Here is a 50,058-nt window from a genome sequence, read left to right on the forward strand (position 1 = left end):
CGGGCCAGCTGAAGATCTCGGCGCACAACCCCGAGCAGGAGGAAGCGCAGGAAGAGGTCGAGGCCGACACGCGCGTGGACGACCTCGCCGTGGGCTTCAACGTCGGCTACGTGCTCGACGCGCTCGGCGCCCTGAAGGACGAAGTGGTGGTCCTGCAGCTCCGCGATGCCAATTCGTCCGCCCTGCTCCGCGAGGCCTCGAACGAGCGCAGCCGCCACGTGATCATGCCGCTGCGTCTCTGACACGGGATACGTTCCACGTGGAACATGGACGCCCGGCTTCGGCCGGGCGTCGTCGTTTCAGGCGGCATGCGGGACAATAGCGGATCACCCGGCGCCGTCGCGCACCGGCCTAGCCTGTCCCGCCGTCTCCCCATTCGCCCGTGCAGGTCAGCCGACTCGACATCCACCATTTGCGCCGATTCGACGAGGTCAGCCTGGAGCCTGCGCCCGGCCTGAACCTGTTCGTCGGGGACAATGGCGCCGGCAAGACGAGCGTGCTCGAGGCGCTTCACCTGATGGCCTACGGGCGTAGCTTCCGCGGGCGTGTTCGGGAGGGTCTGGTGCAGGCGGGCGCCGAGGCCCTGCAGGTCTTCGTGCAGTGGCAGGAGTCCGCCCAGGAGAACCCACGGCTCCGGCGCGCCGGCCTGCGCCACAGCGGCAGCGACTGGACCGGCCGGCTCGACGGCGAACCGGTCGCGCAGATCGGCGAACTCTGCGCGGCCCTGGCCGTGGTCACCTTCGAGCCCGGCAGCCATGAGCTGATCCACGGCGGCAGCGAGGTTCGTAGGCGCTTCGTCGACTGGGGCCTGTTCCACGTGGAACCTGCCTTCCTGCGGCCGTGGCGCCGCTACGCGCGTGCGCTCAAGCAGCGCAACATGCTGCTGAAGCAGCGGGTCCGCGACGCCCAGCTCGATGCCTGGGATACCGAACTCGCCGAGACGGGCGAAGAACTGACCGAACAGCGGCAGCGCTACGTCGACGCCCTGTCGCCCGGCTTCACCGCGGTCGCCGCGGACCTCGCGCCGGGGCTCGGAGCCGCCCGGCTCGCCTACACGCCGGGCTGGCGCCGGGAGGAGCTGTCGCTGTCGGACGCGCTGCTGCTGGTGCGCGACCGCGACCTCGCCTCCGGCCACACCAGCGTCGGCCCGCACCGGGCCGACTGGCGCCCCGTGTTCGCTGACATTCCCGGACGCGACGCGCTCTCGCGCGGACAGGGCAAGCTCGCCGCTCTGTCGGCCCTCCTCGCGCAGGCCGATTTCCACGCCGACGTGACCGGGCAGCCGCCGGTGTTCGCACTGGACGATCTCGCCTCCGAACTGGACCGCACCCACCAGCGCCGCGTCCTGCAGCGCCTGGTGGAGCGGGGCAGCCAGGTCTTCGTCACGGGCACGGACCTGCCCGCCGCCATCGCGGAACTGGAGCTCGATCCCGCCGTGTTCCACGTGGAACATGGGCGCGTCTCGCGCGCCTGAGCGACCCCGTTCATCCGCCGTCCGCAGAAGCGCTGAGACGCTCTGGTACACTTCGCGCACGTAAAGCTAATGTATGCGGTGCGGTCCGCCCGGCGGTCCGTCCTGCCGGAGGCTCCTGCCTGATGTCCCAGATGCCCGAAGACGCCGTGCCCACTGCCGCGCCGTCCGATTCCTACGACTCCTCCAAGATCACCGTGCTGCGCGGCCTCGAGGCCGTTCGCAAGCGCCCCGGCATGTACATCGGCGACGTGCACGACGGCACCGGCCTGCACCACATGGTGTTCGAGGTCGTCGACAACGGCATCGACGAGGCGCTGGCCGGCCACGCGAACGAAGTCACCGTGACCCTGCATGCCGACGGCTCCTGCTCGGTGTTCGACAACGGCCGCGGCATTCCCGTCGACATCCACAAGGAAGAGGGCGTCTCCGCGGCCGAGGTCATCATGACCGTGCTGCACGCGGGCGGTAAGTTCGACGACAACTCGTACAAGGTCTCCGGTGGCCTGCACGGCGTCGGCGTGTCCGTCGTCAACGCGCTCTCCAACAAGCTCTGGCTCGAGATCTGGCGCGACGGTTACCACTGGCGCCAGGAGTACGCGCTCGGCGAGCCGGTGTATCCGCTCGAGCGACTCGAGGCGTCCGATCGCCGCGGTACGCTGCTGCGCTTCCTGCCGTCGGCCGAGATCTTCACCGACGTCGAATTCCACTACGACATCCTCGCGCGCCGCCTGCGCGAGCTCTCGTTCCTCAACTCGGGCGTGCGCATCGTGCTCGCCGACGAGCGCGGCGAGGGCAAGCGGGACGTCTTCGAGTACGAGGGCGGCATCCGTTCGTTCGTCGAGCACCTCGCGCAGCTCAAGAACCCGCTGCATCCGAAGGTGATTTCGGTAACGGGCGAAATGAACGGCATCACCGTGGACGTCGCCCTGCAGTGGACCGACGCCTACCAGGAAACGATGTTCTGCTTCACCAACAACATCCCGCAGAAGGACGGCGGCACGCACCTGATCGGCTTCCGCGCCGCGCTGACGCGCACGCTGACCAACTACATCGAGCAGAGCGGCATCGCCAAGCAGGCGAAGGTCGCGCTCAGCGGCGACGACATGCGCGAAGGCATGATCGCCGTGCTGTCGGTGAAGGTGCCCGACCCGAGCTTCTCCTCGCAGACGAAGGAGAAGCTGGTCAGCTCCGAGGTGCGTCCGGTCGTGGAAAGCACGTTCGGCCAGCGCCTCGAGGAATTCCTGCAGGAGAACCCGCACGAGGCGCGTGCGATCGCCGGCAAGATCATCGACGCCGCGCGCGCACGCGAAGCCGCACGCAAGGCCCGCGACCTCACGCGTCGCAAGGGCGCGCTCGACATCGCGGGCCTGCCCGGCAAGCTCGCCGACTGCCAGGAAAAGGATCCGGCGCTGTCGGAACTCTTCATCGTCGAGGGCGACTCGGCGGGTGGTTCCGCGAAGCAGGGCCGCAACCGCAAGACGCAGGCGATCCTCCCGCTCAAGGGCAAGATCCTCAACGTCGAGCGCGCGCGCTTCGATCGCATGCTGGGTTCCGCGGAAGTCGGCACGCTGATCACCGCGCTCGGCACCGGCATCGGCAAGGACGAGTACAACCCGGACAAGCTGCGCTACCACCGCATCATCCTGATGACCGACGCGGACGTGGACGGCTCGCACATCCGCACGCTGCTGCTGACGTTCTTCTACCGCCAGATGCCCGAGCTGATCGAGCGTGGCCACGTCTACATCGGCCTGCCGCCGCTCTACAAGATCAAGCAGGGCAAGACCGAGATGTACATGAAGGACGACGCGGCGCTCGACGCCTACCTCGCCGGCAACGCGGTCGAGGGTGCGTCGCTGATCCCCGCCGACGGCGAGCCGCCGATCGTCGGTGAAGCGCTGGAGAAGTTGCTGCTCGCGCATGCGAATGCACGCGATGCGATCCGTCGCCATGCGCACCGGTTCGACGCGCAGGTGCTGGAGGCGCTGCTCGACATCGCGCCGTTCCATGCCGGCACCGCCGCGCTCGACGCCGCCGCGCTCGCCACGATCGAGGCGCGCATCAACGACGGCTACCTCGGCCGGCCGGTCTACCGCCTCGAGTGGAACGCCGCCGAGGAGACGCGTCCCGCCGCGCTCGTCGTGCGCCGCATGCACATGGGCGAGGAGACCGTGCAGGTGCTGCCGATGAACGCGTTCGAGACCGGCGAGCTGCGCTCGATCCGCGAAGCGGCGACGCAGCTCGACGGCCTGATCCGCGACGGCGCGCAGATCGTGCGCGGCAACCGGGCGCAGCCGATCGAGCGCTTCGGCGATGCCTATGCCTGGTTGATGGAAGAAGCCAAGAAGGGCCGCCAGATCCAGCGCTTCAAGGGCCTGGGCGAAATGAATCCGGAGCAGTTGTGGGAGACCACGGTGAACCCGGAGACGCGCCGCCTGCTGCAGGTGCGCATCGAGGACGCGGTCGCCGCGGACGCGATCTTCTCCACGCTGATGGGCGACGTCGTCGAACCGCGCCGCGAGTTCATCGAGGAGAACGCGTTGAAGGTGGCCAACCTCGACGTCTGATCGCATCGCCTCGGCGACATCGGAAAAAGCCCGGGGAACCGGGCTTTTTTCATGCCTGCGCCTGCGGTTTGCGTCGAACGGGCGATCACCGGCCAGCAGCCGTTCAGTCCCGCGGCGTCGATTGACGGCCCCTTGATCGACCGGCGCCTACAACCGGAGTCCCATTCAGCCGGACGTCCCCCAATGAAGCCGCTCCTGCTCGCCCTGACGATCAGCCTCGCCGTCGCCGGTTGCGCGACCACGACCACGTCGCCCACGGGACGCCAGCAGGTGGTGGGCGGCGTGTCGCAGGAGCAGCTCAACCAGCTCGGCGCACAGGCCTTCGCGCAGGCCAAGGCGCAGACGCCGCAGAGCAGCAATGCGCAGCAGACGGCCTACGTGCGCTGCGTCGTCGACTCGATCACCCGCCAGCTGCCCGCGAACTACCAGAACGGCTGGGACGTCGCGCTGTTCCAGAAGGACGAGCCCAACGCGTTCGCGCTGCCGGGCGGCAAGGTCGGCGTGTACACCGGCATCTTCAAGGTCGCGCAGAACCAGGACCAGCTCGCCGCGGTCGTCGCGCACGAGATCGGGCACGTGATCTCGCGCCACCACGAGGAGCGCATCACCCGCCAGATGGGCACGCAGGCGGGGCTCGGCATCCTCGGCGCGCTGATCGGCTCGCGGTACGGCCAGGGCGCGGCGAACACGGTGAACCAGGTCGGCGGCGTCGCGGCGCAGGGCCTCATCCTGCTGCCGAACAACCGCACGCAGGAAACGGAAGCCGACGTGGTGGGCCAGCAGCTCATGGCCAACGCCGGCTTCGACCCGCGACAGGCCGTCAACCTGTGGCAGAACATGGCATCGCTCAGCGCGAGCCGGCCGCCGGAATTCCTCTCGACGCATCCGGACCCGCGCGCGCGCCTCGGCGAGCTCTCCCAGCGTGCGAATGGATTGATGCCCGCCTACCAGCAGGCGCAGGCCGCGGGCCGACGCCCACGCTGCGGCTGAGTGCCAGCGGAACCGCGTATCGGCCGCCATACGTCCCCGTTCCATCGCTGCTGGCGTTTCTGCTAGCGTGACCGCCCCCGCGGCCTCTCGGCCGCGCATTGCCCGCGCCCCGCGCGGTTGAACGAGGTCGAACTCCATGACGCTTCCTACCCTTCGTCACCGCGTGCTCGTCGCGGTGATCGCCGGTGTCGTCGCCTCCGCGACCATCGCCCCCGCCTTCGCGCAGGAAAGCGACAACCCCGAGGACAACGCCCGCGCCGGCGAAGGTCGCGCGGCCGCTGCACGTCGCGCACGCGCCGACCGCAACAAGCCGGAGGAAGCGGCGAAGCCGGCCGAGCAGGCCGCCGTGTCGACCAAGTACCCGAACGCCACGCGCGTCGTGCCGGTCGGCAAGGCGACGGTCAAGGGCACGCCGAAGCTCAAGGCGATGCTCAAGGACTTCAACGAGGCGAAGAACGCGGAAGTCACCGCGGCGGCCGATGCGCTGCTCGCCGACGACGCGGCCAACGCCTACGAGAAGGCCTTCGCCGCGCAGCTCGCCGCGCAGGTCGCCATCCAGGCGCAGACCTACCCGGCCGCGCTCAAGTACATCGACGCCGCGATCGCGCAGAACGCGCTCGACAACGACGCGCACTTCGGCCTGATGCTGCAGCGCGCGCAGATCCGCATGATCGACAAGGACTACGCGGGCGCGCTCGCCGCGATCGACGCGTACCTCGCCGAGAGCCGCGACACCAGCCCGACCTCCCAGGTCGTACGCGGCAATGCCCTGTACCGCCTCGGCCGCTATGCCGACGCCGCCGCGGTGCTCAAGCCCGCGGTCGCCGCGGCGCCGGGCCATTCGGACTGGGAGCAGCTCCTGGCCGACGCGCTCGCCCGCAGCGGCAACGCCGCCGAAGCCGCCAAGCTCGCCGAAGCCGTCGCGTCGAAGAACCCGGCCGACAAGCAGGCCCGCTTCAACCTCGTGCAGTCGTACCTGCAGACCAAGCAGACCGACAAGGCCGCCACGCTGCTGCAGCAGATGCGCAAGGAAGGCCAGCTGACCGAGGACGGCGACTACCGCCAGTTGTTCTCGATCTACGCCAACATCGAGGGCAAGGAAGCCGAGACGGTCGAGATCATCAACGAGGGCATCGCCAAGGGCGTGCTCAAGCCCGACTACAACGTCTACCTCGCGCTCGCCCAGTCGTATTACTTCTCCGACCAGGTGGCCAAGGCCATCGAGGCGTACGGCAAGGCGGCGCCGCTCGGCAAGGACGGCGAGGCCTACCTGGCGCTGGCGGGCGTGCTCCGCAACGAGCAACGGATTCCCGAAGCGAAAGCGGCCGCGCAACAGGCACTGGCGAAGGGACTCAAGCATCCCGAGGATGCGAAGAAGATCCTCGCGCTGTCCGGTAAATAATGCGGACGCGGCGGCGGTCACGGGCGCGGTAACGTGCTTGGAACCGCCGCCACCGTTTGGTATATGCTTGGAAATTCCCGCGGCGTGAAGGCCTCGGGAACTGCAACCGCCCGCGGCGCCATGGCGTCCGGAATTCCCTCCTGAGCAATGGCGCATGACGCAAGACCTTTCCCACGCCACTCGTCGAGATAACGAAGGTCTGAACTGGGCACGTATTGCCGGTATCTCCTCCGCGATCGCCGTGCACGTCGCGGCACTCCTTCTCCTTCTCGTGCCGGCGACCGCGCCGAAGGTGCACAAGGAGGAAGAGCAGGTCACTGTCGTCAACCTGATCAAGCCGCCACCGCCGCCCCCGCCGCCGCCGCCGCCGCCGCCGGAGCCGCCCAAGCAGCTGATCCTCAATCCGCCGAAGCAGCAGATCGTCCAGCCGACGCCGACGCCTCCGCCCCCGGAGCAGCCGCCGATCGAGAACAACGATCCGAGCCCGATCGATCCGCCTGCGCCGCCGCCGGCCCCGCCTGCCCCGCCCGCCAAGGCCCCCGCGCCTCCGGCGAACGTGGTCAACGGCCAGGCCAGCGTCTGCAGCAAGACGAATCCGAGCTACCCGCCGACCGCGCTGCGCGAGCAGGCGGAGGGCACCACGATCGTCCAGGTGACCTGGACCGGCGACGGCACCATCACCGACGCCAGCGTCCGCAAGTCCGCCGGCAACCGCGATCTCGACCGTGCCGCGGTCAGTGCGGTGCGTCGCTGGAAGGTCTGCCCGGGTGATCCGGGTACGGCCGTCGTCCCCGTGGTGTGGTCGCTCCAGTAATCGCGACACCGCCCGACCGAACACGTTGTCCTCCTTCGCTTTGCACCACCTTTCAACTACTCAACAAAGGTAAGCGTCATGCTGCTTGAAACCCTCGCCCAAGCTGCCCCCGCCGGTGGCAACGCCGCATCTGCCCTGACGCAGATGGGTCCGCTGCATCTCCTGCAGGAGATGACCGGTGATCCGGGTGCCTTCGTCATCTCGTGGGTGGTGCTGATCACCCTCGTCCTCATGTCGACCCTGTCCATCTACTGGATCGTCATGAACTTCATCAAGAACATCCGCCTGCGCGGCACGTCGGATCGCGTCATCAGCACGTTCTGGGAAACCCCGAACGCGCAGGACGCCATCCGCTACATGGAAGAGCAGCCGCGCAGCGAGCCGTTCTCGAAGATCGCCCTCGACGCCGCCCAGGCCGCCGCGCACCACCAGCGCCACGAGGGTTCGCGCCTCGTCGAGTCGCTGAACCGCTCGGAGTTCGTGGACCGCGCCCTGCGCCAGGCCGTGACCCGTGAGTCCTCGCGTCTGGAAGCCGGCCTGACCGTGCTCGCCACCGTCGGTTCGACCGCGCCGTTCGTCGGCCTGCTCGGTACCGTCTGGGGCATCTACGGCGCGCTGATCCGCATCGGTGCTTCCGGCCAGGCGTCGATCGACGCGGTCGCGGGTCCCGTCGGCGAGGCGCTGATCATGACCGCGCTCGGCCTGTTCGTCGCGATCCCGGCGGTGCTGGCGTACAACTTCTTCAACCGCCTGAACCGCGTCACCAACAACAAGTTCGACACGTTCGCGCACGACCTGCACGACTTCTTCGCGACCGGCGCCCGCGTCGGCGAAGTCCCGGTCAAGCGCTGATCCCCGGTCGAACGTCCTAACCGGAGTCGGAAATGGCCTTCAGTTCAGGCAACAGCGGCGGCCCGATGGCCGAAATCAACGTCACTCCCCTCGTGGACGTGATGCTGGTGCTGCTGATCATCTTCATGATCACGGCGCCTCTCATGAGCCACAAGGTGAAGGTGGAGTTGCCGGCGGCCAATCTCGACAAGCGTCCTGACGAAGCCCCGCCGGTCCCGCCGATCACGCTGACCGTTCAGGAGAACGGTTCGGTGTACTGGAACGACGAGCCGATCAGCAAGAACGCGCTCGAGAGCCAGTTCTCGGTGGCGGCCCAGCAGACCCCGCAGCCGCAGCTCAACGTGCGTGGCGACAAGACGACCAAGTACCAGACCCTCAAGGAGCTGGTGGACATGGCCCAGAAGCAGGGCATGCGCAAGGTCGGCTTCGTGGCCACCAAGGAACGATAAGGAACCGCCATGGCTTTCAGTACTGGTTCCGGCAGCGGCCCGATGGCCGACATCAACGTGACGCCGCTCGTCGACGTAATGCTGGTGCTGCTGATCATCTTCATGGTGACGGCGCCGACGCTCTCGTACCCGATCGATATCAACCTGCCGCAGCCGACGCTCAACCCGCCGCCTGTGGACCAGGAACCGCCGCCGCCCGTCTCGCTCACCATCGACGCGTCGGGCACGGTTTCCTGGAACGGCCAGCCCACCCCGCTGAACCAGCTGCAGAACATCATGACGCAGACGGTGCAGCGCGACCCGAGCAACCAGCCGCGGCTGGAGATCGACGTCAACGGGCAGGCCGAATACGAAGTGCTCGCCCGGGTCCTCGCCTACGCCAAGAACGCCGACATGCAGAAGATCGGCTTCGTGCAGAAGGACGAGTGATCCACGCCCGGCCCCGCTCGCGGGCCGGACGGAACTAACGCGATACCGCTTACCTTGTTGAAAACGCCGCCTCCGGGCGGCGTTTTTTTATGCGCGATTCGCAGCCAGGTCACCGCGAACCGGGCCCGGCCGGCGCCGCGCCGCTATCGCGTGCCGACGCATCGACGTGTCAGCTGCGCGCGATGATGTCCAGGTACGCCCGCACCGTCGGCGCGAGACCGGCGTACAGCGCCTCGCCGATCAGCGCATGGCCGATCGAGACTTCCAGCACGCTCGGAATGCCGGCGAGGAACGCCGGCAGGTTCGCCTGGCTGAGGTCGTGGCCGGCATTGACGCCGAGGCCGGCCGCCTGTGCGCGCCGCGCGACGGTCGACGCGCTCGCAAGCGCCGGCGCGACCGTTCCCGAGGCGAACGCGGCCGCGAAGGGGCCGGTGTAGAGCTCGACGCGATCGGCACCGACTGCCGCGGCCTGCTCGACGCCCGACGCCGCCGGCTGTGACGCCGCGCTCGCGTCGGCGTCGACGAACAGGCTCACGCGACAGCCGAAGGCCTTCAGGGCCGCGACCATTTCACGCAGGCGGCCGAGGTCGCCTGCGAAATCGAACCCGTGGTCCGAGGTGATCTGGCCGTCGCCATCGGGCACGAGCGTCGCCTGCGCCGGTCGCACCGCCTCGCACAGTGCGAGGAAGCCCGCGTAACCCGCACGCGGCGGCGCGAACGGATTGCCCTCGAGGTTGAACTCGACGCCGCGCGTCGACGTGAGCGCGGCCAGCGCATGCACGTCGGATTCGGTGATGTGCCGCGCATCCGGGCGCGGATGAACGGTGATGCCGAAGGCGCCGGCGTCCAGGCAGGTCGTCGCGGCGCGCACGACGTCGGGTTCGTCGCCCCCGCGCGAATTGCGGAGCACGGCGATCTTGTTCACGTTGACGCTGAGATGGGTCATGCGCGCATCGTAACGGCTGGCCTCGGCTCGGCCACTGTGAGACCGGCCCTCGGGCCGCGTCTTCGCCCGCCACGCACCACGGCGACGCGCGTGCCCGGACATCGTCGGCTCCGGTCAGGCCTCGTGCGATTCGGGAAGTCCATCCAATACCGTGCGCGTTCGACGTCGCCGGGCGCACGAGGCGGCGCCCGGTCCATTCGTCGATGTAAAGGCGTGCCCTGCCGTCCCCGCAGTGCGACGCCGGCGACTCAGGCCTCGGGCGCCTGCGCCGTCGCGGCCGCGCGCCTCGCCTCGGCCTGCTCCCGCAGGCGATTGAGCTCGACCGGGTCGATGACCATCGAGAGGTCGCTGCTGCGGCTCTCGACGCGGGCCGCAAGCAGGCCCATCAGCCAGGCCAGCACCAGCCCGCACGCAGCGAACAGCGCGATGACCATCAGCGCGGTCGAGGCGGTCTTGAACGCGATCGCGAGCGCCGCGATGGCGAGGAGCAGATAGAGCCAGGACATCGGCGGATCCTCCGGCAGTCGCCGAAGTGTAGCGCCGGCCTCGCGCCCGCACGGCCGCTGGCCCGGCTACCGGCGCCGCCGGTCGAAACGCCCGCCTACCGCGGACCCACGGCCGGCGGGACCGCCGCGATGCGGCCCCGCCTCGCGGGACATCCATTCGCAGCGCCGGGATGAGCAGCGCGCGGTACCGCAAGGCATCGTCCGGGCTGCAGGTATTCCGATGGCGGCCCGCGTCGACGCACAGCCTCAGAGCAGCGGCGCCACGAGTCGTGCCAGCGCCTCGGGCAGGCGCTCGCGCAGGAAGGACGGTCGACGGTCGGCCCGCACGCGCGGCGACTGCGCCATGTCGCGCTGCAGGATGTCTTCGAGCAGGGTCGCGACGCCAGTATCGCGGAACAGCATCGAGACCTCGAAGTTGAGGCGGAAGCTGCGGTGGTCGAAGTTGGCGCTGCCGATGATCGCGACCTCGTCGTCGCACAGCAGCGCCTTGCTGTGCATGAGCCGCGGGCCGTATTCGTGGATGCGCACGCCGGCGGCGAGGAGGTCGTCGAAATACGACCGCGCGGCGAACGTCACCAGCCGCGAATCGCTGTGCCGCGGCACGAGCAGCCGCACGTCCAGGCCCGACAGCGCGGCCGAGGTGAGCGCCATCATCGCCGCCTCGCCGGGCACGAAATACGGCGTGGCGAGCCAGACGCGCTGGCGGGCCGCGTGGATGGCCGCGACGTGCAGGCGGTGGATCGCTTCCCACGGCCCGTCGGGCCCCGACACCAGCACCTGCGCGGCAACGTCGCCCGCCACCGGTTCGGGCCGGCCGAGCGGCGGCGGCTTCTGGCCCGTCGCGTAGATCCAGTCCTCGACGAAGACCTGCTGCAAGGCGCCGACCACGTCGCCCTCGATGCGCAGGTGCAGGTCGCGATAGGCGTCGCTGCGCCGCGTCTCGTCCTCCTCGTCGGTGACGTTGATGCCGCCGGTGAACGCCACGCGCCCGTCGATCACCACGATCTTGCGGTGCGAGCGCAGGTTGAGCCACGGCCGCCGCCAGCGCGCGAGCATCGGATGGAACCAGGCGAGTTCGCCGCCGGCATCGAGCAGCGGCTGCAAAAAGCGCCGCTTCATCTTCGCCGAGCCCACCGCGTCGAGCAGCAGGCGCACGCGCACGCCGGCGCGTGCACGCTCGACCAGCGCATCGCGCACGCGCGCGCCCGTGACGTCGGGCTCGAAGATGTAGTACTCGAGATGGATGTGCTCGCGTGCCGTCGCGATCGCCTCCACGAGCGCGTCGTAGGTCGCGCCGCCGTCGACGAGCAGGCGCACGTCGCTGGCGGTGGATGGCGGCAGCCGCGTGGTCGCCTGGCCGAGCCTCGCGAGCTCGCGGACCTCGGCGTCCGGGCCGCTGCCGGCCTCGCGCGGCATGCGCGCCCGCGCCCGACCGCGCCGGAGCCGCTGCCTGCGGATGCGCTGCGGACCGAACACGTAGTAGACGATGAAGCCGACGTAGGGCAGCGCCGCCAGGCTGACCAGCCAGGCCAGCGTCGCCGCCGGCTCCCGCTTCTGGAGGATCACCCAGAGGCCGAGGCTCGCCACGTACACGACCCAGCCCGCCACCAGCCACCGCCAGAAGGTCGGGTGGGCGTGGACGCTCGCGCACAGCCACTCGACCACGCTCAGCATCGGCGCTCCGCGGCGGCGGGGGTCGGCACGGACGGGGCGGGGAATGCGGCGTGGGGCATCGGGCCGGGCAGCGGGGGAGCGGCGATCGATCATACGGCCGGGCCTGCAAGCGGCCGTCATGGCGGTCACGGCGCCTGAGACGGCCCGCGCGGAAAATCCGCGGATGACCGACGCCCGCAAACCGAGCTCGCCGATCAAGGGCCGCGGCGCCGCCTCGCGCGTGGCCTCGCGGTTCGACGCCACCACGGTCGAGGGCACCGACGACGGCTGGGGCTCGGTCTACGAGGACCTCGCCGACGCACCGAAGCCGGCCACGACGGTCACCGAGGAGCGCGCGCGCAGCATCCTCACCCGCAACCAGTCGCCCGACATCGGCTTCTCGCAGTCGCTCAATCCGTACCGCGGCTGCGAGCACGGCTGCGTCTACTGCTTCGCGCGGCCGACGCATTCGTACCTGGACCTGTCGCCGGGGCTCGACTTCGAGACGAAGCTGTTCGCCAAGACCAATGCCGTCGAACGCCTTCGCGAGGAACTCGCCCGGCCGGGCTACGTGCCGCAGGACACCGCGCTCGGCATCAACACCGATGCCTACCAGCCGATCGAGCGCCGCTACGGCATCACGCGCGCGGTGCTGGAAGTGTTCGCCGAGACGAAGCATCCGGTGAGCTTCGTGACCAAGGGCGCGTCGATCGAGCGCGACGTCGACCTGCTCGCCGCGATGGCGCGCGACAACCTCGTCAGCGTGCATTTCTCGGTGACCACGCTCGACAACCGGCTCGCCTCGAAGCTCGAGCCGCGCGCCTCCGCACCCCACGCGAAGCTGCGCGCGATGAAGGCGCTGGCCGACGCCGGCGTGCCGGTGGGCGTGATGGTCGCGCCGGTGATCCCCATGATCACCGACATGGAGCTGGAGCGGATCCTGGAGGCCTGCTTCGAGCACGGCGCGCGCGAGGCCGGCTACGTGCTGCTGCGCCTGCCGCACGAGCTCAAGGAGGTCTTCCGTGAATGGCTCGAGCTGCACTGTCCCGACCGCGCCGCGCACGTGATGAGCCTCGTGCAGCAGATGCGTGGCGGCAAGGACTACCAGGCCGAGTTCGGCACGCGCATGACCGGCACCGGCGTCTTCGCGCAGCTGATCGAGCAGCGCTTCCGCAAGGCCCGCGCGCGGCTCGGCTACGGGCGCTTTCCCGCGCTCGACGCGAGCCTCTTCGTGCCGCCCCGCAAGGCCACGCCGCAGGGCGAGCTGTTCTAGGCACCGCCCGTCGGAGGGATGGCCCGCTCGGGACGGCGGACCGGGCCTCCCGCACCACGCGCAGTGGTGCGAAGCGCAGCGGACTACACTGCAACCACACCCGACCTCCGGGGCGCTGCATCGCCCCCTGGCTCACGACGTCCGCGCCCCGCGGATCCGGTCGCAAGGAGCCACCCGTGGAACTCGCCCGATTCATCGAAACGCATATGGACGCGATCCTTTCCGACTGGGAGGACTTCGCGCGGCGCAATGCGCCCGAAGGCACGCGGATGACGGACCTCGCGCTGCGCGACCATTCGCGCGAGATCCTGCATGCGGTCGCCCTCGACCTCGGCTCGCCGCAATCCGGCGCCGAGCAGTTCACCAAGTCGCAGGGCGAGTCCGACAGCGGCCCCGGACCGCGCACCGCGGCGGCGATCCACGGCGCACTGCGGCAGAGCAACGATTTCTCCCTGTTGCAGCTCAGCGCCGAGTTCCGCGCGCTGCGCGCCACGGTGCTCCGCAGGTGGTTGCCGCACGTCCGCGAGGTCACCGACGTCGTACTCGACGCCATGGTGCGCTTCAACGAATCCATCGACCAAGCGCTCGCGCAGTCGATCGTGGCTTACACCGAACGCGAGAACCTCGCGCGCGACCTGTTCCTCGCCGTGCTGGGCCACGACCTGCGTTCGCCGCTCGCCAACGTGGCCATGATCGGCGAGCTGCTCACGCGCGCAGGGGTCTCCGCCGAGCAGGTGCAGGACCTCGGCGTTCGCGCCTCGCGCTCGGCGCGCTTCATGAACCACATGGTCGACGACCTGCTCAGCTACACGCGCGTGCAGATGGGCCGCGGCATGCCCACCGCGCCCGCCGACGGCGACCTCACCGACGTCGTACACGCGGCCGTCGCCGATGCGGGCGCGACGTATCCGCGCTCGCGTTTCGACATCGACCTCGACGGCGACCTGCGCGGGCGGTTCGATCCGGTGCGACTGCAGCAGATGCTCACCAATCTCCTCGTCAACGCAGCCCAACACGGCGAGCGGGAGCCGGGCGTGCAGATCGAGGTGCGCGCGGATGGCGACACGATCGTGATCCGTGTCATCAACCACGGCCGCCCGGTCGGCGAGGCGGACATCGAGCGCATCTTCAAGCCGATGGTGCAACTGCCCGAAAGCGACTCGCGCCCCACCAGCCTCGGCCTCGGGCTCTACATCGCCCGCGAGATCGCCACCGCGCACGGCGGCAGCCTCACGCTCACCTCCAGCGTCGAGCGCGGCACCGTGTTCGAGGGCCGGCTGCCGCGGCTGGCGGCCGCCGTCGCCTGATCACGTCGGCCACAACGGGCCGCCGAGCCACAACCAGCGCGACATCCAGGCGCAGACGACCGCGATCATCAGGGTCAGCGGCAGGCCGATCTTCAGGAAGTCGCTGAAGCGGTACTGGCCCGGGCCGAGGATCAGCAGGTTGCCGTGGTGGCCGATCGGCGTGAGGAAGGCGACCACCGCGCCGAGTGCCGTGCAGACCACGAACGGCGTCGGCGCGAGGTGGAGCCCCTCCGCCAGGTTGAGCGCAACGGGCGCGAGCAGCACGGTGGTCGCGCCGTCCGACAGGATCTGCGTGAGCAGCGCGGCGACGCCGAACATCACCAGCAGGACGGCGAGCGCGGGCCAACCGGCGACGACATGCAGCAGCCCGTTGGCGAGCAGCTGCGCGGTGCCGGTCTGCTCCATCGCCACGCCGAGCGGGATCACGCCGGCGATCATCACGAACACGCGCACGTCGATCTCGCGATACGCCTGCTCCACGTCGACGCATCGCGTCGCCACCATCGCGACCGCGCCGAACAGGAAGGCGAGCGGTGCCGGCAGCCATTCGGTGGCCGCGGTGAGGATCGTCGCGCCCAGGATCATCAGCGCGAGCGGTGCCCGCAGGCGGCGCTTGGCCTCGCCGGCGAACGGCATCAGCATCAGGAAGCCGTGGTGGCTGGCGAGCTCCGCGAAGCGCGACGGCCGCCCGTAGAGCACCAGCAGGTCGCCTTCGCGCAGTCGCTGTTCGGCGAGCCGCAACGTGTGCGCCCCGCGCCGGCGCCAGAGCCCCGCGACCACCACGTGGAAGCGCCGCGCGAAGTCGAGCTCGCGGATGCTGTGCGCGATGAACTCGGACGCCGGCGCGACCAGCGCCTGCACCAGCTGTTCCTCGCCGTCGCCCTCGATGTGGTGGCGGAAGCGCTCGATCGCATGCAGGTCGAGGCCCGGGTCGTCGCGCAGCGATGCCAGCGCTTCGGCGGACGCCGCGACCAGCAGCACGTCGCCGCCGAGCAGCGGGCTCGAATCGCCGAGGTCGCGCCGCACGTGGCCGTCGCGCATCCAGCCGTGCAGCTTGAAGCGGTCGCCGAGCGCGCGGTTGAGCTCGGCGAGCGGCCGCGTGGCCCAGCGGCCGCCCTCCACGATCCGCAGTTCCGTGCGATAGCAGCCGAGCTGCATCCAGTCCTCGTCGGTCGCCTGGCCGCCGCGCTTGGGCAGCAGCCAGCGCGCGAGCATCATGTAGGGCACGCTGATCGCCACCAGCGCGAGTCCGATCGGGGTGATCGAGAAGATCGAGAGTTCGCCGGCGCCGTTGCGCTCGAGCAGGTCGGCGGCGAGCAGGAAGGCCGGTGCGCTGACGAGCGTCAGCGTGGTGCCGAGCGAGGCCGCGAGCGACATCGGCATCAGCAGCTTCGACGGCGACAGGCCGCGTGCCTGCGCGAAGCGCGCCACGATCGGCAGCATCATCGCGGTCACCATCACGTGGTGGGTGAAGGCGCTGAGCGCGGCGACCGCCGGCATGATCACCAGCACCGCCCGCCACTCGGCCTGGCCGGCCGCGCGTCCGATCCATTGCCCGAGGCGTTCGGTGATGCCGGTCGCCGCGAGTGCACCGGAGATCACGAACACCGCGGCGACGATGATCGCCGGCTCGCTCGCGAAGCCCGACAGCGCCTGCTTCGTGTCGAGAACGCCGGCGAGCACCAGTGCGGCGAGCGTGAGCATCGCGGTCACGTCCACCCGCAGCTTCTCGCTGACGAACAGGTAGAGCGATCCGGCGAGGATCAGCAGGAAAAGGATCTGGTGCAGGTCCATGGCATCGCCCCCGGTCGACCGCCATCGTGCCACCGCGGCGGGTCAAGGCCGTGCGTGCACCGCGGCCCGCGGCCGCCTTCACTGCAGCCCATTAGACTGCGCGTCCCGTCGCCGCCGTATCCGCTTCCCCGATGCCGACCGACCCCACGCCGCCCGCCTCCGATGCGCTCGCCGCCGCCTGTGCGGTGCCGACCGCCGTGGTCGACCGCGACGGCCGGCTGCTCGCGGTCAATGCCGGGTTCACCGCACGCTTCCAGCTGGTGGCCGGCGACGCGTTGAGCGCCATCGACGCGGTGCTCGCGGATCCCGGCGCGCTGCACGACGCGCTCGCCGTCGAGGGCGGCCGGCTGCACGTGCGCGCGCTCGACGGCGACCGCTGGCTCGCGCAGCTCGTCGAGGGGCCGGCCGATGCGGGTGCCGAGCAACGCCAGCTGCAGATGTTCGCCGACACCGTCGCGCACGACCTGCGTGCACCGCTGCGCTCGATCGAGAGCTTCGCGAAACTGCTGGAGGACCGCGCCGCGCCGAAGCTCGACGCCGCCGAGCGCATGCATCTGTCGCGCATCCGTGCCGCCGCCGGTCGCATGTCGGGCCTGCTCACCGCACTCGGCGAGCTGTCGCGCGCGGCGAGCGCGGCGATGAACCCGTCCGACGTCGACCTGTCGCTGCTCGCCGAATGGGTCCTCGCCGAACTGCACGATGCCGATGCCGGCCGCGACGTGATCGTCGACGTGCAGCCCGGCCTTCACGTGCGCGGCGACGAACGTCTGCTGCGCCAGCTGTTGCGCGCGCTGCTCGAGAACGCGTGGACGTTCACGCGCGGCGCCGATCCGGCGCGCATCGAGGTGCACGGCGAGGTGGTCGATGGACGCCTGCGACTGGCCGTGCGCGACACCGGCTGTGGCCTGGACATGCAGTATGCTCACAAGCTGTTCCAGCCGTTCCAGCGCCTTCACGGCGTCGAGCAGGGCGCGGGCCACGGCCTCGGCCTTGCCATCGCGCAGCGCATCGCGCACCGGCATGGCGGACGCGTGAGCGCCGAGTCCACGCTCGGTGCGGGAAGCACGTTCACCGTGGAGCTGCCCGTCGCGGGCCCGTGAGGCGAAGATGCACAAGGAAATCCTGCTGGTCGAGGACAACCCGGACGACGTCGAGCTGACCCGGCTCGCGTTCGACGAGGCCAAGATCGCCAACCAGCTCGTCGTCGTCGGCGACGGCGCCGAAGCACTCGACTATCTCTTCGCGCGCGGACGCTTCGCCGACCGCGATGCCGCCGACCTTCCGTCGCTCGTGCTGCTCGACCTCAACCTGCCGAAGGTGGACGGTCGCGAAGTGCTGCAGGCGATCCGTGCGAACGACGCCACGCGCGGGCTGCCGGTGGTGGTGCTGACCACCAGCACCGAGCCGTTCGACGTCGAGGCCACCTACGCGCTCGGCGTGAACAGCTACATCCAGAAGCCGGTCGACTTCGAGCAGTTCGTCTGGGCGGTCAAGCAGGTCGGCCTGTACTGGCTCGTGCTGAACCACTCGCGGCCGTGAGGCCCGGCGGCGTGCGCGCCGCGCTTGTCGCCGCCGCCGCCGCGCTGCTGGCAACGCCCGTCGCCATCCTCGCTACCGTCCTGCTGCTGCCGATGTGGTCGTGGATGGAGACGCAGTGGGGCGTCGAGGCCGTCGGCCACGCGAGCCTGTCGGCATGGTGCTTCGTCGCGACCGGACTCGTGGTTGTGCCCTCGGCCGCGCTGCTCGCCTGGCGCGTGTCCCGTCGACGCGACGCCGTCGGCTGAGCGACCCCGGCGGCCGCCGTCAGCGTGCGCCGAACAGCGCCTCCGCGCGCTGGAACAGGATCCAGCTCGTCGCGATGACCTTGTCGCCGCCCTGCGGGCGGTTGCCGCGATGCGTATGCGTGAAGGCCGCGGGCGCGATCAGCAGCGCGCCGGTCTTCGGTGCGACCTTGCGATGCTGGTAGAGGAATTCCGTTTCGCCTTCGCCGAAGCCGTCGTTGAGGTAGACCGTCCACAGCAGGTGGCGATGCAGCGTCTCGGTGCCCGCATCGCGCGGGTACAACTCGCAGTGCCAGTACGGATAACCGCCGCGACCCGCGGTGTAGCGCTGCAGGTTGATCGCGCCCGGACGGAAGACGTGCATCACCACCGGCAGCAGTTCGGTGTCGCTCATCGCCTGCAGGCGTTCGGCCGTGAGCCGGTGGCGCTTTCCGTCCGCACCGGGCAGCTCGAGCATCAGCGGCGCGACCAGCGCATGCGGATAGGCACGCAGGTAGCGCACCAGGCCGGCGATCACCGCCTGGTTGAGCGTGTTGACCACGTCTTCCCAACCGGCGCGGCCAGCGAGGGTGAGGTCGTGGCTGTCCTTCATGTCGGGAAACACGCCGCTGCCGATCCGGCCCGGCTGCGTGTCGCCGCTGCCGCGGAAGCGCTCGACGACCTGCGCGCACCACTCCGGCGCGAGCAGGTCCTCGTAGACCTCGATGAAGTCGCCGACCGCCACGGTCAGGCGGCGGCCTGCCGCTGCGCGTCGTGGTCGAGGTGGTAGCGCACCGCGGCCTCGACCTCCTGCTTCGAGCCGAGGAACACCGGCACGCGCATGTGCAGGCCGGTCGGCGTGACCTCGAGCATGCGCTCGCGCCCGGTGCTCGCCGCGCCACCGGCCTGTTCCACCAGGAAGGCCATCGGGTTCGCCTCGTACATCAGGCGCAGCTTGCCGCCCTTGGGCGCGCACTTGGCATCGAGCGGATAGCTGAAGAAGCCGCCGCGGGTCAGGATGCGATGCACGTCGGCCACCATCGACGCGACCCAGCGCATGTTGAAGTCCTTGCCGCGCGGGCCCTCCTTGCCGGCCAGCAGGTCGCCGACGTACTGCTGCATCGGCGCTTCCCAGAAGCGCTGGTTCGACATGTTGACCGCGAATTCCTTCGTCTCCTCGGGAATCTGCATGCCGCGCGTGGTCATCACGAAGCTGCCGATCTCGCGATCGAGCGTGAAGGCGTGCGTGCCGTTGCCGATGGTGAGCACCAGCATCGTGCTCGGCCCGTACGTGCAGTAGCCGGCCGCCACCTGCGCGGTGCCCGGCTGCAGGAAGTGCTCGTCGCCGACGGTCTCCACGTCGTCCGGGCAGCGCAACACCGAGAAGATCGTGCCCACCGAGATGTTGACGTCGATGTTCGACGAGCCATCGAGCGGGTCGAACAGCAGCAGGTACTTGCCGCGCGGGTATTCGTCGGGGATGACGACGCAGTGGTCCATCTCCTCCGACGCGAGCGCGGCGAGGTGGCCGCCCCAGGCGTTCGCCTCGAGGAGGATCTCGTTCGACAGCACGTCGAGCTTCTTCTGCGCCTCGCCCTGGATGTTGCCGGTGCCGGCATCGCCCAGCACGCCACCGAGCGCGCCCTTGCCGACGGCGATCGAGATCGACTTGCAGGCGCGGGCGACGACTTCGATGAGCAGGCGCAGGTTCGGACCGATGCGGCCCTCGCGCTGTTCCTCGATCAGGTAACGGGTCAGGGAGACGGGCGAGGCGGTCGGGCTCATCGGCGACGGGGCATCCGGGACGGGATGCGCATTGTCGCCGATCGGGTGAACGGCCCGTCAGGCCGCGACGCGCGGCCCCGGCAGGGCCAGCGCCTGCCGGCGCACCAGCCGCGCGAGGCTCTCGCGGGCGATCTGCAGCATGTGCAGCGGGGCCTCCGGCTCGGCCGTGTCCATCACCCGGCAGGCGGCCTCGGCCACGTCGGCGACGGCCTGCGCCGCGGCACGATCGGTGAGCATCGCCTGCAGCGTCCGCGCCTGGCCGCGCAGCCGTCGCTCGAGCACGCCGTCCGGCCCGGCGCCGGCGCGGCGCAGCGCATGGCTGACGCCGTCCTCGAAGTAGGCATGCTGCTGACGCAGGCGGTCGGCGGTGAGGTCGGGCATGGCGTCGGGCGGGGCGGGAAGCGGCGCACAGGGTCGGGCGCGCCCCGTGAGCGCCGGGTGGTGGCGACGCGCCTGCGGCCGCTTGCGGCGCCGCGGCGTCCCGGCGCGCGACAATCCCCGCGTGATCCTGTCGACCGCCTTCCGCGATGCCCCGCGCGCGTGCCGCCGATGAGCGACGTCGTGCGCAAGGTCATCCACGTCGACATGGACGCCTTCTATGCGAGCGTCGAGCAGCGCGACGACCCGTCGCTGCGCGGGCGTCCGGTCGTCGTCGCCTGGAAAGGCGCGCGCTCGGTGGTCTGCGCGGCGAGCTACGAGGCGCGCGTCTTCGGCATCCGCTCGGCGATGCCCGCGGTGCGCGCCGAGCGGCTGTGCCCCGAGGCGGTGTTCGTGCCGCCCGACTTTGTCCGCTACAAGCAGGTCTCGCAGCAGATCCGGGCGATCTTCGAGCAGCACACGCCGCTCGTGGAGCCGCTGTCCCTCGACGAGGCCTATCTGGACGTCACCGCCCCGCTCAGCGCGTTTCCCACGGCGACGGACATCGCCAAGGCGATCCGCGCGGAGATCCGCGAGGTCACGCGGCTCACCGCCTCGGCCGGCGTGGCGCCGAACAAGTTCGTCGCGAAGATCGCGTCCGACTGGAACAAGCCCGACGGCCTGTTCGTGGTGCCGCCATCGAAGGTCGAGGCCTTCCTCGCGCCGCTCGCCGTCGGGCGGCTGCCGGGCGTCGGCCGCGTCACCCAAGGCGAGCTCGAGGCGATGGGCCTGCGCACCGTCGCGGACCTGCGCGAGGCCGGCGAGGCGGCGCTCACGTTGCGGTTCGGCCGTTGGGGCCGGCGCCTGCACGAACTGGCCTGGGGCATCGACGCGCACCCGGTGGAACCGGAGCGCCCGCATACGCAGATCTCGAGCGAGGACACGCTCGCGCAGGACGTGCCGCTGGACGCGCTGGTGCCGCACATTGCCGCGCTCGCGGCCAAGACCTGGTCGGCCTGGGAGCGCCATCGCGAGCGCGACCTGCGCGACGGCCGCGGGCCGCGACGCCCGCGCACCGTCGTGCTGAAGCTCAAGACGTCCGACTTCCGCATCCTGACGCGGTCGCTGACGCCGCCCGCGATGCCCGGCGATGCGACCGCGCTCGCGGACGCGGCGGTGGCCCTGCTCGCCCGCGTCGAGCTGCCGGCGACGACGCGCTACCGGCTCGTCGGCGTCGGCCTGTCGAACATCGGCGAGGCCGGGCCGCAGCCCGACCTCTTCACGTCGGTCGCCTGAGCGGCCGCCCTCAGTCGTCGCTCGAGCCCGTGGGCGCCGGCACGCAGTGGTTGCTGCCGTCCCACAGGAAGCCGGCGGCGCACTGGCTGCTGTCGACCGACGTGGTGCGGCAGCGGCCGTCGAGGTAGTTGCAGGCGTAGGGCCCGCAGTCCTCCGTCGCGCCGCGACCGTTGCGCGACACCGAGGGCGCGCTGCACGTGTACTCCGTCGCCGCGCGCATCTCGCGCAGGGCGGCCTCCAGCGTCGCGACGCGGCCTTCCAGCGCGCGGGTCTTCTTCGACAGGCTCGACAGGCGACGATCGACCGCCGCGTCGCGGTCCACCACCGCACCGACCGCGGCCGGGCGCGCCATTCCCGTCACCGGCGGCACCATCATCGGCCGCACCTGCGCGCCCGACGTCCCCATCACCGCGAGGAGCCCCAGCGCCGCGCCGAACATCCCGATCTTCTTCATCGTGTCCTTTCCCCCCCGGCACCGTGCCGGCCCCGCCACGCTGCCACGTCGGCACTTGCCCGACACGGCCATACGTCGGCGACGCACGCCGCACTTCGTGACCAATGGGATTCACAGCGCGCGCCTTCACATGGCAAGGTGAGGCCGGGGACGATGGCATGGCCGTCGAGGAACAACCGGATGTCCGCGGATTTCGATGCGTTCCACGCCAGTCCGGTCCCCATGTGGGTGTTCGACGTCGGCGACCTGCGGATCCTCGCCGCCAACGGCGCGGCGGCGGAGATGTACGGCTACCCGCGCGAGATGCTGGAAGGCATGTCGATCCTCGAGCTGCGGCCCGCCGAGACGCGCGAGGCCCTGCGCGCCTACGTGCAGGTCGATTCCGCCGAGCGCCGCCAGGGCCGCGTCTGGACCCACCTGCACCGCGACGGCACGCTGCTGCACGTGCAGGTCCGCTCGGTCGACGTGGACTTCCACGGCACGCCCGCGCGGCTGGTGGTCGCCCGCGACATCAGCGAGCTCGAGCGCGCGCAGGAGCGCGTCCACCTGCTCGCGCAGGCGATGAGCGACGCCGCCTACGACTACGACATCCTGAGCGGCAGCGTCTGGTTCAGCGACAGCTTCGCCGCGAACTTCGGCTTCGACACCGGCACCCTGCCGCAGGACATCGCCCAGTGGGCCTCGCTCGTGCATCCCGACGATCGCGGGTGCATCGATGCGAGCCTCACGGCCGCGATCGAGGGCGACGACGCCGACTGGGTCGGCGAGTACAGCTTCCAGCGCGGCGACGGCACCTACACCGACGTGCTCGACCGCGGCCACATCCAGCGCGACGGCCACGGCCGCGCCGTGCGGATGGTCGGCGGCATGATCGACCTGCGCCCGCAGCGCCTGCTGTCCACGCGCCTGCGCCTGCTCGAGCGCGCCGTGCAGGCGAGCGGCAGCGGCATCCTGATCGCCGACGCGACCGATCCGTCTTTCCCGATCGTCTACGCCAATCCAGCCTTCGAGCACATCACCGGCCACCGCGTCGACGACGTCGAAGGCCGCCCCTTCGACTTCCTGCAGGCCGCCGACCCGGGCCAGCCCGGTGCCACCGCCGTGCACGAGGCGCTCGCCGCGATGCGCGAGGCGCAGGTGGCGCTGCAGGGCACGCGCCGCGACGGGCAGCCGTTCTGGTACGACTTCCACGTCACGCCGATGCGCGACGGCGACGGCCGCGCCACCCACCTGCTCGGCCTGCTCACCGACACGAGCGAGCGCCAGCGCCACGCGCAGCAGCTGCAGTGGCGCACCACGCACGACGTGCTGACCGGGCTGCCGAACCGGCACCTGATGCTCGACCGCGTCGCGCAGGCCGTGGTCGCCGCCCAGCACGCCGGCGCGCCGGCGCGCGTCGCGGTGCTGGTCGTCGACCTCGACGAATTCAAGCTGGTCAACGACGAGCTGGGCCACGCCGCGGGCGACCAGGCGCTGTGCGAGGTCGCCGCGCGCCTGCGCCGGCTGTGCGGGCCGGGCGCCGTGCTCGGGCGGTCGGTCGGCGACGAATTCGCGATCCTGCTCGAAGGCCGCGACGAGCTGCACGCCGAGCGCATGGCGGCTACCGTGCACGCGGCGCTCGCCGATCCGATCGCGATCGGCGAGGGCAGCTGCAAGCTCAGCGCCTGCGTCGGCTACAGCCATTTCCCCGAGGACGCCGGCAGCGCCGAGAGCCTGCTGATGAGCGCCGAGCTCGCGATGTACCAGGCCAAGAAGCAGGGGCGGAACTGCACCGTCGCCTACCGTGCGGGCAAGACGCCCACCACCGGCAAGCTGCAGTTGCTGCAGGAGCTGCGCGAGGCGCTCGAGCGGAAGGAATTCCGCCTGTTGTTCCAGCCCGTGTTCTCGGCGGACCTGCGCCTGGTCGCGCTGGAGGCGCTGGTGCGCTGGGAGCATCCGCGGCGCGGGCTGCTGCCGCCCGCCGAGTTCATCACCGTCTGCGAGGAGAGCGGGCTCATCGTCGAGCTCGGTCGCCGCGTGCTGCACGAGGCCGCGCGGCACCATGCCTTCCTCGCCGAGCAGGGCCTCGGCCATGTCCGCATCTCGGTCAACGTCTCGGCGATGCAGTTCGCGCACGGCCTGCTCGACGACGTGCGTGCGGTGATCGACGAGTTCCAGCTGCCGCGCGGCGCGCTCGAGCTCGAGTTGACCGAGAGCGTGATCGTCGACGACCCCGCGCGTGCGGCCGAGGCGATGGTCGCGCTGTCCGAGCTGGGCGTGACGCTCGCCATCGACGACTTCGGCGTCGGCTACTCGTCGCTGAGCTACCTCAAGCGCCTGCCGATCCACCGGCTGAAGATCGACCGCTCCTTCGTCAACGACCTGGAATCCGATGCGAGCGACCGCTCGATCTGCGAAGCGGTGATCGCGCTCGCGCGCACGTTGCGGTTGGGCGTGGTCGCCGAGGGCGTGGAATCGACGTTCCAGCGCGACTGGCTGCGCACCAGCGGCGCCGGCGAACTGCAGGGCTACCTGTTCGCGCGGCCCGTCGCGTTCGAGGCGGCGGTGCGCACGTCGCCGGCGCCCGCCGAAGCGGCCGTCTGAACGACCGCCCCGGACCTTCGCTCCATCTTTACGGCCGCTCCGGATGCTGGCCGCGACGCTTCGGCGTCGCCCCATTCCAGGAGTCGACCATGAACATTTCGAAGCTGCTGCTTCCGATCGCCCTCGGCCTCGCGCTGTCGGCCTGCAACAAGGACCAGGCGGCCGACTCGGCCCGCGAGGCCGCGGACTCGGCCGGCGAGGCCCAGGAGGCCGCCGCCAACGCCGCCGCCACCGGCGACCAGCAGGCCGCGGAAACCGCGCAGTCGGCCGCCCAGGCCGCCGCTGCGGCTGCCGATACGGCCGCGACTGCCGCCGCGAACGTCGGCGGGACCGATGAGACCAAGCGCGACGACCTCGCCGATTCGGCCGAGCAGGCCGCCGACGCCGCGGACCAGGCGCGCAACGCGGCCGAGGAAGCCAATGCCGCGGCCGACGGCAAGAACAACACCAACGGCAAGTAATCGGGTTCGCGAAAACGGAAAGGGCCGCCCTCGGGCGGCCCTTTTTTCATGCCCGGCGGTTCTGGGTCAGACGTCGCCGTCGGCGAGCCAGCCCTCGCCGGTGCCCCGGTTGAAGACGCGGTCGCCGTCCAGCACGGTGCCCGCGGGCACCGAGTCCTGCTGCGCCAGTCGCGCATAGATCGGGGCGAAGTCCGGCTGCGTCGCCTCGAACAGCTGCTCGAAGCTGTCGATGACGAAGTACGTCTTCTGGTAGGTGTCGATGCGGTAGCGGGTGCGCATGATCCGCTCGAGGTCGAAACCGATGCGGTTCGGCGAAGCCGACTCCAGGCAGTGGATCGATTCGCCCTTCGACGACAGGATGCCGCTGCCGTAGATGCGCAGGCCGTCCGGGTCGCGGATCAGGCCGAACTCGGCGGTGTACCAGTACAGGCGGGTGAGGTTGGCGAGCGCCTCCGGGCCGATCCCGTGCGCCTTGACGCCCCCGCGGCCGTAGGCCTGCATGTAGTCGGCGAACACCGGGTTCATCAGCAGCGGGACATGGCCGAACAGGTCGTGGAACAGGTCCGGCTCGGACAGGTAGTCCATCTGCTCGGGCGTGCGGATCCACCACGTCACCGGGAAGCGGCGGTTCGCGAGGTGGTCGAAGAAGTCGAGCTCGGGCAGCAGGCCCTGCACGCCGATCAGCTCCCAGCCCGTCGCCGCGCGGAGCGTTGCATTGAGTTCGTCGAACTTCGGGATCTGGTGCGCGCTCATGCGCATGTCGCGCTGGGCGGTCAGGAAGGCCTCGCTCGCACGGCCGACCAGGATCTCCTGCTGGCGCGCGAACAGCTGCGCCCAGACGTCGTGGTCGATCGGCGTGTACTTCGACCACGGCTGCTCGATGACCGCCGTGGTGTAGACCGGCACGTAGCCCTTGTCGGTGAGCTGGTGTTCGATGCGCTGGGGCTGGGCATTCATGGCAGGGCTCCGTCCGATCTACCAATCTAACGGTCGATCGGCGCAAGAAGCTTGCGTTGTTGCACATCCGCCGCTCGTGAGCGCACGATCCTTGCGCCATATCCTCTTCAGACGCAACGATGCCTGCCGCCGAGCTCGACCGCACCGACGTCCTGATCCTCGCCGCCCTGCAGCGCGAGGGCCGGCTCACCAATGCCGACCTCGCCGAGCGCGTGCACCTCTCGCCGTCGGCCTGCCTGCGCCGCGTGCAGCGGCTCGAGCGCGACGGCGTGATCGGCGGCTACGCCGCGCGCGTCGACCCCGACCGCCTCGGCCTCGGCCTGCAGGCCTTCGTGCGCGTGCAGCTCGCGCGGCATGACGCCGCATCCGTCGAGGCGTTCACCGGTTTCGTCGCGCAGTGGGAGGAAGTCGTCGCCTGCCATGCGCTCACCGGCGACATGGACTACCTGCTGCAGATCGCGGTGCACGACCTCGAACACTTCTCGCGCTTCCTGCTCGACCGGCTGCTCAACCAGGCCGGCGTCGCCGACGTCAACTCGAGCTTCGTGCTGCGCACGGTGAAAGCATTTCGCGGCCTGCCGCTTCCGTCGCGCTGAACGCAACAAGCGGCGGCACGCGATGAGCACGCGGTGAGATCCGGCTGAGCGCGCGCCGAACGCGATCACGCATCGAACGCATCCGCGCTTGCAGATTGCCCGTGCGGCGACGGGCCGCAGCTCACTGGAGACGAACCATGAAGAAGACGGTGACCACCGCACTTGCCGCGACGCTGCTGTTTGGCGTGTCGATCTCGCCGGTCATGGCGCAGGACAACACGGCAAACGGGAACGCCGCGGACAACGATCGTGCGGTCGTGGTCGACCACGATGACGACGACGGTTTCGAATGGGGCCTGCTGGGCCTGCTGGGCCTGCTCGGCCTGATCCCGCGCAAGCAGAAGGTCGTGCACCACGACACCGTGCGTGCGACCAACACCACCCGCTGACGCCTGCGGGATCGCCCGATCCCGTACCGTCCGCCTGCACGCCTCGTCGTGCGGGCGGATCGTCGTCTGGAGGCGCCGCGCTAGTCGCGGCAGTCTTCGCCGCCGAGCCAGGCCGGTCGCTTCGACGGCGTGCAGGGCGGCTTGGCCGGTGTGGCCACCGGCTTGGGCATGCGCGACTGGCGCAACGTCGCGAGCCGCGCACGGATCTGCGGCAGTGCCGCCAGCGCGGCGCGCTCGCCTTCGAGGATCACCGCGGCCTTCTGCTCGAAATCCGCCGGGCCCACGCCCGCGATCTTCGGACGGATCACCACGTCGGCCCGCGCGAGTTCCTGCTGGCCCAGCCGCTGTCCCATGATGGTGATCGACTGGTTCACCGTGCCCAGCAGGCTGCCCGGCACCGTGCCCGGCGCCTTGCTCGAGATGTCCACGGCGATGACGAAGTCCGCACCGAGCTGCCGCGCGGCATCGACCGGCACCGGGCTCGCGATGCCGCCGTCGACGTAGGTCGCCGCACCGATCTTCACCGGCTCGAACACGCCCGGGATGCTGCTGGACGCGCGCACCGCCTGCCCGGTGTTGCCGCGGGTGAACACCGTGCGCTCGCCGGTCTCGAGTTTCGTCGCCACCGCCGCGAACGGCTTGCGCAGCCCTTCGATCGGGCGATTGCGCACCTGCGCGTTGACGTAGTCCTGCAGCGCCTGGCCCTGCACGAGCCCGCGGGAGAACAGCCGCACGTCCTTGATGCGGTCCTCGTCGAGCGCGACGGCCTGCGTCTGCAGCGCAAACGCGTCCATCCCGCCCGCGTACAGCGCGCCGACCACGCTGCCCGCGCTCGTGCCGCTCACGACGTCGATCTTGATGCCATTGGCCTCGAGCATCTTGATGACGCCGATGTGCGCGAAGCCCTTCGCCGCGCCGCCACCGAGCGCCAGGCCGATGCGCACGGGCTTCGGCGCGGGCGCGACGACGCGCGGCCGGATCGCATCGGGCGAGGGACGCACGGCTTCGCCGCCGCAGGCCGACAGCAGAAGGGCGAGCAGGGCGGGACGCAAGGCGCGCATGGCACGGACGCGGGGGGTGAAGGGCCGCGAGGATACCGCGGCCTTCCACACGTGCTCGACGCGCCGGTCGCACGCGTTCCATCGCGAGACAGGCGTTGGCTAAACTTGCCGATCGTCTTACGGGAGCGAGACCATGCGCGCAGCCTTGGGCTGGAGCGGGATGCTGGCGCTGCTCGCCGCGCTTGCGGCGCGCCAACGCGTCGACCGCCCGGATCCCGGATTCCGCGCACGGATCGGAGCCGACGCGGCGCCGGCCGCGACCGCTTGGGCCCCCGTGCGTGACGCGACCGGCTCGCCTGCTTCGTACGCGCTGGAGCCCTGGTCGCGAATCACGCCACCGGCCGGCTGGACCGATGCGAACGGCATCGATGCGAAGGCGGCGGTGGTCTCGGTGCTGCTGGTCGACGCCACGCGCGACGGACGCCGCGACGTCGTGCTGGTCATGGACCTCGAGGACCGGGCCGACGCGGTCAAGGAGTCGCGGCTCTACGTCTATCCCGGCGACGGGCAGGGCGGTTTCGGCGTCGCCACCGCGATCGCCCTTGCGCCGTTGTCGGCCAACCACTTCGGCGGGTCCACCGGCGCAGCCGCGGCCGACATGGACGGCGACGGTTTCGACGACATCGTCGTGCTCGGGCCGCAGCGGCCCGTGGTCGTCACGTTCGATGCTCAGGGCACGCCGGCGGTGCACGCGCTGCCCGTCCCGGGCGCCCGTTATGTCGGCGTGCCGCGCATTCTGGACATGGACGCCGACGGCGATCTCGACCTCGTCGCGCTCGTCTACCGGGACCAATCCGCCCGGCCGTTCAGCCAGGTGGGTATCAACGTGCTGACCAACCAGGGCGGGCTGGCGTTCACGCAGTACGAGCGCGGCGGCGCGGGATGGAGCTCGTATGACCGGCCGCACCATGTCTCCGCGGTGCCCGGCGATTTCAACGGCGACGGATGGCCGGACATCGCCTTCGGTGCGTCGGTACGCTACACCGACTGGCTGAGTGGGCAGACCAGCGAACTTCGCTCGGTCTTCGTGTATGCGCACACCCGCTCGCGGCTCGCGCCCGCCGATCCGTGGTTCGATTACTACCGTTTCGCACGGTCGCAGACACTCGCGCCGATCGCCACGGACGTCGTGCCCGAGCGCATGGTGGCGATCGATCTGGACAACGATGGGGACGTCGAACTGGCCGGCCTGTCCGACCGCGACGGCCGCGGCGATCCGGTCTGGTTCGCCCAGAGCGGAGGCCTGCTGCGCACGCCCCCGGTCTTCGCCACCGGCCGGCCGACCGCGGGAGACAGCGTGCAGGCCCGCGCGCGCAATCGCGACCTGATCGCCGTGGATCTCGATCGCGACGGCCGCAAGGACCTGCTCGCCGCGTACGCGACGCCGGACGGACTGCTGCAGGTCGTGCCCTTCCTGCAGGCCGATACGGGCGGCCTCGTCGCGGCCGGTGCCGCGAGTGCCGTGAACGATGCGACGGCTGCGCCGCTCGCCGCGTCGGCGCTCGCGGCGGCGGACATCGATCTCGATCGCTGCACCGACGCCGCGGTCAACACCTCGGCCGGCGTCCAGGTGCTGCGCGGTCGCGGGTGCGCGTTCACGGCGGCGCCGCCGCTGTCGGACCCGTCGCCGCCGTCGAACTGACGGCGGCGACGCAGCTCAGAAGCCGTTGTCGCCGTCGAGCAGGCGGCCGAGGCCGCCGAGCACGGAACCTTCCCCGACGTTCTTGCCGCCGCCCTGCGGTGCGGCGGCCAGCATGCGGCCGGCCATGCGCGAGAAGGGCAGCGACTGCAGCCAGACCTTGCCGGGGCCGGTCAGCGTGGCGAGGAACACGCCTTCGCCGCCGAAGAACATCGACTTGATGCCGCCGACCGGGCGCACGTCCATCGAGACGCTCGGATGAAAGGCCATCACGCAGCCGGTGTCGACGTCGAGGCGCTCGCCGGGTGCGAGGTCGCGTTCGACCAGCGTGCCGCCCGCATGCACGAACACCCAGCCGTCGCCCTCGAGCTTCTGCATGATGAAGCCCTCGCCGCCGAACAGGCCGGTGAGGATCTTGCGCTGGAAGTGGATGCCCACCTGCACGCCACGCGCGCCGGCGAGGAACGAATCCTTCTGGCAGATCAGCGTGCCGCCGTGCTCGGACAGCCGGATCGGCAGCACCGTGCCCGGATACGGCGCGGCGAAGGCGACGCGCGCCTTGCCCTGGCCGTTGTGCGTATAGACCGTGGTGAACAGGCTCTCGCCGGTGATGACCCGCTTGCCGGCGGACATCAGCTTGTCCATGAAGCCCGCGCCGCCACCGCCGCGCGAGCCGTCGCCGAACGCGGTCTCCATGCCGACGACCGCGTCCTTGTACATCAGCGCACCGGCCTCGGCGATCGCGCTCTCGCCCGGATCGAGCTCGATCTCCACGAACGGCATGTCGTTGCCGACGATGCGGTAGTCGATGTCGTCGTTGCCACCGCGACCGCCGCGGCCCATCGGCGGCGGCACCGGCGGCACGTGCGACGGCTGCCCGCCCGTGGCTTCGGCGAACTCGGGCATCGCGCGCACCGGCTGCCAGCCGGACAGGCCCTCGCGCCAGCACAGATGGTCCGGGTACTGGCGCGCATGCGCGAACGCGGCGTCCGGATCGAGCGGGCCCACGCGCTCGCTGGTCTGGGGATGGACGAAGAACCACTGGCTCACGGCACGCTCCATGTCGGTGTCAGGCGGCCAGTGTAGCGAGGCGCGGCGGGTCCACATCGGTCGCAGGTCATGCACCGGGCGGCGATACTGGCCGCTCCGCGAAGGGGAGGGCGCGCATGGGGACGTCGACGGGAAGTGCGGTGGATCCGGCGCGCGTGCGCGTGCCGACACGTGCGCAGGGCACGGCGTTGCTCGGCCTCGTCGCGCTCGCGCTGCTCGCCTCGTTCGCCGTCGCGCAGGACCGCATGACCTGGGCGATGGAAACCGTCTGGGTGATGCTCGTGCTGCCGTGGTTCGCCTCGCGCCACCGGCCGCGCCCCAGCCGGCTGCTCGCGGTGCTGCTGGCCGTGCATGCGCTGGTGCTGATCGAAGGCGGCGCCTACACCTATGCCAAGGCGCCGCTCGGCGAGTGGCTCCGCGACGTGCTGCATACCGTGCGCAATCCGTGGGACCGCGTCGGGCATTTCATGCAGGGCTTCGTGCCGGCCGTCCTCGCCCGCGAGGTGCTGCTGCGGCGCACGCCGCTGCGCCCGGGCGGCTGGCTGACCTATCTGTGCATCGCCGCGGCGTTGAGCTTCTCGGCGTTCTTCGAGCTGATCGAATGGTGGAGCGCGCTCGCGCTGGGCGCCGACGCCGATGCCTTCCTCGCGACGCAGGGCGATGTCTGGGACACGCAGTGGGACATGGCGATGTGCCTGCTCGGCGCGATCGTCGCGCTCGCACTGCTCACACGCCCGCACGACCGCGCGCTCGGCCTGCGTCGGGATGCCCTGCCCGGCGGGACGCGCCGCGAGGGCGCCTAGCGCCGGGCGCAGGGGTCGCGCCGGCCGGGCTCGCCGAGGTAGGGGCTGCCGTAGTCGGGTTGGCACTGCCAGTCGCTGCCGATCGCGTCGTTCGGCAGTGCCGCCGGCACGCGCTGCGCGTCGAGTCCCAGCACGATCGCAAGGTTGCGCCAGCGCCGGCCGTCGCGCACGTAGACGTACGCGAGGTCCAGCGATGCATCGTTGGCCTGAACCACCCAGTAGCGCAGGCCGTCGGGGTCCCGGTACACGGCCGCGCTGCCGCGGCGGTCCCGGACGCGGTCGATGCCGGGCGCGCGGACCGTCATCCGTCGCGAACGCGTCTCGCCGCAGGGCGCGCAGTACAGGTGCACCACGTCGCCTTCGTCCAACCGCGCCAGCGCCGCCTGCGCCTGGCCGAGATCGAGGAATGCGAACGGGTCGGCGCGGGCGAAGGGCGCGAAGGCGAGCGCGAGCAGCAGCGCGGCAAGTGGGCGGGTCACGGTCGGCCGGGATATCCCGAGGCGGTTCATGGCACCCGCGCCGCCACCCAGGCATCGACCCGCTGCACACCGGCGCGCCGCAGGGCGATCGCGGCGGCGCGCAGGGTGGCGCCGGTGGTCATGACGTCGTCCACCAGTGCGACGTGCGCCGGCAGCGGCAGCCTCGGCCAGGCCTGGAAGGCGTCCTTGAGGTTCCTCCGCCGCGCCGTGGCACTCAGGCGCGACTGCTCCTGCGTGGCGCGCGCTCGGACCAGCGCACGATCGAGCACCGGCACGACGAGCGCCCGCCCCAGCGGACGGGCGAGCTCGAGCGCCTGGTCGAAGCCGCGCTGCCGCAGCCGTGCACGGTGAAGCGGCACCGGGATCAGGGCCTGCGGACGCGGCACGCCACGCAGCCGTTCGGTCATCAGCTGGGCGACCAGCCGGCCGGCCGCGAGGTCGCCCGCGAACTTCAGGCGCGGCAGCAGCCGATCGAGTGGCGCCGCATAGACGAAGGCGGCATGCACTTCGGTCAGCGGCGGCGAGGTGGGCCCGGCGAGGCAGGCGCCGCAGACCTCGCCACCGGCGGGGATGGGCAGGGCGCAGCAGAGGCAGGCGTGCCCGGCCACCGGCAGGGTCGCCTCGCAGGCGGCGCAGAGGTCGAGCCCGTCGAGGCCCGGGCCGTCGCAGGCGAGGCAGCGGGTCGGCCACAGCAGGCGTGTCGCGTCGTTGCGCAGCCAGAAGGCGAGGCGGCCGCGCAGGCCGTCAACCGGCGGCGGGGCGATCAGGTTGACAGCGGTATCCATGGTTTCCAGACTGCCGGGCCCGCCTCGCCGCGCCTGTCGGAAAAGTCCTATGGAAGCTGTCAGTGAACTGCGCGCCGTGCCCACGGGGCTGCGCCACGACTGGTCGCGCGAGGAGATCCTCGCCCTGTTCGAGCTGCCGCTGACCGAGCTGCTGCATCGCGCCGGCAGCGTGCACCGCCAGCATTTCGACCCGGCGGAGGTGCAGGTCTCGACGCTGCTGTCGGTCAAGACCGGCGGCTGTCCCGAGGACTGCGCCTACTGCCCGCAGGCGCAGCGCTACCAGACCGGCGTGGACGCCACCAAGCTGATGTCGACCGACGCGGTGATCGAGAAGGCGAAGCAGGCCAAGGCGGCGGGTGCCTCGCGCTTCTGCATGGGCGCCGCCTGGCGGTCGCCGGCCGACCGCGACATCCCGAAGGTCGCCGCGATGATCCGCGAGGTGAAGTCGCTGGGCCTCGAGACGTGCGCGACCCTCGGCATGCTCAGCGAGCCGCAGGCGAAGGCGCTGCGCGACGCCGGTCTCGACTACTACAACCACAACCTCGACACCGCGCCGGAGTTCTACGGCGAGATCATCCACACGCGCGAGTACCAGGATCGCCTCGACACGCTGTCGCACGTGCGCGACGCCGGCATGAAGACCTGCTGCGGCGGCATCGTCGGCATGGGCGAGACGCGCGGCCAGCGCGCGGGCCTGCTGCAGGCGCTCGCGAACCTGCCGGCGCATCCGGATTCGGTGCCGATCAACCGCCTGGTCAAGGTCGCAGGCACGCCACTCTCCGAGACCGCCGAACTCGATCCGTTCGAGTTCGTGCGCATGATCGCGGTCGCGCGGATCATGATGCCGCGCTCGATGGTGCGCCTGTCCGCCGGCCGCGAATCCATGTCGGATGAGCTGCAGGCGCTGTGCTTCGCCGCGGGCGCGAACTCGATCTTCTACGGCGAGAAGCTGCTGACCACCGGCAATCCCGACACCGAGCGCGACCTGGCGCTGTTCGCGCGCCTCGGCCTGCGCCCGATGCAGGTCGTGGAGACGCCGAACACGGTGCATGCCGACATTGTCAACGCCGCGCCCGCCGCGTCGATGGGCTGCGGCACCGGCTGCGGCTGCGCCGCCTGAGTGGACTGGACGCGCCGCATCGTCGAGGCGCGCAGCGCGCGTGACGCCGCGTCGCGTCGTCGCACGCGTCGAGTCGTCACGCGACGCGAGGGCATGCGGTGCGAAGTCGATGGGCGAATGCTGCTCAACTTCTGCAGCAACGACTACCTCGGCCTGTCGCAGCACCCGGACGTGGTCGGTGCCTTGCATGACGCGCAGGACGCGGGAAGCACCGCGTCCGCGCTGGTCTGCGGCCACCACGCCGCGCACGAAGCACTCGAGCGCGCGATCGCCGACTGGCTCGAGGTGCCCGCTGCGTTGCTGTTCGGCAGCGGCTACGTCGCCAACCTCGCGCTGCTGCAGGCGCTGCTGCGCGAAGGCGACGCCTGCGTGCAGGACCGGCTCGACCATGCCTCGCTGATCGACGGCGCGCGGCTGTCGGGCGCGACGCTGCGTCGCTATCCGCATGCCGACGTCGAGGGCGCCGCGCGCCAGCTGCAGGCCGGGCGCAGCGGACTCGCGCTGCTCGCCACCGACGGCGTCTTCAGCATGGACGGCGACGTCGCGCCGCTGCGCGAACTCGCGACGCTCGCGCGGGGGCACGAGGCGCTGCTCTACGTCGACGATGCGCATGGCGTCGGCGTGCTGGGGCCGCAGGGCCGCGGCAGCGTGGCCGCCGCCGGCCTGTCGGTGCGCGACGTGCCGCTGCAGCTCGCCACGCTCGGCAAGGCGCTCGGCACGTGCGGTGCCGTCGTCGCCGGCGACGCCGACCTGGTCGGGCATCTCGCGGAAACCGCGCGCGGCCACGTCTATTCCACCGCGCTGCCGGCCGCGCTCGCCGCCGCCGCGCTGGCCGCCGTGCGCGTCGCGCGCGCCGCGGACGATCGCCGTGCCCGCGTGCTGGCGCAGGTCGCGCGCTTCCGCGACGGCGCCTCGCGCCACGGCCTCGACCTGCGGCCGTCCTCGACGCCGATCCAGGCGGTGATGAGCGGCGACGATCGCGTCGCGCTCGCCATGTCGCGCGCGCTCGAGGCCGACGGCTTCTGGGTGTCCGCGATCCGCCCGCCGACCGTGCCCGAAGGCCAGGCCCGGCTGCGGGTCACGATTTCCGCGCTCCATGCCGATACCGAGGTCGATGCGCTGGTCGACGCGCTCGCCGGTGCCCGTGACGCCGCCCTCCTTTCCGATTCCGTGACCGCATGACCGGCGAAACCCGTCTTCCCACCATCCTCGCGGGGCTCGACGTCGACGTGCGTCCGGGCACGTACCTCGTCATCTCGCGGCGGGCGCCCGATCCTGCGGCCGACGCCGTCGCCGAGGCGCGCCTCACCGAGGCCGAGGGCATCACCTATGTGGTGCCCGAAGCCTTCGCGCGCGCGCAGGGCGATCCGCCCGACTTCGTCGCCGCCTGGCTGAGCCTGCGCGTGCATTCGGCGTTGAACGCGGTCGGCGTGACGGCCGCGGTGTCGGGTGTGCTCGCCGAGCGTGGCATCGCCTGCAACGTGCTCGCCGGCCGCTACCACGACCACCTGCTGGTGCCCGCCGCGCGGCGCGACGACGCGATCGCCGCGATCCGCAGCCTGCGCGAGCGCTGACATGCACATCGAACGCATCGGCCGCGGTCCCTCGATCGCCCTGATCCATGGCTGGGCGATGCACGGCGGCCTGTTCCGGCCGCTGGTCGAGCGTCTCGCCGATCGCTACACGCTGCACCTCGTCGACCTGCCCGGCCACGGCCGCGCACGCGGCAGCGATCGCCCGCTCGATCCGCATGCGCTCGCCGACGAGCTCGTCGACGCGGTGCCCGACGCGGTGTGGCTCGGCTGGTCGCTCGGCGGCCAGTTCGCGCTGCGCAATGCGCTCGCTCACCCCGACCGCGTGCGCGGGCTGGTGATGCTCGCCTCGTCGCCGCGCTTCGTGATCGGCGAGGACTGGCCGTTCGGGGTGAAGCCGACGCTGTTCCGTGATTTCGGCGACGCGCTCGCGAACGATTTCCGCGGCACGCTCGACGGTTTCCTCGCGCTCGAGGCGCTGGGGTCGCCGACCGCGCAGGCCGAACTTCGCGACCTGCGCGCGCACGCCTTCGAGCACGGCGAGCCCACGCCCGCCGCACTGCTGCGCGGGCTCGACCTGCTCGGCGGCTTCGATGCGCGCGGCGAGTTACCGGGCCTGCGCGTGCCGAGCCTGTGGATCTCCGGTCGTCGCGACCGGTTGGTGCCCGCGGGCGCGATGCCCGCCGCCGCCGCCCTCGCGACCGATGCCGAAACGCTCGTCATCGCCGAGGCCGGGCACGCGCCGTTCCTCGCCGCGCCGGATGCGGTGGCCGGCGCGATCGACGCGTTCGTCGCGCGGCTCGCGGTGCCCGCCTGACATGGAGCCGGTGTACGACCATCGCCAGGTCGGCCGCGCCTTCTCGCGCGCCGCGGCGCACTACGACGAAGCGGCCGCGCTGCAGCGCGAAGTCGGTAAGCGGCTCGCCGAATCGCTGCCGTACTACGAGGACAAGGCGCTCGGCGCGCGCACCCCCGAGGTCGTGCTCGACGTCGGCTGCGGCACGGGCCACGGCACCGCACTGCTGCAGGCGCAATGGCCGAAGGCGCAGGTGGTCGGCCTCGACCTCGCGCCGGGCATGGTGCGCACGGCGCAGCAGCGGCTCGGCGCGCGGCGCGGCCTGTTCGACTTCGCGAAGAAGCCGCGGTTCGTGCGCGGCGATGCGCTCGCGCTGCCGTTCGCCGGCGGCAGCGTCGACGTGCTGTTCTCGAACCTGTGCGTGCAGTGGATCGAGGACCTGCCGGCGGTGTTCGCCGAATTCCGCCGCGTGCTCAAGCCCGATGGCCTGCTGCTGGTGTCCACGTTCGCGCGGCAGACGCTGATGGAGCTGCGCGAGGCGTTCGCGGACGCGGACGAGGCGCCGCACGTGAGTCCCTTCGTCGACATCGCGCAGTTCGGCGATGCGATGGTGGCCGCCGGCTTCCGCGATCCGGTGCTCGACCGCGACGTGTTCCGCGTCGCCGAGCCCGACCTGCCGTCGATCATGCGCGGCCTGCGCACGCTCGGCGCGACCAATGCGATGAGCGACCGCCGTCGTGCGCTCACCGGCCGTGCGCGTTTCGCCCGCGCGGCGAAGGCGTACGAGTCGATGCGGGGTGCCGACGGCCTGCCGGTGACGTGGGAAGTCGTCTACGCGCAGGCCTGGGGCCCGCCGCCGGGCGCGCCGATCCGGCGCCGAGGCGTGGACGAGGTGCACGTGCCGATGTCGGCGATCCCGATCCGGCGCCGCACGTGACGCGCACGCGCGTCGCGCCGACGGCCATCGCCCTCGCGCTGCTGTCGGCCCTGTTCTTCACTTCGACGTACGTGCTCAATCGCGCGGCCGCGGTCGACGGCGGGCACTGGGCGTGGACGGCGGCGCTGCGTTACCTGTGGACCGCGCCGCTCATGCTGCCCCTGATGCGCGGGCGCTGGACGCCGCTGTGGCGTGCGATGCGCGCGCATCCGGGCCCGTGGCTGCTGTGGAGCGGGATCGGCTTCGTGCTGTTCTATGCCTGCCTGAGCTATGCGGCCTCGAGCGGCCCGTCGTGGCTCGTCGCCGGCACGTTCCAGCTCACGGTGGTGGCGGGCATGCTGTGCGCGCCGCTGCTGTATCGCGATGCGCGCCGGCGGATTCCGCCCGTGGCGTTCGTCGCCGGCCTCGTCGCGTTCGCCGGCGTGCTGCTGATGCAGGCCGGGCACGCGGGCGGGCGACTCGACCGCGCGGCCTGGATCGCGATCGCCTGCGTCGCGGTCAGCGCGTTCGCCTATCCGCTCGGCAATCGCGGCCTGCTGCTGCACCTCGAGCGCGTCGGCATCGAGCTCGACGCCACGCAACGCGTGTTCGGCATGACGCTCGCGAGCCTGCCGCTGTGGCTGCCGGTGGTGACGTTCGCGCAGGTCGAGGCCGGCGCGCCGCCGGTGTCGCAGGTGCTGCTCGCCGGCGGCGTGGCGCTCGGCGCGGGCATCGTGGCCACCGTGCTGTTCTTCCGCGCGACCGGTCTGGTGCGTCGCGACCCGGTCGCGCTCGCCGCGGCCGAAGCGATGCAGGCCGCGGAGATCCTCTTCGCCACCGTCATCGGCGTGCTGTGGCTGCACGAGCCCTGGCCGAGCGGCAGTGCGGCGGTCGGCGCCGTGGTCGTCGTGGGGGCGATCGCCGCGTTCAGCGCACTCGCGGCGCGTCGCCCCGCCTGAGGCTCAGCGCCGCACCGTGCGGAAGATGATCCGGCCCTGGTAGGGCGCGCCGAGCACGATCGGCTCGAAACCCTCGGCCCGCACGCGCGCGGCGACTTCGGCCCAGCGCTCCTGCTTGCAGATCCAGACCTGGTTCGGCTCGTGCTCCGCGAGCTCGCCGACGAGCGATTCGTCGTACTCGCGGCTGATGCCGGTCTCGCCAAGGGCCTCGATCGACAGCTTCTCGACCGCGACGTCGCGGCCGAGGTGCAGGTGCACGCCGTAGCGCGCCATGTCCTCGACGAACAGCACCTCGCCGACCTGCAGCGGGCCCATGCGGCCGCGGATCTCGCGCGCCCAGTCGCGGGCGTTCTTGTGCGTCGGGAACTGGCTCGACGCGACCTTCAGCCCCAGCAGCACGGCGACCCACAGCAGCAGCCACGGCAGGCGCGGCCACGGGCGCGCATCGCGCAGTTGCTGCAGCGTCACCAGCAGCGCGATCGGGACGAACAGCGGCAGGATGTACAGCGGCAGCCGCGAGCGCGAGATACAGAACACGGCGAGCGGCAGCAGCAGCCACAGCGTCGCGAACAGCCAGGCGCGCTGCGCGCGGCGTGTCTCGCCGTCGCGCCAGCCGCGCCACTGCGCGGGAACGCCGCGCAGCCACCGCCACAGCGGGCGCCACCACGGCAGCGTGCCGATCAGCAGTGTCGGGGCGTAGATCGTGAGCCAGCCGTACCACTCGCCATGGCGCTTGAATTCGTTGCTGGCGATGCGGCCGACCACCTCGTTGCCGAGGAAGTACTGCATCAGGCCGGGCGTGCGCGAGGTCACCGCGAGGTACCACGGCGCGGCGATCGCGACGAAGGCCAACAGGCCGAGCGGCTGGAAGGCAGTCGGGCGGCCGCGCTCACGCGTCAGCGCGTCGAACACGACGAGCGGCAGCAGCGGCAGCAGGCCGGGCGGGCCCTTGGTGAGGAACGCCAGTCCGAAACCCGCCCACATCAGCGCGAGCCACGCGCGTGGCCGCGAGGCGCCGAAGCGCGCCTCGACGAAGGCCCAGACCGCGAGCGTCTCCATCGCGGCGAGCACGTAATCGGTCGTGATCATCTGCGATGCGCCGAACGAGAACAGCAGCGTCGCGTAGACGAGGGCCGCGCGGTCGCCTCCGTCGGGTGCGAGGCGCCGGCCGATTCGACCCGCCAGCAGCACGCACAGCAGGTAGCTGAGCGCGGCCGGCACACGCGCGGCCATCGCATTGGTACCGAAAGCCTCGACGCTCGCGGCGATCGCCCAGTACGTCAGCGGCGGCTTGGTCCAGTGCGCGACCTCGGGGCTGCGATGCGGCACCAGCCAGTCGCCGGTCGCGAGCATGTTGAGGGCGACGTTCGTGTAGCGGCCTTCGTCCGGATCCCAGATGCCGCGATTGCCGAGGAAGGCGAGCGCGAGCACCACCGCGAGCGCGGCGATGGCCCAGCCGGGCAGCCGGCGCGCGGTCGTGCTCATCCGCGCACCAGCGCGTCGAGGTCGACGTTGCCGCCGGACAGGATCACGCCGACGCGACGGCCGGCGAAGCGCTCCCGGTTCGCGAGCACCGCGGCGAGCGCGACCGCCGAGGACGGCTCGACGAGCTGCTTCATGCGCGTCCACACCAGCCGCATCGCGGCGAGCGTGGCCGCGTCGTCGACCACGAGCGCCTCGGCGCCATGCGCCTTCAGCAGGTCGAAGTTGATCGCGCCGAGCGTGCCGCGCAGGCCGTCGCAGACGGTGTCGGGCGTGAACTCGGTGACGCGCGTTCCGCGGGCGAGCGACGCGGCGGTCTCGGCGGCACCCGCGGGCTCGGCGAGCACGAGCCGCGTGCGCGGCGATGCGCCGGCGATCGCGAGCGCGGTACCTGCCGCGAGGCCGCCGCCGCCGACCGGCACCACGAGGTCGTCGAGCGGGTGCGCGGCCAGCAGCTCGAGCGCGGCGGTGCCCTGGCCGGCGATCACCAGCGGGTCGGTATAGGGATGCACGACGCGCGCACCGAGCGACCGCGCGAGATCGGCGCACATCGCCTCGCGTGCGTCGATGGTCGGCGCGCAGCGATGCAGCACCGCGCCGTAGGCGGCGATCGCCTCGACCTTGCCGGGCACCGCGCCCTCGGGCACCACCACGTGGCACGCGATGCCCCGCAGCCGCGCGGCGAGCGCGAGCGCCGCACCGTGGTTGCCGGAGGAATGGGTGAGCACGCCGCGACGCGCCTCGTCGGCGTCGAGCGACTCGACTGCATTGCAGGCCCCGCGGAACTTGAAGGCACCGATGCGCTGCAGGTGCTCGGCCTTGAAGTGCAGCGAGCAGCCGGCGAGCGCATCGATCGTGCGCGAGGTGAGGACCGGGGTGGCGTGCGCCTGCGGCGCGATGCGCGCGGCGGCGGCGAGGACGTCGTCGAAGGCGGGGGTCATGCGGGACCGCGGCGGGAAAGTCGCACTAGGGTAGTGCCGCGCCGGGCGCGGTGGCAGGCGGTCAGGCGCGGCGTCGGCCGAGCAGGCTCACCGTGGCCGAACCGGCGACCACCAGTCCGGCCCCGAGCCAGCCGATCATCGACATCGGCTCGGGCGCCAGCATCGACGGCCACAGGCCGTGCACGATCGCGACCACGCCGAGGCAGAGCAGCGGCGTCACCGCCAGCACCGCCGACACGCGCGAGGCCTCCCAGTGCGCGAGCGCTTCGGCGAAGGCGCCATAGGCGACCACCGTGTTGAGCGCGCAGAACGCGAGCAGGCCCCACTGCGTGCCATCGAGGCTCGCCAGGCGCGAGGGATGCGCGAACGGCCACAGCAGCAGCGTCGCACCGATGTAGATCGCGAGCAGGATGCGCATCGAGCCGAGCTTCACCAGCAGCTGTTTCTGCGCCAGCGCGTACACCGCCCACACCACCGCGGCCAGCACGACCAGCAGCGAGCCGGCGACGTAGGCCCCCGAGCCCCCGTGGCCCGGCGTGGTGTCCACGTGCGCGAGCTGGTCGCGGAAGAACAGGCCGAGCCCGCCGACGAGCAGCGCCATGCCGAGCCACTGCGCGGAGCGGAAGCGCTCGCCGAAGACCACGATGCCGCCCACCGCCATCAGCAGCGGCGCCAGCTGGATGATCAGCTGCGCATTGCCGGGCGAGGTCCGCGCCACGCCCAGCAGGTAGAAGACGTAGTTGCCGACGAGCATTACCGCGGCGACGACGAGCATCGTCCAGCCGCGCCGGCCCAGCGCGCCGAAGCCGGTGAGCCTGCCGCGCGCGCCGAGCCACGCGCCCGTCAGCAGCGCGGCGACGAGGAAGCGGAACCAGGTGAGCGTGAGCGGGTCGACCGCCTGCAGCGTCACCTTGAGCGCGACCGGCAGCGTGGCCCAGCAGAAGGCGGTGACCAGGCTCAGGCCGAGGCCGAGCCGGCCGCGGCCGGAGACGCGATGCAGGGTGGACATGGCGACCTCCGGAGCGGGCGGGCATGCTCGCAGGCGGAGCGATGCCGGGCAATGCGCGCGCCGGAACACCCGGTTCCAGCCGCGCCGGCCGCACGCAGGCTGAACAGGTCAGCACGGCGCGGTCGACGGCGGAAAAGTTAAGCGATAGTTCAATGCGAGCGGCCGACAGTGCATCGTCCGCACAGGGGGTTCCCATGATCCGCAGGCTTCTGCTTCCGCTCGCCGCCAGCGCGCTGCTCGCCGGCTGCGTCACCACCGCGCCGTACGGCTATCGGGGCGACGGCCAGGGCGACTACTACTACGGTGCGCCGTCGGTCGAGTACCGCTACCACGGCACCTATCCGGGCTACGGCTATCCGTACTCCGGCCCGTACCGCCCGGGCCTGTCGGTCTGGGGCAGCTACGGCTACCCGGGCTACGGCTATCCGGGCTACGGCCCGTACTACGGCGGCTCGCGCTATGGGTACCCGTACTACGGCTCGCCGTACGGCTATCCCTATGGTTATCCCCGTCCGGTGTACCGTCCGCGCCCGAGCAACCCGGGTCCGGGCCCGGGCACCAACCTGCCGCCGCCCGGCGACACGACCACCGGTCGTCGCCCCGACGGCGGCCCGTGGCGCAACGTCGACGAGATCGCGCGGCGTCGTCGCGCGATCGAGGGCGGTGGCAATTCGGGCCCGAGCCCGTCGGCGCCGATCGTCGCCCGCCCGGATTTCGGCGGCATGGCCGCGCCGCGGCCGATGCCGCGCGGGGATGGCGAAGGCGGCCGTCGCGCCCGCAGCAGCAGCGAGCAGGACGAGTAAAACCGTGACGCCCACGGCTTGCGGGCGCGCGCGTGCGCCCGCAAGCTAGTCGGGCACCGCACGGGACGAGCGTCGCCGCCCGACGGTCTGCGTCGGTCCCGGCGAGGAACTTCGGATCCCCCCTGTTCCGCCCCTCGCCGGGGCCGGCACCCTCCGCCGCATCGGGCTCCGATGCGGCGGCGTCGTTTCCGGGGTCCGGAAAAGGTGAAGGGCCGGACGTCCCCCGACATCCGGCCCTTCGTGCTTCCCCGCGGGCGCCTGGCCAGCCCCTGTTCCAATACCGGCCGACGCATGGCGCCTGCCCCGCTGGGTGCAGGAATTCCTCTGCACGACGCGTGCCAATCGCGGAAACACGCATCGCGCGCCGCGGTTTCCCGACGCACGTCACGAAATGCCGTTGCACGGCCGCCGTCGTCGTCGAGGCGGGTGACGCAGCACGACCATGCCCGGCCGCGCGGGTCAGCCGCTGACGCCCGCGCGCCGTTCCGTTCAGCTGCACGGCCTGCCGCCGGCGTCCCGCTGCGCGAGAATGCCGCACCGCGAGGCCGCATCCGGCGCGCACGAGTCCGACCATGTCCTCCGACTTCCATCGCCACGACGTCATCGTGATCGGCGGCGGCCACGCCGGCACCGAGGCCGCGCTCGCCGCCGCGCGCGCCGGTGCACGCACCCTGCTGCTCACGCATTCGATCGAGACGGTCGGCGCGATGAGCTGCAATCCCGCGATCGGTGGCATCGGCAAGGGCCACCTCGTGCGCGAGATCGACGCGCTCGGCGGCGTCATGGCACGCGCCGCCGATGCCGCCGGCATCCAGTGGCGACGGCTCAATGCGAGCAAGGGCCCGGCGGTGCGCGCGACGCGCTGCCAGGCCGACCGCGCGCTCTATCGCGCGTTCGTGCGTCGCGCGGTGGAATCACAGCCGGGCCTCACCGTGTTCCAGGCGGCGGTCGACGACATCGAATTCGACGCGGGCCGCGTCCATGCCGTGGTCACGCAGACCGGGCTGCGCTTCTTCGCGCCCGCCGTCGTGCTCACCGCCGGCACGTTCCTCGCCGGCAAGGTGCACATCGGCGCGACGACGTATGCGGCCGGCCGCGCGGGCGACCCGCCGGCCACGACGCTCGCGGAGAAGCTGCGCGACGGCCCGTTCGTGGTCGACCGCCTGAAGACCGGCACGCCGCCGCGCATCGACGGCCGCACGCTCGACTACACGGTGATGGAGGAGCAGCCGGGCGACGATCCGCGTCCGGTGTTCTCGTTCGTCGGCTCGCGCGACGACCATCCGGCGCAGGTATCGTGCTGGATCACGCACACGAGCGAGCGCACGCACGAGATCATCCGCGGCGCACTCGACCGCAGCCCGCTCTACACCGGCCAGATCGAGGGCATCGGCCCGCGGTATTGCCCGTCCATCGAGGACAAGGTGGTGCGTTTCGCCGAGAAGGCGTCGCACCAGATCTTCGTCGAGCCCGAGGGCCTGGGCGTCGCCGAGATCTATCCGAACGGCATGAGCACCTCGCTGCCGTTCGACGTGCAGCTCGCGCTCGTGCGCAGCATCCGTGGCTTCGAGGCCGCGCACATCACGCGGCCGGGCTACGCCATCGAATACGACTTCTTCGATCCGCGCGGACTCAAGACTACGCTGGAGACCAAGTCGATCGCCGGCCTGTTCTTCGCCGGCCAGATCAACGGCACCACCGGCTACGAGGAAGCCGCGGCGCAGGGCCTGCTCGCCGGCGTCAACGCCGCACGCTTCGTGCGCGGCGCCGACGGCTGGAGCCCCCGTCGCGACGAGGCCTATCTCGGCGTGCTCGTCGACGATCTGACCACGCAGGGCACAAGCGAGCCGTACCGCATGTTCACCTCGCGCGCCGAATACCGGCTGCAGTTGCGCGAGGACAATGCGGATGCACGGCTCACGCCGGTCGGTCGCGAACTCGGCCTCGTGGACGACGCGCGCTGGTCGCGCTTTTCGGCCAAGCGCGAGGCCGTCGAGCGCGAGGCCGCGCGCCTCGCCGCCGCCTGGGCCGCGCCGAACAATGCGCTCGGCCGCGAGATCGCGGACACGCTAGGCGTCGAGGTTTCCCGCGAGACGAACGCGCTCGACCTGCTCAAGCGTCCGGAACTCGACTACGCGCGGCTGCTGCGCGTGCCGTCGCTCGGGCCCGCGGTCGAGGATGCCGACGTCGCCGAGCAGGTCGAGATCGGCGTGAAGTACGCCGGCTACCTCGACCGCCAGCGCGAGGAGATCGATCGTGCGCGCCGCAACGAGGCGACCGGCATTCCCGCCACGTTCGACTATGCACAGGTGCGCGGGCTGTCGGCGGAAGTGCTCGGCAAGCTCGAACGCGTCCGGCCGCAGACGATCGGACAGGCACAGCGTATTCCGGGAGTGACGCCCGCGGCGGTCTCGCTGCTGCTGGTGCACCTGATGCGCGACCGACGCGGGCAGGTCGCGTAGCGCGGCGCGATCGCGTTCGGCTACGGTGCCCGGATGTCGATCCGTCCCGCATTGCTCGCCACGCTCCTGCTCGCCGCCTGCAGCGCGCCCCCGCCGCCGCCCGCCGCGCCGAAGGCCGCGCCCGCACCGCTCGCCGCGCGCGACTGGCCGATGCCGGTCGACGGCGGCGCGCAACCCGCGCTCGTCGCGACCGAGCGCGGCCTGCTGCTCGCGTGGATCGAGAAATCCGCGGCCGGCCATGCACTCCGGTTTTCGCGCAGCACCGCGCAGGGCTGGAGCGCGCCGCGCACGATTGCGGAAGGCGGCGACTGGTTCGTCAACTGGGCGGACACGCCGCACATCGCGGCCACGCCCGACGGCGCGCTGTGGGCGCACTGGCTGCGCAAGTCCGCGGCGTCGACCTACGCCTACGACGTCGTGCTGTCGCGCTCGGCCGACGACGGCGCGACCTGGTCGCCGCCGGTCGCGGTCAACGACGACGGCACGCCGACCGAACACGGCTTCGTCTCGTTGTGGACCGAAGGTCGCGATCGCCTGCGCGTCGCCTGGCTTGATGGCCGCGCGACCGCGGGCGCCGGGCACGATCACCACGCCGGCGGGCGCGCGATGATGACGCTGCGCAGCGCGGCATTCGATGCGTCGCTGGCGCGCCACGACGAGGCCGAGATCGACGCCTCGACCTGCGACTGCTGCCAGACCGACGTCGCGGCCACCGCGCGCGGCGCCCTGCTCGTCTACCGCGATCGCACGCCCGAGGAGATCCGCGACATCGCGGCGACGCGGCTGGAGCAGGGCGCGTGGACGGCGCCCGTCCTGGTCAATGCGGATCGATGGACCATGCCGGCGTGCCCGGTCAACGGGCCGTCGGTGAGCGCACGCGACAACGAGGCGGTCGTCGCCTGGTACACGGGCGCCGGCAGCGCGCCGAGCGTGCGCTTCGCGCGCAGCGTCGACGCCGGCACGCACTTCTCGCCGCCGGTGCTCGTCGACCAGGGCAGCGAGGTGCTCGGCCGCGTCGACACCGCGCTCGATGCGGGCGGCGCCTGGGTGGCGTGGCTGCGCGAGGATGCACGCGGGCAATCGCTGCAACTCGCGCGCATGAGCGCGGACGGCGCGCGTGTCGCGACGCGCCTGGAGATCGCGCGCCTGCAGGGCCGTGGACGCGGCACGGGCCTGCCGCGACTGGCACTCGCCGGCGGGCGCCTGCACGTCGCCTGGACCGACGTCGTCGACGGCCGGCCGCGGCTGCGCGGCGCGGTGCTCGACGCCCGCTGAGCCCACAACGCGAAACGCACGCGCGAGGCGGGCGTTTCGATGTTTCTACGACGGACGATTACTGCAGCGAGGCGCGCGGCGGCGACTGCTCCGAGCCGACCTGGCCCATCTGCTTCTTGAGCAGTTCGATCTGCTCCGCGCCCATCTCCATCAGCTCGCGCTTGCGCGCGGCCATCTGCTCGCCGAGTTCGGCGAGGCGCTCACGACCGAGCACTTCGCGCGCGGTCTTGAACATTTCCTTCTCTTCTTCCTCGGCGTGATGCTCGACGAGTTCCTTCAGCACCTTCGCGCGCCCGCTGAAACGGTCGCTGGTGATGTCGGTGGCGAGCAGGTCGGGCAGCACGAGTTCACCGGCGGCGCGGTGCTCCTCGAGCGCCTCGAAGATCATCGCCTCGTCCTCGGACTCACCGACCGCTTCCTTCAGCGCGGGATAGAAGATCTCTTCCTCGATCTGCGTGTGCACGTCGAGTTCGAGGCGGATCTTCTCGAGCAGTTCGACGCGCGTCTTCTCGGCGCGCTTCGTGGTCTTGGTCAGCTGTTCGAAGAGCCCGCGCACTTTCTCGTGGTCGGCTTTCAGCAGTTCGATCGCATTCATGGGAGCACCCGTGTCAGGTGGAGGGAAGCCAGGCGATCACCGTGCCACCGGCCTCGTGATCCCGGCGTCAGGTGGTGTCGTCGTCGATCGCGAACGCGGCTGCCGGCGTCGAAGCCGCGTGAGGAATGACGGCTTCGGCGACGCACGCGCGGTCGTGTCGGTGGGCGGCTGCATCGTCGGGAACGTTGCGGGCAGAACGCGACGGCGCGCCGTCCGTCGGCGTGCACACATGCGGGCCTGCGCAACGTCCGTGCCTTCACGGTCCCTGACGATGAACGGGGGTAGCGTCCCGCCTCGGCCTCAACGGCTCGCTTTCCCGCAGCCCAGCGCTGTATCCATAGATGGAGACACCCCCATGAATTCGAAGACCCCGCTCGCGCTGGCCATCGCCGCGCTGGTGCTGTTCGGCACCGCCGCCTGCAACCGCAACGAGGACGCCAACGGCGGCACCAACAACACGCCGGCCGCCACCGCCGACACCGCGACCAGCGACGCGACCACGCCGGGCACCACCGCCGACGGCGCGCCGACCGCGCCGGCCACCGACCCGGCCGCCGCCGGCAACATGGCGACGCCGAGCCAGCCGGAAGCGCTCGCCCTGCTCAACGCCGTGAACGAGCACGAAGTGAAGGCGGCCGAGCAGGCGAAGTCGAAGAAGGTCACCGGCGACGTGCTGGCCTACGCCAACATGATGCAGACCGAGCACAGCAAGAACATGACGATGACCACGTCGCTGCTCGAGAAGAACGGCCCGGCGCCGGGCGACTCGCCGACGCTGTCGGACATGAAGGCCAAGGGCGAGGCCGAGATGCAGCAACTCGCCGCGCTCGACGGCGACGCTTATGCGAAGGCCTACATGGACGCGATGGTGATGGGTCACCAGGACACGCTGACCAAGCTCGACAGCATGCTGCTGCCGGCCGCGACCGACGCCGCCGTCAAGCAGCACCTGCAGATGACGCGCGACGCGGTGCAGAAGCACCTCGACCAGGCCAAGCAGATCCAGAGCAAGCTCGGCGGCGGCGCCTGATCCACCCACGGCGACCGGCCACGGCCGGTTTCCGACGCGACACCGACCCGCGCCTTCATGGCGCGGGTTTTTTTTGGCCGATGCGGAACGGCGTCGGCGGCGGTCGCGGTGCGCGGGCCTCGCGCCGGCAACCCGTGCACCGATCTTGGACGGCCAACGCGTGAGCGTCGCCGAGCCCCGCCTTTGCGGGTGCAGCGCGTCGAGACGGCGGGTCCGCGTCGAATACGCTGGAGGCGCACTTCGCCGGCACGCGATGTTCGTTGCGCCCGAGACCCCGTTCAAATGCGATGCGCATCGCGCGACGCGACACGCCACGATATGCACCGGCGAACACCGCCGCGCACATCCGTCCCGCGCGATCGTCAGCCCGTCGCGTTGCCGCCGTCCGCGCGCGGAGTGCCTACCGGTGCGGTCTCCGTCCGCGGCTCCGCCGCCGGGTCGCGTCGCCTGTCGCGCTCGTGCCCGTCGTTCGGCGGCGACAGCGAGCCGCCCTGGCCGGGCTCCTCGTGGCGGTCGAGCGGCTTCCGCAGTTCGCCGCGCTCGTGATGCACTTCTTCGTGACCGGGCTGGTCGCCGCGCAGCTTGCTCATCGACGTGATCCTCGTGCCATGTCGGACGACGCTAGCGCGCGCCGTCGCGATGCCGCGTGATCAGCGTTCCTTGCGGTAGTTGAGCGAGGCGCGGCTCTCGACGCTGCTCGACTCGAACGTCATGTCGACGCCGCGGCGGATCAGGTACTTGAGCGTGAGCACCTGCCCGGCGCCGAAGAGCGAAACCCCGTAGCCGACGTAGAGCCGCGGCGACAGGTACTTGCCGATGCCGAGCACGCTCCCGCCGAGCGTTCGGCTCTCGATCACGCCGGCGTCGTCGAGCCCGAGCCGGGAGCCGAGTTCCGCGGCGAGCAGCGAACCACCCGCCGAAAGGGCGGCGCTCGCCGCCCCGATCTGCCGGCCCTGCTCGCCGCCGACGCTGCCCAGCGGGCGGCCGAGCGCGAGCATCGACAGGGCTTCCGACTGCGTCGCGCCATTGCTCGACCACACGTTCGCACGCGGCGACTTCGCGCGTCCGGCGACGTCGATGCCCGCGGTCACGCCGCCGACGTCGCGCTCGGCGCGGATGTCGAGCAGTGGATTGGCGATCGCGCCGCCCTGCCAGGCCAGCGCGCCACGGCTGATGGTCAGCCGCTGACCGTAGGCGACGTAGCGCCCCGAGACGTCCATGCGCCCGCGCGCGGTGAGGTCGCCGCCGGGCACGCTGTGCACCTGCACGCGACCGGCGAGCTTGCCGTCGAGGCCGAAGCCCTGCAGGCGGACGTCGTCGCCCGCCACCACCGCGAGGTCGAGCGCGAGCGGCGCCTTCACCTTCGCCTCGGGGTCGATCGGATCGAGCACGACGACATCGGCCGAGGTCTTCACCGGACGGTCGAGCCGCTCGAGCATCAGCAGCGCCGACGGCACGACCACCGTGCCGGTGACACGGATCGGCTCGCCCGCCGAGGTGCGCACCTGCACGTCGGGATTGGCGACCGCACGCAGTTCGCGCGTGTTCGCGACCTGCACGTTGGTGCCGCGCACGTGCAGGTCGAGGGGCGCACCGGCGCCCTGCCAGCCGAGGCGGCCGTCGATGTCGAGCACGCCGTCGCCGGAGCGCACGCGGCCGGTGATGCGCGCGGTGCCGTCGGGCTGCGCGTCGAGCCGCGCCTCGCCCTGCGTCAGTTGCAGGCCGAGTGCCGGCAGCTCGGTGGTGAAGCCGGTCAGCCGCGCCTGCCCGCCGAGCCGCGGGGCGAGCCGCGTGCCGCCGAGGCTGATGCGGCCGTCGATGCGTCCGCGCGGATCGACGATGTCGGGCGAGAACAGTTCGAGGAACGCCAGCTCGTCCGTCGAGACATCGAGCGCGCCGGACAGCGGCGCATGCGCGGCCCAGCCCATCGCCACGCGGCCCTGCACGCGGCCGCGGTCGAACAGGCCGGAGGCGAGGTCGACCTGCACCCGCTGCGGATCGAACACCAGGCGCGCATCGAGGCCACGCCAGCGCACGAGGTCGCGCGACTGCGTGGCATCGAGGCGGAATCCACCCTCCGGCGACGTCACGCGCGCCGTGCCGCGCCAGCGGCCGCCGACCGGACGCACCTGCGCCTGCCCGTCGACGTTGCCGATTCCGTCTTGTTGACGTGCTGGCCGCCGGCGCCCGACGAGCGATAGACGTCCGTCTTCAGGTCCGCCGGATT

General features: G+C 71.4%; 49 protein-coding genes and 2 pseudogenes. 31 read left to right on the forward strand and 20 right to left on the reverse strand.

Annotated elements, in window-relative coordinates:
- From ACY35P_RS05845 to ACY35P_RS05885, 9 genes and pseudogenes are all read left to right on the forward strand, one after another.
- A pseudogene (locus ACY35P_RS05845) lies at positions 1-242 on the forward strand (DNA polymerase III subunit beta); the annotation flags it as partial.
- Between the two features lie 140 nt (positions 243-382).
- Positions 383-1,474: a DNA replication/repair protein RecF gene (gene recF, locus ACY35P_RS05850; RefSeq protein WP_462114894.1), complete on the forward strand. Its 1,092-nt coding sequence runs from the start codon at positions 383-385 to the stop codon at positions 1,472-1,474.
- 131 nt (positions 1,475-1,605) lie between these two features.
- Positions 1,606-4,041, forward strand: coding sequence for a DNA topoisomerase (ATP-hydrolyzing) subunit B (gene gyrB / locus ACY35P_RS05855; protein ID WP_462114941.1), 2,436 nt, complete (start codon positions 1,606-1,608; stop codon positions 4,039-4,041).
- A 183-nt stretch (positions 4,042-4,224) separates the two neighbouring features.
- Complete coding sequence (locus tag ACY35P_RS05860) at positions 4,225-5,031, forward strand: M48 family metallopeptidase (RefSeq protein WP_462114895.1); 807 nt, start codon at positions 4,225-4,227, stop codon at positions 5,029-5,031.
- A gap of 136 nt (positions 5,032-5,167) precedes the next feature.
- The gene (locus ACY35P_RS05865) at positions 5,168-6,433 is read left to right on the forward strand and encodes a tetratricopeptide repeat protein (protein ID WP_462114896.1); all 1,266 of its coding nucleotides are present in this window, start codon (positions 5,168-5,170) and stop codon (positions 6,431-6,433) included.
- Between the two features lie 154 nt (positions 6,434-6,587).
- Positions 6,588-7,247: an energy transducer TonB gene (locus tag ACY35P_RS05870; protein ID WP_462114897.1), complete on the forward strand. Its 660-nt coding sequence runs from the start codon at positions 6,588-6,590 to the stop codon at positions 7,245-7,247.
- Positions 7,248-7,325: 78 nt separating this feature from the next.
- Complete coding sequence (locus tag ACY35P_RS05875; RefSeq protein WP_462114898.1) at positions 7,326-8,099, forward strand: MotA/TolQ/ExbB proton channel family protein; 774 nt, start codon at positions 7,326-7,328, stop codon at positions 8,097-8,099.
- Between the two features lie 32 nt (positions 8,100-8,131).
- On the forward strand, positions 8,132-8,548 hold the full coding sequence (locus tag ACY35P_RS05880; RefSeq protein WP_462114899.1) for an ExbD/TolR family protein: 417 nt from the start codon (positions 8,132-8,134) through the stop codon (positions 8,546-8,548).
- Between the two features lie 9 nt (positions 8,549-8,557).
- Entirely contained in the window at positions 8,558-8,977 is a 420-nt protein-coding gene (locus ACY35P_RS05885) for an ExbD/TolR family protein (RefSeq protein ID WP_462114900.1), read from the forward strand.
- Between the two features lie 169 nt (positions 8,978-9,146).
- On the opposite strand, the gene ACY35P_RS05890 is transcribed toward ACY35P_RS05885, so the two are convergent.
- The 3 genes from ACY35P_RS05890 to cls all read right to left on the reverse strand — a co-directional run bounded on the left by ACY35P_RS05890 (position 9,147) and on the right by cls (position 12,103).
- Complete coding sequence (locus ACY35P_RS05890) at positions 9,147-9,923, reverse strand: pyridoxine 5'-phosphate synthase (protein WP_462114901.1); 777 nt, start codon at positions 9,921-9,923, stop codon at positions 9,147-9,149.
- 248 nt (positions 9,924-10,171) lie between these two features.
- Positions 10,172-10,429: a hypothetical protein gene (locus ACY35P_RS05895; RefSeq protein ID WP_462114902.1), complete on the reverse strand. Its 258-nt coding sequence runs from the start codon at positions 10,427-10,429 to the stop codon at positions 10,172-10,174.
- Positions 10,430-10,675: 246 nt separating this feature from the next.
- Complete coding sequence (cls, locus tag ACY35P_RS05900; protein ID WP_462114903.1) at positions 10,676-12,103, reverse strand: cardiolipin synthase; 1,428 nt, start codon at positions 12,101-12,103, stop codon at positions 10,676-10,678.
- A 163-nt stretch (positions 12,104-12,266) separates the two neighbouring features.
- Here cls and ACY35P_RS05905 point away from each other — a divergent pair, with 163 nt between their 5' ends.
- Both ACY35P_RS05905 and ACY35P_RS05910 read left to right on the forward strand, forming a co-directional pair.
- The gene (locus tag ACY35P_RS05905; RefSeq protein WP_462114904.1) at positions 12,267-13,355 is read left to right on the forward strand and encodes a PA0069 family radical SAM protein; all 1,089 of its coding nucleotides are present in this window, start codon (positions 12,267-12,269) and stop codon (positions 13,353-13,355) included.
- A 176-nt stretch (positions 13,356-13,531) separates the two neighbouring features.
- Complete coding sequence (locus ACY35P_RS05910; protein ID WP_462114905.1) at positions 13,532-14,662, forward strand: ATP-binding protein; 1,131 nt, start codon at positions 13,532-13,534, stop codon at positions 14,660-14,662.
- Here ACY35P_RS05910 and ACY35P_RS05915 read toward each other — a convergent pair whose 3' ends face one another.
- Complete coding sequence (locus ACY35P_RS05915; protein WP_462114906.1) at positions 14,663-16,456, reverse strand: SLC13 family permease; 1,794 nt, start codon at positions 16,454-16,456, stop codon at positions 14,663-14,665.
- Positions 16,457-16,587: 131 nt separating this feature from the next.
- Between ACY35P_RS05915 and ACY35P_RS05920 the strand changes: the two genes are divergently transcribed.
- Genes ACY35P_RS05920 through ACY35P_RS05930 form a run of 3 tightly spaced genes read left to right on the forward strand, consistent with a single transcriptional unit; the run spans position 16,588 to position 18,240 of the window.
- Positions 16,588-17,556: a sensor histidine kinase gene (locus tag ACY35P_RS05920; protein ID WP_462114907.1), complete on the forward strand. Its 969-nt coding sequence runs from the start codon at positions 16,588-16,590 to the stop codon at positions 17,554-17,556.
- Between the two features lie 7 nt (positions 17,557-17,563).
- Positions 17,564-17,995: a response regulator gene (locus ACY35P_RS05925; RefSeq protein ID WP_462114908.1), complete on the forward strand. Its 432-nt coding sequence runs from the start codon at positions 17,564-17,566 to the stop codon at positions 17,993-17,995.
- An 11-nt stretch (positions 17,996-18,006) separates the two neighbouring features.
- The gene (locus ACY35P_RS05930) at positions 18,007-18,240 is read left to right on the forward strand and encodes a hypothetical protein (protein WP_462114909.1); all 234 of its coding nucleotides are present in this window, start codon (positions 18,007-18,009) and stop codon (positions 18,238-18,240) included.
- Between the two features lie 19 nt (positions 18,241-18,259).
- Here the strand turns inward: ACY35P_RS05930 and ACY35P_RS05935 are convergent, their stop codons facing one another.
- Genes ACY35P_RS05935 through ACY35P_RS05945 form a run of 3 tightly spaced genes read right to left on the reverse strand, consistent with a single transcriptional unit; the run spans position 18,260 to position 20,382 of the window.
- A complete protein-coding gene (locus ACY35P_RS05935; protein WP_462114910.1) occupies positions 18,260-18,961 on the reverse strand; it encodes a 2OG-Fe(II) oxygenase in 702 nt (233 codons plus the stop codon).
- A gap of 2 nt (positions 18,962-18,963) precedes the next feature.
- A complete protein-coding gene (locus ACY35P_RS05940; RefSeq protein WP_462114911.1) occupies positions 18,964-20,001 on the reverse strand; it encodes a class 1 fructose-bisphosphatase in 1,038 nt (345 codons plus the stop codon).
- 57 nt (positions 20,002-20,058) lie between these two features.
- Complete coding sequence (locus tag ACY35P_RS05945; RefSeq protein WP_462114912.1) at positions 20,059-20,382, reverse strand: hypothetical protein; 324 nt, start codon at positions 20,380-20,382, stop codon at positions 20,059-20,061.
- A gap of 168 nt (positions 20,383-20,550) precedes the next feature.
- On the opposite strand from ACY35P_RS05945, the gene dinB reads away from it, so the two are divergent.
- Positions 20,551-21,654 carry a DNA polymerase IV gene (gene dinB / locus ACY35P_RS05950; RefSeq protein WP_462114913.1) on the forward strand — a complete coding sequence of 368 codons (1,104 nt, stop codon included), beginning with the start codon at positions 20,551-20,553 and terminating at the stop codon, positions 21,652-21,654.
- A 10-nt stretch (positions 21,655-21,664) separates the two neighbouring features.
- Here dinB and ACY35P_RS05955 read toward each other — a convergent pair whose 3' ends face one another.
- Positions 21,665-22,108, reverse strand: coding sequence for a hypothetical protein (locus ACY35P_RS05955; protein WP_462114914.1), 444 nt, complete (start codon positions 22,106-22,108; stop codon positions 21,665-21,667).
- A gap of 180 nt (positions 22,109-22,288) precedes the next feature.
- Between ACY35P_RS05955 and ACY35P_RS05960 the strand changes: the two genes are divergently transcribed.
- Both ACY35P_RS05960 and ACY35P_RS05965 read left to right on the forward strand, forming a co-directional pair.
- Positions 22,289-24,691, forward strand: coding sequence for a sensor domain-containing protein (locus tag ACY35P_RS05960; RefSeq protein WP_462114915.1), 2,403 nt, complete (start codon positions 22,289-22,291; stop codon positions 24,689-24,691).
- A gap of 89 nt (positions 24,692-24,780) precedes the next feature.
- Complete coding sequence (locus ACY35P_RS05965) at positions 24,781-25,152, forward strand: hypothetical protein (RefSeq protein ID WP_462114916.1); 372 nt, start codon at positions 24,781-24,783, stop codon at positions 25,150-25,152.
- 66 nt (positions 25,153-25,218) lie between these two features.
- On the opposite strand, the gene phhA is transcribed toward ACY35P_RS05965, so the two are convergent.
- Positions 25,219-26,109 (reverse strand): phenylalanine 4-monooxygenase, encoded by an 891-nt coding sequence (gene phhA, locus ACY35P_RS05970; RefSeq protein WP_462114917.1) that lies wholly within the window; start codon positions 26,107-26,109, stop codon positions 25,219-25,221.
- A gap of 119 nt (positions 26,110-26,228) precedes the next feature.
- Between phhA and ACY35P_RS05975 the strand changes: the two genes are divergently transcribed.
- Together ACY35P_RS05975 and ACY35P_RS05980 are read left to right on the forward strand one after the other, a co-directional pair.
- Positions 26,229-26,705: an Lrp/AsnC family transcriptional regulator gene (locus ACY35P_RS05975; RefSeq protein WP_462114918.1), complete on the forward strand. Its 477-nt coding sequence runs from the start codon at positions 26,229-26,231 to the stop codon at positions 26,703-26,705.
- A gap of 137 nt (positions 26,706-26,842) precedes the next feature.
- Entirely contained in the window at positions 26,843-27,094 is a 252-nt protein-coding gene (locus tag ACY35P_RS05980) for a WGxxGxxG family protein (RefSeq protein ID WP_462114919.1), read from the forward strand.
- Between the two features lie 80 nt (positions 27,095-27,174).
- Here ACY35P_RS05980 and ACY35P_RS05985 read toward each other — a convergent pair whose 3' ends face one another.
- The gene (locus tag ACY35P_RS05985) at positions 27,175-28,155 is read right to left on the reverse strand and encodes a patatin-like phospholipase family protein (protein ID WP_462114920.1); all 981 of its coding nucleotides are present in this window, start codon (positions 28,153-28,155) and stop codon (positions 27,175-27,177) included.
- 133 nt (positions 28,156-28,288) lie between these two features.
- On the opposite strand from ACY35P_RS05985, the gene ACY35P_RS05990 reads away from it, so the two are divergent.
- A complete protein-coding gene (locus ACY35P_RS05990) occupies positions 28,289-29,797 on the forward strand; it encodes an FG-GAP repeat domain-containing protein (RefSeq protein ID WP_462114921.1) in 1,509 nt (502 codons plus the stop codon).
- Between the two features lie 15 nt (positions 29,798-29,812).
- Here the strand turns inward: ACY35P_RS05990 and ACY35P_RS05995 are convergent, their stop codons facing one another.
- Entirely contained in the window at positions 29,813-30,844 is a 1,032-nt protein-coding gene (locus ACY35P_RS05995) for a TIGR00266 family protein (protein ID WP_462114922.1), read from the reverse strand.
- 116 nt (positions 30,845-30,960) lie between these two features.
- Here ACY35P_RS05995 and ACY35P_RS06000 point away from each other — a divergent pair, with 116 nt between their 5' ends.
- Positions 30,961-31,647: a DUF2238 domain-containing protein gene (locus tag ACY35P_RS06000; protein ID WP_462114923.1), complete on the forward strand. Its 687-nt coding sequence runs from the start codon at positions 30,961-30,963 to the stop codon at positions 31,645-31,647.
- Here ACY35P_RS06000 and ACY35P_RS06005 read toward each other — a convergent pair.
- Complete coding sequence (locus tag ACY35P_RS06005) at positions 31,644-32,126, reverse strand: hypothetical protein (RefSeq protein WP_462114924.1); 483 nt, start codon at positions 32,124-32,126, stop codon at positions 31,644-31,646. The two genes, ACY35P_RS06000 and ACY35P_RS06005, sit on opposite strands and share 4 nt — an antisense overlap.
- A 26-nt stretch (positions 32,127-32,152) precedes the next feature.
- Positions 32,153-32,911: a ComF family protein gene (locus ACY35P_RS06010; RefSeq protein ID WP_462114925.1), complete on the reverse strand. Its 759-nt coding sequence runs from the start codon at positions 32,909-32,911 to the stop codon at positions 32,153-32,155.
- Between the two features lie 49 nt (positions 32,912-32,960).
- Here ACY35P_RS06010 and bioB point away from each other — a divergent pair, with 49 nt between their 5' ends.
- From bioB to ACY35P_RS06040, 6 genes are read left to right on the forward strand one after another with little or no spacing between them, the layout of a single operon-like run.
- Positions 32,961-34,031: a biotin synthase BioB gene (gene bioB, locus ACY35P_RS06015; RefSeq protein ID WP_462114926.1), complete on the forward strand. Its 1,071-nt coding sequence runs from the start codon at positions 32,961-32,963 to the stop codon at positions 34,029-34,031.
- On the forward strand, positions 34,032-35,213 hold the full coding sequence (gene bioF, locus ACY35P_RS06020; RefSeq protein WP_462114927.1) for an 8-amino-7-oxononanoate synthase: 1,182 nt from the start codon (positions 34,032-34,034) through the stop codon (positions 35,211-35,213).
- Positions 35,210-35,605 (forward strand): ACT domain-containing protein, encoded by a 396-nt coding sequence (locus tag ACY35P_RS06025; RefSeq protein WP_462114928.1) that lies wholly within the window; start codon positions 35,210-35,212, stop codon positions 35,603-35,605. The genes bioF and ACY35P_RS06025 overlap by 4 nt, the downstream gene beginning before the upstream one ends.
- Position 35,606: 1 nt before the next feature.
- Complete coding sequence (gene bioH, locus ACY35P_RS06030; protein ID WP_462114929.1) at positions 35,607-36,380, forward strand: pimeloyl-ACP methyl ester esterase BioH; 774 nt, start codon at positions 35,607-35,609, stop codon at positions 36,378-36,380.
- A 1-nt stretch (position 36,381) separates the two neighbouring features.
- Positions 36,382-37,296, forward strand: coding sequence for a malonyl-ACP O-methyltransferase BioC (bioC, locus tag ACY35P_RS06035; RefSeq protein ID WP_462114930.1), 915 nt, complete (start codon positions 36,382-36,384; stop codon positions 37,294-37,296).
- The gene (locus tag ACY35P_RS06040; RefSeq protein ID WP_462114931.1) at positions 37,293-38,234 is read left to right on the forward strand and encodes a multidrug resistance efflux transporter family protein; all 942 of its coding nucleotides are present in this window, start codon (positions 37,293-37,295) and stop codon (positions 38,232-38,234) included. Before bioC ends, ACY35P_RS06040 begins: the two co-directional genes overlap by 4 nt.
- A gap of 3 nt (positions 38,235-38,237) precedes the next feature.
- Here ACY35P_RS06040 and ACY35P_RS06045 read toward each other — a convergent pair whose 3' ends face one another.
- The 3 genes from ACY35P_RS06045 to ACY35P_RS06055 form a co-directional block, all read right to left on the reverse strand.
- Positions 38,238-39,719, reverse strand: a complete 1,482-nt coding sequence (locus ACY35P_RS06045; RefSeq protein ID WP_462114932.1) for a glycosyltransferase family 39 protein — start codon at positions 39,717-39,719, stop codon at positions 38,238-38,240.
- Positions 39,716-40,657, reverse strand: a complete 942-nt coding sequence (locus ACY35P_RS06050) for a pyridoxal-phosphate dependent enzyme (protein WP_462114933.1) — start codon at positions 40,655-40,657, stop codon at positions 39,716-39,718. Before ACY35P_RS06050 ends, ACY35P_RS06045 begins: the two co-directional genes overlap by 4 nt.
- Before the next feature lie 61 nt (positions 40,658-40,718).
- Complete coding sequence (locus tag ACY35P_RS06055) at positions 40,719-41,666, reverse strand: DMT family transporter (RefSeq protein ID WP_462114934.1); 948 nt, start codon at positions 41,664-41,666, stop codon at positions 40,719-40,721.
- Between the two features lie 194 nt (positions 41,667-41,860).
- Here ACY35P_RS06055 and ACY35P_RS06060 point away from each other — a divergent pair, with 194 nt between their 5' ends.
- The 3 genes from ACY35P_RS06060 to ACY35P_RS06070 all read left to right on the forward strand — a co-directional run bounded on the left by ACY35P_RS06060 (position 41,861) and on the right by ACY35P_RS06070 (position 46,206).
- Positions 41,861-42,469 carry a hypothetical protein gene (locus ACY35P_RS06060; protein ID WP_462114935.1) on the forward strand — a complete coding sequence of 203 codons (609 nt, stop codon included), beginning with the start codon at positions 41,861-41,863 and terminating at the stop codon, positions 42,467-42,469.
- Positions 42,470-43,041: 572 nt separating this feature from the next.
- Entirely contained in the window at positions 43,042-44,931 is a 1,890-nt protein-coding gene (gene mnmG / locus ACY35P_RS06065; protein WP_462114936.1) for a tRNA uridine-5-carboxymethylaminomethyl(34) synthesis enzyme MnmG, read from the forward strand.
- 33 nt (positions 44,932-44,964) lie between these two features.
- Complete coding sequence (locus ACY35P_RS06070) at positions 44,965-46,206, forward strand: sialidase family protein (protein WP_462114937.1); 1,242 nt, start codon at positions 44,965-44,967, stop codon at positions 46,204-46,206.
- A gap of 58 nt (positions 46,207-46,264) precedes the next feature.
- Here the strand turns inward: ACY35P_RS06070 and ACY35P_RS06075 are convergent, their stop codons facing one another.
- Positions 46,265-46,801, reverse strand: a complete 537-nt coding sequence (locus ACY35P_RS06075; RefSeq protein WP_462114938.1) for a hemerythrin domain-containing protein — start codon at positions 46,799-46,801, stop codon at positions 46,265-46,267.
- Positions 46,802-47,156: 355 nt separating this feature from the next.
- Between ACY35P_RS06075 and ACY35P_RS06080 the strand changes: the two genes are divergently transcribed.
- Positions 47,157-47,831, forward strand: a complete 675-nt coding sequence (locus tag ACY35P_RS06080) for a DUF4142 domain-containing protein (protein ID WP_462114939.1) — start codon at positions 47,157-47,159, stop codon at positions 47,829-47,831.
- Positions 47,832-48,193: 362 nt separating this feature from the next.
- Here ACY35P_RS06080 and ACY35P_RS06085 read toward each other — a convergent pair whose 3' ends face one another.
- From ACY35P_RS06085 to ACY35P_RS06095, 3 genes and pseudogenes are all read right to left on the reverse strand, one after another.
- On the reverse strand, positions 48,194-48,421 hold the full coding sequence (locus tag ACY35P_RS06085; RefSeq protein WP_462114940.1) for a hypothetical protein: 228 nt from the start codon (positions 48,419-48,421) through the stop codon (positions 48,194-48,196).
- A gap of 60 nt (positions 48,422-48,481) precedes the next feature.
- Complete coding sequence (locus ACY35P_RS06090; protein WP_462114942.1) at positions 48,482-49,759, reverse strand: translocation/assembly module TamB domain-containing protein; 1,278 nt, start codon at positions 49,757-49,759, stop codon at positions 48,482-48,484.
- Between the two features lie 221 nt (positions 49,760-49,980).
- Positions 49,981-50,058: pseudogene (locus ACY35P_RS06095) on the reverse strand (peptide chain release factor-like protein); the annotation flags it as partial.

The organism is Lysobacter xanthus (genome assembly GCF_047159895.1).

Excerpts from the sequence above, each read along its gene's own strand:
- gyrB (WP_462114941.1), top strand. The coding sequence starts at position 1,606 with ATGCCCGAAGACGCCGTGCCCACTGCCGCGCCGTCCGATTCCTACGAC.
- ACY35P_RS05860 (WP_462114895.1), top strand. The coding sequence starts at position 4,225 with ATGAAGCCGCTCCTGCTCGCCCTGACGATCAGCCTCGCCGTCGCCGGT.
- ACY35P_RS05865 (WP_462114896.1), top strand. The coding sequence starts at position 5,168 with ATGACGCTTCCTACCCTTCGTCACCGCGTGCTCGTCGCGGTGATCGCC.
- ACY35P_RS05870 (WP_462114897.1), top strand. The coding sequence starts at position 6,588 with ATGACGCAAGACCTTTCCCACGCCACTCGTCGAGATAACGAAGGTCTG.
- ACY35P_RS05875 (WP_462114898.1), top strand. The coding sequence starts at position 7,326 with ATGCTGCTTGAAACCCTCGCCCAAGCTGCCCCCGCCGGTGGCAACGCC.
- ACY35P_RS05880 (WP_462114899.1), top strand. The coding sequence starts at position 8,132 with ATGGCCTTCAGTTCAGGCAACAGCGGCGGCCCGATGGCCGAAATCAAC.
- ACY35P_RS05885 (WP_462114900.1), top strand. The coding sequence starts at position 8,558 with ATGGCTTTCAGTACTGGTTCCGGCAGCGGCCCGATGGCCGACATCAAC.
- ACY35P_RS05890 (WP_462114901.1), bottom strand. The coding sequence starts at position 9,923 with ATGACCCATCTCAGCGTCAACGTGAACAAGATCGCCGTGCTCCGCAAT.
- ACY35P_RS05895 (WP_462114902.1), bottom strand. The coding sequence starts at position 10,429 with ATGTCCTGGCTCTATCTGCTCCTCGCCATCGCGGCGCTCGCGATCGCG.
- cls (WP_462114903.1), bottom strand. The coding sequence starts at position 12,103 with ATGCTGAGCGTGGTCGAGTGGCTGTGCGCGAGCGTCCACGCCCACCCG.
- ACY35P_RS05905 (WP_462114904.1), top strand. The coding sequence starts at position 12,267 with ATGACCGACGCCCGCAAACCGAGCTCGCCGATCAAGGGCCGCGGCGCC.
- ACY35P_RS05915 (WP_462114906.1), bottom strand. The coding sequence starts at position 16,456 with ATGGACCTGCACCAGATCCTTTTCCTGCTGATCCTCGCCGGATCGCTC.
- ACY35P_RS05920 (WP_462114907.1), top strand. The coding sequence starts at position 16,588 with ATGCCGACCGACCCCACGCCGCCCGCCTCCGATGCGCTCGCCGCCGCC.
- ACY35P_RS05925 (WP_462114908.1), top strand. The coding sequence starts at position 17,564 with ATGCACAAGGAAATCCTGCTGGTCGAGGACAACCCGGACGACGTCGAG.
- ACY35P_RS05940 (WP_462114911.1), bottom strand. The coding sequence starts at position 20,001 with ATGAGCCCGACCGCCTCGCCCGTCTCCCTGACCCGTTACCTGATCGAG.
- ACY35P_RS05945 (WP_462114912.1), bottom strand. The coding sequence starts at position 20,382 with ATGCCCGACCTCACCGCCGACCGCCTGCGTCAGCAGCATGCCTACTTC.
- dinB (WP_462114913.1), top strand. The coding sequence starts at position 20,551 with ATGAGCGACGTCGTGCGCAAGGTCATCCACGTCGACATGGACGCCTTC.
- ACY35P_RS05955 (WP_462114914.1), bottom strand. The coding sequence starts at position 22,108 with ATGAAGAAGATCGGGATGTTCGGCGCGGCGCTGGGGCTCCTCGCGGTG.
- ACY35P_RS05960 (WP_462114915.1), top strand. The coding sequence starts at position 22,289 with ATGTCCGCGGATTTCGATGCGTTCCACGCCAGTCCGGTCCCCATGTGG.
- ACY35P_RS05965 (WP_462114916.1), top strand. The coding sequence starts at position 24,781 with ATGAACATTTCGAAGCTGCTGCTTCCGATCGCCCTCGGCCTCGCGCTG.
- phhA (WP_462114917.1), bottom strand. The coding sequence starts at position 26,109 with ATGAATGCCCAGCCCCAGCGCATCGAACACCAGCTCACCGACAAGGGC.
- ACY35P_RS05975 (WP_462114918.1), top strand. The coding sequence starts at position 26,229 with ATGCCTGCCGCCGAGCTCGACCGCACCGACGTCCTGATCCTCGCCGCC.
- ACY35P_RS05980 (WP_462114919.1), top strand. The coding sequence starts at position 26,843 with ATGAAGAAGACGGTGACCACCGCACTTGCCGCGACGCTGCTGTTTGGC.
- ACY35P_RS05985 (WP_462114920.1), bottom strand. The coding sequence starts at position 28,155 with ATGCGCGCCTTGCGTCCCGCCCTGCTCGCCCTTCTGCTGTCGGCCTGC.
- ACY35P_RS05990 (WP_462114921.1), top strand. The coding sequence starts at position 28,289 with ATGCGCGCAGCCTTGGGCTGGAGCGGGATGCTGGCGCTGCTCGCCGCG.
- ACY35P_RS06000 (WP_462114923.1), top strand. The coding sequence starts at position 30,961 with ATGGGGACGTCGACGGGAAGTGCGGTGGATCCGGCGCGCGTGCGCGTG.
- ACY35P_RS06010 (WP_462114925.1), bottom strand. The coding sequence starts at position 32,911 with ATGGATACCGCTGTCAACCTGATCGCCCCGCCGCCGGTTGACGGCCTG.
- bioB (WP_462114926.1), top strand. The coding sequence starts at position 32,961 with ATGGAAGCTGTCAGTGAACTGCGCGCCGTGCCCACGGGGCTGCGCCAC.
- ACY35P_RS06025 (WP_462114928.1), top strand. The coding sequence starts at position 35,210 with ATGACCGGCGAAACCCGTCTTCCCACCATCCTCGCGGGGCTCGACGTC.
- bioH (WP_462114929.1), top strand. The coding sequence starts at position 35,607 with ATGCACATCGAACGCATCGGCCGCGGTCCCTCGATCGCCCTGATCCAT.
- bioC (WP_462114930.1), top strand. The coding sequence starts at position 36,382 with ATGGAGCCGGTGTACGACCATCGCCAGGTCGGCCGCGCCTTCTCGCGC.
- ACY35P_RS06045 (WP_462114932.1), bottom strand. The coding sequence starts at position 39,719 with ATGAGCACGACCGCGCGCCGGCTGCCCGGCTGGGCCATCGCCGCGCTC.
- ACY35P_RS06050 (WP_462114933.1), bottom strand. The coding sequence starts at position 40,657 with ATGACCCCCGCCTTCGACGACGTCCTCGCCGCCGCCGCGCGCATCGCG.
- ACY35P_RS06055 (WP_462114934.1), bottom strand. The coding sequence starts at position 41,666 with ATGTCCACCCTGCATCGCGTCTCCGGCCGCGGCCGGCTCGGCCTCGGC.
- ACY35P_RS06060 (WP_462114935.1), top strand. The coding sequence starts at position 41,861 with ATGATCCGCAGGCTTCTGCTTCCGCTCGCCGCCAGCGCGCTGCTCGCC.
- mnmG (WP_462114936.1), top strand. The coding sequence starts at position 43,042 with ATGTCCTCCGACTTCCATCGCCACGACGTCATCGTGATCGGCGGCGGC.
- ACY35P_RS06070 (WP_462114937.1), top strand. The coding sequence starts at position 44,965 with ATGTCGATCCGTCCCGCATTGCTCGCCACGCTCCTGCTCGCCGCCTGC.
- ACY35P_RS06075 (WP_462114938.1), bottom strand. The coding sequence starts at position 46,801 with ATGAATGCGATCGAACTGCTGAAAGCCGACCACGAGAAAGTGCGCGGG.
- ACY35P_RS06080 (WP_462114939.1), top strand. The coding sequence starts at position 47,157 with ATGAATTCGAAGACCCCGCTCGCGCTGGCCATCGCCGCGCTGGTGCTG.
- ACY35P_RS06085 (WP_462114940.1), bottom strand. The coding sequence starts at position 48,421 with ATGAGCAAGCTGCGCGGCGACCAGCCCGGTCACGAAGAAGTGCATCAC.
- ACY35P_RS06090 (WP_462114942.1), bottom strand. The coding sequence starts at position 49,759 with ATGGGCTGGGCCGCGCATGCGCCGCTGTCCGGCGCGCTCGATGTCTCG.